51 protein-coding genes, 3 rRNA genes, 1 pseudogene and 1 riboswitch (2 of these 56 only partly in view) are annotated in these 56,876 nt (G+C 70.1%); of the genes and pseudogenes, 35 read left to right on the forward strand and 20 right to left on the reverse strand.

The genetic code is table 11. From position 1 onward, the window contains the following. Both ptsP and ACX25U_RS30460 read right to left on the reverse strand, forming a co-directional pair. On the reverse strand, positions 1–999 hold the 5' portion of the coding sequence (gene ptsP / locus ACX25U_RS30455) for a phosphoenolpyruvate--protein phosphotransferase (protein ID WP_454384754.1). Its footprint begins 672 nt before the window's first position; 999 of the gene's 1,671 nt are visible here — the first part of the coding sequence; its start codon is at positions 997–999; its stop codon lies beyond the left edge, outside the window. A gap of 80 nt (positions 1,000–1,079) precedes the next feature. Then, positions 1,080–1,529 carry a PTS sugar transporter subunit IIA gene (locus tag ACX25U_RS30460; protein WP_454384756.1) on the reverse strand — a complete coding sequence of 150 codons (450 nt, stop codon included), beginning with the start codon at positions 1,527–1,529 and terminating at the stop codon, positions 1,080–1,082. A gap of 531 nt (positions 1,530–2,060) precedes the next feature. Between ACX25U_RS30460 and ACX25U_RS30465 the strand changes: the two genes are divergently transcribed. The 13 genes from ACX25U_RS30465 (at position 2,061) to ACX25U_RS30525 (ending at position 17,548) form a co-directional block, all read left to right on the forward strand. After that, positions 2,061–3,586: ribosomal RNA gene (locus ACX25U_RS30465) — 16S ribosomal RNA — on the forward strand. A 304-nt stretch (positions 3,587–3,890) separates the two neighbouring features. Continuing rightward, a 23S ribosomal RNA gene (locus ACX25U_RS30470) occupies positions 3,891–7,013 on the forward strand. An 84-nt stretch (positions 7,014–7,097) separates the two neighbouring features. Continuing rightward, a 5S ribosomal RNA gene (rrf, locus tag ACX25U_RS30475) occupies positions 7,098–7,214 on the forward strand. Together the 16S, 23S and 5S rRNA genes form the textbook arrangement of a ribosomal RNA operon. Positions 7,215–7,324: 110 nt before the next feature. Then, entirely contained in the window at positions 7,325–7,933 is a 609-nt protein-coding gene (locus ACX25U_RS30480; protein ID WP_073948556.1) for a CDP-alcohol phosphatidyltransferase family protein, read from the forward strand. Between the two features lie 115 nt (positions 7,934–8,048). Then, a complete protein-coding gene (locus ACX25U_RS30485; RefSeq protein WP_454384759.1) occupies positions 8,049–10,544 on the forward strand; it encodes a sugar phosphate nucleotidyltransferase in 2,496 nt (831 codons plus the stop codon). 150 nt (positions 10,545–10,694) lie between these two features. After that, positions 10,695–11,591, forward strand: coding sequence for a DUF881 domain-containing protein (locus ACX25U_RS30490; RefSeq protein ID WP_454384761.1), 897 nt, complete (start codon positions 10,695–10,697; stop codon positions 11,589–11,591). Beyond that, positions 11,588–11,920 carry a small basic family protein gene (locus tag ACX25U_RS30495; protein WP_003988855.1) on the forward strand — a complete coding sequence of 111 codons (333 nt, stop codon included), beginning with the start codon at positions 11,588–11,590 and terminating at the stop codon, positions 11,918–11,920. The genes ACX25U_RS30490 and ACX25U_RS30495 overlap by 4 nt, the downstream gene beginning before the upstream one ends. Positions 11,921–11,925: 5 nt before the next feature. Then, entirely contained in the window at positions 11,926–12,843 is a 918-nt protein-coding gene (locus tag ACX25U_RS30500; protein WP_454384763.1) for a DUF881 domain-containing protein, read from the forward strand. A gap of 130 nt (positions 12,844–12,973) precedes the next feature. Then, positions 12,974–13,858, forward strand: a complete 885-nt coding sequence (locus ACX25U_RS30505) for an FHA domain-containing protein (RefSeq protein ID WP_454394586.1) — start codon at positions 12,974–12,976, stop codon at positions 13,856–13,858. Positions 13,859–13,900: 42 nt separating this feature from the next. Beyond that, positions 13,901–14,638 (forward strand): transcriptional regulator FtsR, encoded by a 738-nt coding sequence (gene ftsR, locus ACX25U_RS30510; RefSeq protein ID WP_454384765.1) that lies wholly within the window; start codon positions 13,901–13,903, stop codon positions 14,636–14,638. Between the two features lie 83 nt (positions 14,639–14,721). Further along, complete coding sequence (locus tag ACX25U_RS30515) at positions 14,722–15,195, forward strand: bifunctional nuclease family protein (RefSeq protein ID WP_111002881.1); 474 nt, start codon at positions 14,722–14,724, stop codon at positions 15,193–15,195. 212 nt (positions 15,196–15,407) lie between these two features. Then, positions 15,408–16,046, forward strand: a complete 639-nt coding sequence (locus ACX25U_RS30520) for a MerR family transcriptional regulator (RefSeq protein ID WP_454384767.1) — start codon at positions 15,408–15,410, stop codon at positions 16,044–16,046. Positions 16,047–16,126: 80 nt separating this feature from the next. Then, entirely contained in the window at positions 16,127–17,548 is a 1,422-nt protein-coding gene (locus ACX25U_RS30525; protein WP_454384768.1) for a DNA polymerase IV, read from the forward strand. Positions 17,549–17,561: 13 nt separating this feature from the next. On the opposite strand, the gene ACX25U_RS30530 is transcribed toward ACX25U_RS30525, so the two are convergent. Beyond that, positions 17,562–17,945, reverse strand: a complete 384-nt coding sequence (locus ACX25U_RS30530; protein WP_454384769.1) for a PRC-barrel domain-containing protein — start codon at positions 17,943–17,945, stop codon at positions 17,562–17,564. A gap of 113 nt (positions 17,946–18,058) precedes the next feature. Then, positions 18,059–18,153, forward strand: a riboswitch (glycine riboswitch). A 176-nt stretch (positions 18,154–18,329) separates the two neighbouring features. Here ACX25U_RS30530 and gcvP point away from each other — a divergent pair. Then, positions 18,330–21,215: an aminomethyl-transferring glycine dehydrogenase gene (gcvP, locus tag ACX25U_RS30535; protein ID WP_454384771.1), complete on the forward strand. Its 2,886-nt coding sequence runs from the start codon at positions 18,330–18,332 to the stop codon at positions 21,213–21,215. A gap of 78 nt (positions 21,216–21,293) precedes the next feature. Here the strand turns inward: gcvP and ACX25U_RS30540 are convergent, their stop codons facing one another. The 5 genes from ACX25U_RS30540 to ACX25U_RS30560 form a co-directional block, all read right to left on the reverse strand. Further along, the gene (locus ACX25U_RS30540; RefSeq protein WP_454384773.1) at positions 21,294–22,385 is read right to left on the reverse strand and encodes an ABC transporter ATP-binding protein; all 1,092 of its coding nucleotides are present in this window, start codon (positions 22,383–22,385) and stop codon (positions 21,294–21,296) included. A 52-nt stretch (positions 22,386–22,437) separates the two neighbouring features. Further along, entirely contained in the window at positions 22,438–23,283 is an 846-nt protein-coding gene (gene modB, locus ACX25U_RS30545; protein ID WP_454384775.1) for a molybdate ABC transporter permease subunit, read from the reverse strand. Further along, positions 23,280–24,101 (reverse strand): molybdate ABC transporter substrate-binding protein, encoded by an 822-nt coding sequence (gene modA, locus ACX25U_RS30550; protein WP_454384777.1) that lies wholly within the window; start codon positions 24,099–24,101, stop codon positions 23,280–23,282. The genes modB and modA overlap by 4 nt, the downstream gene beginning before the upstream one ends. 107 nt (positions 24,102–24,208) lie before the next feature. Beyond that, positions 24,209–24,604: a TOBE domain-containing protein gene (locus ACX25U_RS30555; RefSeq protein WP_454384779.1), complete on the reverse strand. Its 396-nt coding sequence runs from the start codon at positions 24,602–24,604 to the stop codon at positions 24,209–24,211. 64 nt (positions 24,605–24,668) lie between these two features. Continuing rightward, a complete protein-coding gene (locus tag ACX25U_RS30560; RefSeq protein WP_454384781.1) occupies positions 24,669–26,618 on the reverse strand; it encodes an amino acid transporter in 1,950 nt (649 codons plus the stop codon). Positions 26,619–27,092: 474 nt separating this feature from the next. Between ACX25U_RS30560 and kdpF the strand changes: the two genes are divergently transcribed. From kdpF to ACX25U_RS30585, 5 genes are all read left to right on the forward strand, one after another. Continuing rightward, on the forward strand, positions 27,093–27,182 hold the full coding sequence (gene kdpF, locus ACX25U_RS30565; RefSeq protein ID WP_454384783.1) for a K(+)-transporting ATPase subunit F: 90 nt from the start codon (positions 27,093–27,095) through the stop codon (positions 27,180–27,182). Positions 27,183–27,190: 8 nt separating this feature from the next. Next, positions 27,191–28,852, forward strand: coding sequence for a potassium-transporting ATPase subunit KdpA (gene kdpA / locus ACX25U_RS30570; RefSeq protein WP_454384785.1), 1,662 nt, complete (start codon positions 27,191–27,193; stop codon positions 28,850–28,852). Further along, on the forward strand, positions 28,852–30,975 hold the full coding sequence (kdpB, locus tag ACX25U_RS30575; RefSeq protein ID WP_454384786.1) for a potassium-transporting ATPase subunit KdpB: 2,124 nt from the start codon (positions 28,852–28,854) through the stop codon (positions 30,973–30,975). The genes kdpA and kdpB overlap by 1 nt, the downstream gene beginning before the upstream one ends. Positions 30,976–30,980: 5 nt before the next feature. Further along, entirely contained in the window at positions 30,981–31,613 is a 633-nt protein-coding gene (locus tag ACX25U_RS30580; RefSeq protein ID WP_454384789.1) for a potassium-transporting ATPase subunit C, read from the forward strand. Between the two features lie 120 nt (positions 31,614–31,733). Further along, positions 31,734–33,242 (forward strand): glycoside hydrolase family 43 protein, encoded by a 1,509-nt coding sequence (locus ACX25U_RS30585; RefSeq protein ID WP_454384791.1) that lies wholly within the window; start codon positions 31,734–31,736, stop codon positions 33,240–33,242. Positions 33,243–33,280: 38 nt separating this feature from the next. Here the strand turns inward: ACX25U_RS30585 and ACX25U_RS30590 are convergent, their stop codons facing one another. Both ACX25U_RS30590 and ACX25U_RS30595 read right to left on the reverse strand, forming a co-directional pair. Beyond that, complete coding sequence (locus ACX25U_RS30590; RefSeq protein WP_454384793.1) at positions 33,281–33,487, reverse strand: DUF5999 family protein; 207 nt, start codon at positions 33,485–33,487, stop codon at positions 33,281–33,283. 345 nt (positions 33,488–33,832) lie between these two features. Continuing rightward, positions 33,833–34,417 (reverse strand): hypothetical protein, encoded by a 585-nt coding sequence (locus ACX25U_RS30595; RefSeq protein ID WP_454384795.1) that lies wholly within the window; start codon positions 34,415–34,417, stop codon positions 33,833–33,835. A gap of 558 nt (positions 34,418–34,975) precedes the next feature. Here ACX25U_RS30595 and ACX25U_RS30600 point away from each other — a divergent pair. After that, a complete protein-coding gene (locus tag ACX25U_RS30600; protein ID WP_454384797.1) occupies positions 34,976–36,493 on the forward strand; it encodes a glutamate--cysteine ligase in 1,518 nt (505 codons plus the stop codon). Positions 36,494–36,595: 102 nt separating this feature from the next. Continuing rightward, positions 36,596–37,396, forward strand: a complete 801-nt coding sequence (locus tag ACX25U_RS30605; protein WP_454384799.1) for a CPBP family intramembrane glutamic endopeptidase — start codon at positions 36,596–36,598, stop codon at positions 37,394–37,396. Between the two features lie 72 nt (positions 37,397–37,468). On the opposite strand, the gene ACX25U_RS30610 is transcribed toward ACX25U_RS30605, so the two are convergent. After that, on the reverse strand, positions 37,469–38,281 hold the full coding sequence (locus ACX25U_RS30610; RefSeq protein ID WP_454384801.1) for a PhzF family phenazine biosynthesis protein: 813 nt from the start codon (positions 38,279–38,281) through the stop codon (positions 37,469–37,471). A gap of 162 nt (positions 38,282–38,443) precedes the next feature. On the opposite strand from ACX25U_RS30610, the gene ACX25U_RS30615 reads away from it, so the two are divergent. The 4 genes from ACX25U_RS30615 to ACX25U_RS30630 all read left to right on the forward strand — a co-directional run bounded on the left by ACX25U_RS30615 (position 38,444) and on the right by ACX25U_RS30630 (position 41,894). Further along, positions 38,444–39,058: a PadR family transcriptional regulator gene (locus ACX25U_RS30615; RefSeq protein WP_454384803.1), complete on the forward strand. Its 615-nt coding sequence runs from the start codon at positions 38,444–38,446 to the stop codon at positions 39,056–39,058. Positions 39,059–39,280: 222 nt separating this feature from the next. Then, positions 39,281–39,847 carry a Clp protease N-terminal domain-containing protein gene (locus ACX25U_RS30620; protein WP_454384805.1) on the forward strand — a complete coding sequence of 189 codons (567 nt, stop codon included), beginning with the start codon at positions 39,281–39,283 and terminating at the stop codon, positions 39,845–39,847. A 93-nt stretch (positions 39,848–39,940) separates the two neighbouring features. Then, positions 39,941–40,945, forward strand: a complete 1,005-nt coding sequence (locus ACX25U_RS30625) for an EamA family transporter (protein WP_454384807.1) — start codon at positions 39,941–39,943, stop codon at positions 40,943–40,945. Position 40,946: 1 nt separating this feature from the next. Further along, positions 40,947–41,894, forward strand: a complete 948-nt coding sequence (locus tag ACX25U_RS30630) for a DMT family transporter (RefSeq protein ID WP_454384810.1) — start codon at positions 40,947–40,949, stop codon at positions 41,892–41,894. Positions 41,895–41,925: 31 nt separating this feature from the next. Here ACX25U_RS30630 and ACX25U_RS30635 read toward each other — a convergent pair whose 3' ends face one another. Further along, positions 41,926–42,087, reverse strand: a complete 162-nt coding sequence (locus ACX25U_RS30635; RefSeq protein WP_454384812.1) for a hypothetical protein — start codon at positions 42,085–42,087, stop codon at positions 41,926–41,928. 40 nt (positions 42,088–42,127) lie between these two features. Further along, positions 42,128–42,811, reverse strand: a complete 684-nt coding sequence (locus tag ACX25U_RS30640) for a pyridoxamine 5'-phosphate oxidase family protein (protein WP_454394588.1) — start codon at positions 42,809–42,811, stop codon at positions 42,128–42,130. Positions 42,812–42,846: 35 nt separating this feature from the next. On the opposite strand from ACX25U_RS30640, the gene ACX25U_RS30645 reads away from it, so the two are divergent. After that, entirely contained in the window at positions 42,847–44,181 is a 1,335-nt protein-coding gene (locus ACX25U_RS30645) for an aminotransferase class I/II-fold pyridoxal phosphate-dependent enzyme (protein ID WP_454384814.1), read from the forward strand. Positions 44,182–44,195: 14 nt separating this feature from the next. Here the strand turns inward: ACX25U_RS30645 and ACX25U_RS30650 are convergent, their stop codons facing one another. Next, positions 44,196–45,182 carry a DMT family transporter gene (locus ACX25U_RS30650; protein ID WP_454384816.1) on the reverse strand — a complete coding sequence of 329 codons (987 nt, stop codon included), beginning with the start codon at positions 45,180–45,182 and terminating at the stop codon, positions 44,196–44,198. Positions 45,183–45,220: 38 nt separating this feature from the next. Here ACX25U_RS30650 and ACX25U_RS30655 point away from each other — a divergent pair, with 38 nt between their 5' ends. Then, positions 45,221–46,123: a LysR family transcriptional regulator gene (locus tag ACX25U_RS30655; RefSeq protein ID WP_454384818.1), complete on the forward strand. Its 903-nt coding sequence runs from the start codon at positions 45,221–45,223 to the stop codon at positions 46,121–46,123. A gap of 201 nt (positions 46,124–46,324) precedes the next feature. On the opposite strand, the gene ACX25U_RS30660 is transcribed toward ACX25U_RS30655, so the two are convergent. Further along, the gene (locus ACX25U_RS30660) at positions 46,325–46,792 is read right to left on the reverse strand and encodes a pyridoxamine 5'-phosphate oxidase family protein (RefSeq protein ID WP_454384819.1); all 468 of its coding nucleotides are present in this window, start codon (positions 46,790–46,792) and stop codon (positions 46,325–46,327) included. A gap of 213 nt (positions 46,793–47,005) precedes the next feature. After that, the gene (locus ACX25U_RS30665) at positions 47,006–47,491 is read right to left on the reverse strand and encodes a Rieske (2Fe-2S) protein (RefSeq protein WP_454384821.1); all 486 of its coding nucleotides are present in this window, start codon (positions 47,489–47,491) and stop codon (positions 47,006–47,008) included. A gap of 635 nt (positions 47,492–48,126) precedes the next feature. On the opposite strand from ACX25U_RS30665, the gene ACX25U_RS30670 reads away from it, so the two are divergent. After that, complete coding sequence (locus ACX25U_RS30670) at positions 48,127–48,744, forward strand: transposase (RefSeq protein ID WP_454384823.1); 618 nt, start codon at positions 48,127–48,129, stop codon at positions 48,742–48,744. Here the strand turns inward: ACX25U_RS30670 and ACX25U_RS30675 are convergent. Beyond that, positions 48,704–49,381 (reverse strand): winged helix-turn-helix transcriptional regulator, encoded by a 678-nt coding sequence (locus ACX25U_RS30675; RefSeq protein ID WP_454384825.1) that lies wholly within the window; start codon positions 49,379–49,381, stop codon positions 48,704–48,706. The two genes, ACX25U_RS30670 and ACX25U_RS30675, sit on opposite strands and share 41 nt — an antisense overlap. 168 nt (positions 49,382–49,549) lie before the next feature. Here ACX25U_RS30675 and ACX25U_RS30680 point away from each other — a divergent pair, with 168 nt between their 5' ends. Next, positions 49,550–50,395, forward strand: coding sequence for a class I SAM-dependent methyltransferase (locus tag ACX25U_RS30680; protein WP_454384827.1), 846 nt, complete (start codon positions 49,550–49,552; stop codon positions 50,393–50,395). 13 nt (positions 50,396–50,408) lie between these two features. Here the strand turns inward: ACX25U_RS30680 and ACX25U_RS30685 are convergent, their stop codons facing one another. The 3 genes and pseudogenes from ACX25U_RS30685 to ACX25U_RS30695 all read right to left on the reverse strand — a co-directional run bounded on the left by ACX25U_RS30685 (position 50,409) and on the right by ACX25U_RS30695 (position 51,341). Continuing rightward, complete coding sequence (locus ACX25U_RS30685) at positions 50,409–50,543, reverse strand: hypothetical protein (protein ID WP_454384828.1); 135 nt, start codon at positions 50,541–50,543, stop codon at positions 50,409–50,411. A 14-nt stretch (positions 50,544–50,557) separates the two neighbouring features. Continuing rightward, positions 50,558–51,036, reverse strand: a pseudogene (locus tag ACX25U_RS30690) (hypothetical protein); the annotation flags it as partial. A 161-nt stretch (positions 51,037–51,197) separates the two neighbouring features. Then, a complete protein-coding gene (locus ACX25U_RS30695; protein ID WP_454384830.1) occupies positions 51,198–51,341 on the reverse strand; it encodes a hypothetical protein in 144 nt (47 codons plus the stop codon). A 207-nt stretch (positions 51,342–51,548) separates the two neighbouring features. On the opposite strand from ACX25U_RS30695, the gene ACX25U_RS30700 reads away from it, so the two are divergent. The 6 genes from ACX25U_RS30700 to ung all read left to right on the forward strand — a co-directional run. Continuing rightward, entirely contained in the window at positions 51,549–52,313 is a 765-nt protein-coding gene (locus ACX25U_RS30700) for a HipA family kinase (protein ID WP_454384832.1), read from the forward strand. A 44-nt stretch (positions 52,314–52,357) separates the two neighbouring features. After that, entirely contained in the window at positions 52,358–52,759 is a 402-nt protein-coding gene (locus ACX25U_RS30705; protein ID WP_454394590.1) for a DUF3037 domain-containing protein, read from the forward strand. 125 nt (positions 52,760–52,884) lie between these two features. Next, positions 52,885–53,646: a 3-oxoacyl-ACP reductase FabG gene (fabG, locus tag ACX25U_RS30710; RefSeq protein ID WP_454384834.1), complete on the forward strand. Its 762-nt coding sequence runs from the start codon at positions 52,885–52,887 to the stop codon at positions 53,644–53,646. Between the two features lie 21 nt (positions 53,647–53,667). After that, complete coding sequence (locus ACX25U_RS30715) at positions 53,668–54,420, forward strand: SDR family oxidoreductase (RefSeq protein ID WP_454384835.1); 753 nt, start codon at positions 53,668–53,670, stop codon at positions 54,418–54,420. A 219-nt stretch (positions 54,421–54,639) separates the two neighbouring features. Then, the gene (locus ACX25U_RS30720) at positions 54,640–56,217 is read left to right on the forward strand and encodes an ABC transporter substrate-binding protein (protein ID WP_454384837.1); all 1,578 of its coding nucleotides are present in this window, start codon (positions 54,640–54,642) and stop codon (positions 56,215–56,217) included. Positions 56,218–56,309: 92 nt separating this feature from the next. Further along, positions 56,310–56,876, forward strand: the 5' portion of a protein-coding gene (ung, locus tag ACX25U_RS30725) for a uracil-DNA glycosylase (protein WP_454384838.1). The gene runs 117 nt beyond the window's last position; the window shows 567 of its 684 coding nt (coding positions 1–567); its start codon is at positions 56,310–56,312; its stop codon lies beyond the right edge, outside the window.

Raw genomic sequence — 56,876 nt, forward strand, 5'->3', positions numbered from 1 at the left:
CTTGTCCGCACCCGCGTCCAGCACACGTACGACCACTCGGCCCTCCGGGAAGGCCTCCAGGACCTGTCGGTAGGCCTCGACCTGCTTCTCCTCGGACGGCGCGTTCTTGTTGTCGTCCAGGAACAGGAACTCGGTCCGGAACAGCCCGACGCCCTCGGCACCGGCCTCCACCGCCGCCACCACATCCGCAGGGCCGCCAATGTTCGCGAGGAGCGGCATCTTGTGACCGTCGGAGGTGGCACCCGGACCGGTCGAGGCGGCCAGCGCGGCCTTGCGCTCGGCGGCCGCGGCCTCCAACTGAGCCTTCTTCTCATCACTGGGGTTCACGAAGACCTCGCCGGTGCTTCCGTCCACGGCGATCACCGTGCCCTCGGCCAGCTCGACGGCGCCGGGCAGCGCCACCACAGCCGGCACACCCAGCGCCCGCGCCAGAATCGCACTGTGGCTGGTCGGCCCGCCCTCCTCGGTGACGAAGCCGAGGACGAGTGCCGGGTCCAGCAGCGCCGTGTCCGCCGGCGCCAGGTCACGGGCGACCAGGACATACGGCTCGTCGCTGTCCGGCACACCCGGCATCGGCACGCCGAGCAGACGAGCGACGATACGGTTCCGCACGTCGTCCAGGTCGGCCACCCGGCCCGCCAGGTACTCACCCGCACCGGCCAGCAGGTCCCGGTAGGCGGCGAACGCGTCGTACACCGCGCGCTCGGCCGTACTGCCGACGGCGATACGCCGCTCGACATCAGCGATCAGCTCCGGATCCCGCGCCATCATGGCCTGCGCCTCGAGCACCGCCTGGGCCTCGCCCCCCGCCAGATTGCCGCGCGCCATGAGGTCGGCCGCCACGGCCTCCACGGCCTGACGGGCGCGCCCCTGCTCACGCTCCGCCTCGTCCGCCGGGATCTGCTTGGCAGGCGGCTCCAGCACCGCCGTCCCCATGTGCCGAACCTCGCCGATCGCCACTCCGTGGCTCACACCGACGCCTCGCAGCGTTGTCTCCATCTCACCCGTCTCCGATAGTGCGGCGGGTCCCGCCGCCGCGATGGTTGTTCTGTACGCCGTCCCTCAGGGAGGCAGTGGTGTCACTTCCAGGTGAAGAGAGTGTCGCCCGCCTTCACATCGCCGTCGTCGCGAAGATCGGAGAGGGAGGCCGCAGTGGCCTCCAGGGCCACGACCGGGCACACGGGGGACTTGCCGGCGGCTTCGACGGCGGCGGGGTTCCAGCGCACCACGGCCTGGCCGCGCGTCACCGTGTCGCCCTTGCTCACCAGCAGCTCGAAGCCCTCGCCGTTGAGCTGCACGGTGTCGATGCCGAGGTGGGTGAGCACTCCGTGCCCTTGCTCGTCGACGACGACGAACGCGTGCGGGTGCAGCGAGACGATGACTCCATCCACGGGGGCCGCGGCGTCGACGGGCTCGCGTACGGGATCGATCGCCGTGCCCGGGCCGACCATGGCCCCGGAGAAGACCGGATCCGGCACGGCAGCCAGTCCGATGGCACGCCCTGCGAGCGGGGACGTCACGGTGGTCATGGGAAGCCTCCCAGGGGTGGAGATTCATTTGTGCCGTTGTGCCGTCACAGCACTTCCTGTCCCGGACGGCGCGGTGTGCAGCAGGGTATGCCATGGTGGTCTAGACCACCAAACCAATCGATTTGCACCCGCTCCGGGGGCCATGTACAGTCGTACCCCTGCTCGGGGATGAGTGACGCGATCGTGCGTCCATGCCCAGCAGCATCCAACTTGTCAGATCCTATCTTGGGACCGCCTTCTGCATGCCCGCAGGACGGTGGTCAGAGAGACCGGAAAACCCTGATAGAGTTTGGATCACCGAAGGGAAGCGCCCGGAGGAAAGCCCGCGAGGGTGAGTACGAAGGAAGCGACCGTTCCTTGAGAACTCAACAGCGTGCCAAAAATCAACGCCAGATATGTTGATACCCCGTCCGTCGGAACACTCCGATGGTCGTGGTTCCTTTGAAGAAACACAGCGAGGACGCTGTGTGCGAGGGGATCATTCCTCCTCTCGCACCGCTCTCGTGGTGTCGACCGGATTACCGGTAAACATTCACGGAGAGTTTGATCCTGGCTCAGGACGAACGCTGGCGGCGTGCTTAACACATGCAAGTCGAACGATGAAGCCCCTCGGGGTGGATTAGTGGCGAACGGGTGAGTAACACGTGGGCAATCTGCCCTTCACTTCGGGACAAGCCCTGGAAACGGGGTCTAATACCGGATATCACTCCCGCAGGCATCTGCGGGGGTCGAAAGCTCCGGCGGTGAAGGATGAGCCCGCGGCCTATCAGCTGGTTGGTGAGGTAACGGCTCACCAAGGCGACGACGGGTAGCCGGCCTGAGAGGGCGACCGGCCACACTGGGACTGAGACACGGCCCAGACTCCTACGGGAGGCAGCAGTGGGGAATATTGCACAATGGGCGCAAGCCTGATGCAGCGACGCCGCGTGAGGGATGACGGCCTTCGGGTTGTAAACCTCTTTCAGCAGGGAAGAAGCGCAAGTGACGGTACCTGCAGAAGAAGCGCCGGCTAACTACGTGCCAGCAGCCGCGGTAATACGTAGGGCGCGAGCGTTGTCCGGAATTATTGGGCGTAAAGAGCTCGTAGGCGGCTTGTCACGTCGGGTGTGAAAGCCCGGGGCTTAACCCCGGGTCTGCATTCGATACGGGCTGGCTAGAGTGTGGTAGGGGAGATCGGAATTCCTGGTGTAGCGGTGAAATGCGCAGATATCAGGAGGAACACCGGTGGCGAAGGCGGATCTCTGGGCCATTACTGACGCTGAGGAGCGAAAGCGTGGGGAGCGAACAGGATTAGATACCCTGGTAGTCCACGCCGTAAACGGTGGGAACTAGGTGTTGGCGACATTCCACGTCGTCGGTGCCGCAGCTAACGCATTAAGTTCCCCGCCTGGGGAGTACGGCCGCAAGGCTAAAACTCAAAGGAATTGACGGGGGCCCGCACAAGCAGCGGAGCATGTGGCTTAATTCGACGCAACGCGAAGAACCTTACCAAGGCTTGACATACGCCGGAAAACCCTGGAGACAGGGTCCCCCTTGTGGTCGGTGTACAGGTGGTGCATGGCTGTCGTCAGCTCGTGTCGTGAGATGTTGGGTTAAGTCCCGCAACGAGCGCAACCCTTGTCCTGTGTTGCCAGCAGGCCCCTCGGGGTGCTGGGGACTCACAGGAGACCGCCGGGGTCAACTCGGAGGAAGGTGGGGACGACGTCAAGTCATCATGCCCCTTATGTCTTGGGCTGCACACGTGCTACAATGGCAGGTACAATGAGCTGCGATGCCGCGAGGCGGAGCGAATCTCAAAAAGCCTGTCTCAGTTCGGATTGGGGTCTGCAACTCGACCCCATGAAGTCGGAGTTGCTAGTAATCGCAGATCAGCAGTGCTGCGGTGAATACGTTCCCGGGCCTTGTACACACCGCCCGTCACGTCACGAAAGTCGGTAACACCCGAAGCCGGTGGCCCAACCCCTTGCGGGAGGGAGCCGTCGAAGGTGGGACTGGCGATTGGGACGAAGTCGTAACAAGGTAGCCGTACCGGAAGGTGCGGCTGGATCACCTCCTTTCTAAGGAGCACTTCTTGCCGGGCTTGCCCGGCCGGGGGCCAGTACACCGGCGAGTGCCCGGTGCTGGTTGCTCATGGGTGGAACGTTGATTATTCGGCCGGATGCACGGGCCGGAGGCTGCCAGTACTGCTCGCAGGAGCGTGGAACGCATGATCTCCGGACGGGTTCCGGCCGGGCACGCTGTTGGGTGTCTGAGGGAATGACCTTTCCTCGGCCGCCGGCCCCAGTGAACTCCGGATGTTGTCCGGGGGTGATGGGTGGCTGGTCGTTGTTTGAGAACTGCACAGTGGACGCGAGCATCTGTGGCCAAGTTTTTAAGGGCGCACGGTGGATGCCTTGGCACCAGGAACCGATGAAGGACGCGGGAGGCCGCGATAGTCCCCGGGGAGCCGTCAACCAGGCTGTGATCCGGGGGTTTCCGAATGGGGAAACCCGGCAGTCGTCATGGGCTGTCACCCGCTGCTGAACACATAGGCAGTGCGGAGGGAACGCGGGGAAGTGAAACATCTCAGTACCCGCAGGAAGAGAAAACAACCGTGATTCCGGGAGTAGTGGCGAGCGAAACCGGATGAGGCCAAACCGTATGCGTGTGAGACCCGGCAGGGGTTGCGCATGCGGGGTTGTGGGATCTCTTTGCTGTTGTCTGCCGGCAACAGGACGAGTCAGAAACCGTTGGCGTAGGCGAAGGACATGCGAAAGGTCCGGCGCAGAGGGTAAGACCCCCGTAGCCGAAACGTCAGCGGCTCGTCGAAGAGACACCCAAGTAGCACGGGGCCCGAGAAATCCCGTGTGAATCCGGCGGGACCACCCGCCAAGCCTAAATATTCCCTGGTGACCGATAGCGGATAGTACCGTGAGGGAATGGTGAAAAGTACCCCGGGAGGGGAGTGAAATAGTACCTGAAACCGTGTGCCTACAAGCCGTGGGAGCGTCGGAACGGGGCTTGCCTCGTTCTCGTGACTGCGTGCCTTTTGAAGAATGAGCCTGCGAGTTTGCGGTGTGTTGCGAGGTTAACCCGGGTGGGGTAGCCGTAGCGAAAGCGAGTCCGAACAGGGCGGTTGAGTAGCACGCTCAAGACCCGAAGCGGAGTGATCTAGCCATGGGCAGGTTGAAGCGGAGGTAAGACTTCGTGGAGGACCGAACCCACCAGGGTTGAAAACCTGGGGGATGACCTGTGGTTAGGGGTGAAAGGCCAATCAAACTCCGTGATAGCTGGTTCTCCCCGAAATGCATTTAGGTGCAGCGTCGTGTGTTTCTTGCCGGAGGTAGAGCACTGGATAGGCGATGGGCCCTACCGGGTTACTGACCTTAGCCAAACTCCGAATGCCGGCAAGTGAGAGCGCGGCAGTGAGACCGTGGGGGATAAGCTCCATGGTCGAGAGGGAAACAGCCCAGAGCATCGACTAAGGCCCCCAAGCGTACGCTAAGTGGGAAAGGATGTGGAGTCGCTCAGACAACCAGGAGGTTGGCTTAGAAGCAGCCACCCTTGAAAGAGTGCGTAATAGCTCACTGGTCTAGTGATTCCGCGCCGACAATGTAGCGGGGCTCAAGCGTACCGCCGAAGTCGTGTCAATCCAGCGGCAAGCCCCAACGGGTGCTGGGTTGGGTAGGGGAGCGTCGTCTGCCGGGTGAAGCGGCACCGGAAGGTAGTCGTGGACGGTTGACGAGTGAGAATGCAGGCATGAGTAGCGATACACACGTGGGAAACGTGTGCGCCGATTGACCAAGGGTTCCTGGGTCAAGCTGATCTGCCCAGGGTAAGTCGGGACCTAAGGCGAGGCCGACAGGCGTAGTCGATGGACAACCGGTTGATATTCCGGTACCCGCTGTGAAGCGTCAAACATCGAGCATCGTGATGCTAAGGCCGTGAAGCCGCCCTGATCTCTTCGGAGTTGAGGGGAGTGGTGGAGCCGCCGGACCAAGCGGTCAGTAGGTGAGTGATGGGGTGACGCAGGAAGGTAGTCCAGCCCGGGCGGTGGTTGTCCCGGGGTAAGGGTGTAGGACGCCAGGCAGGCAAATCCGCCTGGCATGCAGTCCGAGACCCGATGCCGAGCCGATTGCGGCGAAGTGGATGATCCTATGCTGTCGAGAAAAGCCTCTAGCGAGTTTCATGGCGGCCCGTACCCTAAACCGACTCAGGTGGTCAGGTAGAGAATACCGAGGCGTTCGGGTGAACTATGGTTAAGGAACTCGGCAAAATGCCCCCGTAACTTCGGGAGAAGGGGGGCCGCGCCCGGTGACGAGTCTTGCACTCCGAGCTGGGGGTGGCCGCAGAGACCAGCGAGAAGCGACTGTTTACTAAAAACACAGGTCCGTGCGAAGCCGTAAGGCGAGGTATACGGACTGACGCCTGCCCGGTGCTGGAACGTTAAGGGGACCGGTTAGCTCACCTTCGGGTGGGCGAGGCTGAGAACTTAAGCGCCAGTAAACGGCGGTGGTAACTATAACCATCCTAAGGTAGCGAAATTCCTTGTCGGGTAAGTTCCGACCTGCACGAATGGCGTAACGACTTCTCGACTGTCTCAACCATAGGCCCGGTGAAATTGCACTACGAGTAAAGATGCTCGTTTCGCGCAGCAGGACGGAAAGACCCCGGGACCTTTACTACAGTTTGATATTGGTGTTCGGTTCGGCTTGTGTAGGATAGCTGGGAGACTGTGAAAGCCGCACGCCAGTGCGGTGGGAGTCGTCGTTGAAATACCAGTCTGGTCGTGCTGGATGTCTAACCTGGGTCCGTGATCCGGATCAGGGACAGTGTCTGATGGGTAGTTTAACTGGGGCGGTTGCCTCCTAAAGGGTAACGGAGGCGCCCAAAGGTTCCCTCAGCCTGGTTGGCAATCAGGTGGTGAGTGTAAGTGCACAAGGGAGCTTGACTGTGAGACCGACGGGTCGAGCAGGGACGAAAGTCGGGACTAGTGATCCGGCGGTGGCTTGTGGAAGCGCCGTCGCTCAACGGATAAAAGGTACCCCGGGGATAACAGGCTGATCTTCCCCAAGAGTCCATATCGACGGGATGGTTTGGCACCTCGATGTCGGCTCGTCGCATCCTGGGGCTGGAGTCGGTCCCAAGGGTTGGGCTGTTCGCCCATTAAAGCGGTACGCGAGCTGGGTTTAGAACGTCGTGAGACAGTTCGGTCCCTATCCGCTGTGCGCGCAGGAGTCTTGAGAAGGGCTGTCCCTAGTACGAGAGGACCGGGACGGACGAACCTCTGGTGTGCCAGTTGTTCTGCCAAGGGCATGGCTGGTTGGCTACGTTCGGGAGGGATAACCGCTGAAAGCATCTAAGCGGGAAGCCTGCTTCGAGATGAGGACTCCCACCCACTTGATGGGGTAAGGCTCCCAGTAGACGACTGGGTTGATAGGCCGGATCTGGAAGCGCCGCAAGGCGTGGAGGTGACCGGTACTAATAGGCCGAGGGCTTGTCCCCAGTTGCTCGCGTCCACTGTGTCGGTTCTGAAACCACGAACGGTCCCATGTGGCCACACATGGCCGGCTGACGGTTTCATAGTGTTTCGGTGGTCATAGCGTGAGGGAAACGCCCGGTCACATTCCGAACCCGGAAGCTAAGCCTCACAGCGCCGATGGTACTGCAGGGGGGACCCTGTGGGAGAGTAGGACACCGCCGAACTCCTTTTACAGCTCTGGCTCTTGGGTAACACAACCCAGGAGCCAGAGCTTTTTTGCGTTGAGGTAAGGTCAGGAGGCATCGTCGGCACGTTTTCCCCAGGAGGCCCCCGGGTGGAGGTCCAGGAGACCCGCGTCCAGACGGACCGGGTCCTCACCATCCCGAACATCCTCAGCATGGCACGGCTGCTTGGCGTGCCCCTTTTCCTGTGGCTGATTCTCAGGCCGGAGTTCGGTGGTCCCAAGAGCGACGGCTGGGCCCTGCTGGTGCTGGCGCTGAGCGGGGTCAGTGACTACCTGGACGGCAAGCTCGCGCGGCGGTGGAACCAGGTCAGCAGCCTTGGCCGGCTGCTCGACCCCGCGGCCGACCGGCTCTATGTTCTCTCCACGCTCCTCGGCCTCACCTGGCGCGAGATTCTGCCGCTCTGGCTGACCGTGCTGCTCCTGGCGCGGGAATTGATGCTGCTGGTGGCGGTAGGCGTCCTCAGGCGCCACGGCTACCCGCCGCCCCAGGTGAACTTCCTTGGGAAGGCGGCGACGTTCAACCTGATGTACGCCTTCCCGCTGTTGCTGCTCAGTGACGGCAGCGGTTGGATCGCGTCACTCGCAGCTATTTTCGGATGGGCGTTCGCCGGATGGGGTACAACGCTCTATTGGTGGGCAGGAGTCCTCTACGTGGTACAAGTCCGCCGCCTGGTTCGTGCGGACGCCATGGCCGACTGAGCTCGCCCATTGAGGCAGCCGCAGTGGCTCCGATGGCCCGCTTCGGAAAAGTGCGGGACAATCAGGACGGGTGAAGTCGGCCAGATCGTCGTCTCTAGAGGAGGACGCTTCCGACATGAAGGCCGTCGTGATGGCCGGAGGCGAAGGCACGCGCCTTCGTCCGATGACCTCGAGCATGCCCAAGCCGCTCCTGCCGGTGGTCAACCGGCCGATCATGGAGCACGTGCTGCGGTTGCTCAAAAGGCATGGGCTGAACGAGACCGTCGTCACGGTCCAGTTCCTGGCTTCGCTGGTCAAGAACTACTTCGGTGACGGCGAGGAGCTCGGAATGGAGCTCAGCTATGCCAATGAGGAGAAGCCACTCGGTACCGCCGGAAGCGTCAAGAACGCCGAGGAGGCGCTGAAGGACGATGCCTTCCTGGTCATCTCCGGTGATGCCCTGACCGACTTCGATCTCACCGAGCTGATCAATTTCCACAAGGAAAAGGGCGCGATGGTGACCGTGTGTCTCACGCGCGTGCCCAATCCGCTGGAATTCGGCATCACCATCGTCGACGAAGAGGGCAAGGTCGAGCGCTTCCTGGAGAAGCCGACCTGGGGCCAGGTCTTCTCCGACACCGTGAACACGGGCATCTATGTCATGGAGCCCGAGGTGTTCAACTATGTAGAACCCGATGTTCCGGTCGACTGGTCCGGCGACGTTTTCCCGCAGCTGATGAAGGAGGGCAAGCCGATCTACGGCTATGTCGCCGAGGGCTACTGGGAGGACGTCGGCACCCACGAGAGCTATGTGAAGGCACAGGCCGACGTCCTGGAAGGCAAGGTCGACGTCGAGATCGACGGCTTCGAGATCTCCCCGGGGGTCTGGGTCGCCGAGGGAGCCGAGGTGCACCCGGACGCCGTGCTGCGCGGACCGCTCTACATCGGCGACTACGCCAAGGTGGAGGCCGAGGCCGAAATCCGCGAACACACCGTGGTCGGCTCCAACGTCGTCGTCAAAAGCGGTGCCTTCCTGCACAAGGCCGTCGTACACGACAACGTGTACATCGGACAGCACAGCAATCTGCGCGGCTGTGTGGTCGGCAAGAACACCGACATCATGCGTGCGGCGCGGATCGAGGACGGCGCGGTCATCGGTGACGAGTGCCTGATCGGTGAAGAATCGATCGTGCAGGGCAATGTGCGGGTCTACCCGTTCAAGACGATCGAGGCCGGCGCCTTCGTCAACACCTCGGTCATCTGGGAGTCGCGGGGCCAGGCGCACCTCTTCGGGGCGCGCGGAGTGTCCGGCATCCTGAACGTGGAGATCACCCCGGAGTTGGCCGTACGCCTCGCCGGCGCCTACGCGACCACGCTCAAGAAGGGGTCCACGGTCACCACGGCCCGCGACCACTCCCGTGGTGCCCGCGCGCTCAAGCGTGCGGTGATCTCGGCCCTCCAGGCCAGCGCGATCGACGTACGGGACCTGGAGAACGTACCGCTGCCGGTCGCCCGGCAGCAGACCGCGCGCGGCAGCGCCGGCGGCATCATGATCCGGACCACGCCCGGGGTGCCGGACTCGGTCGACATCATGTTCTTCGACAGTCAGGGCGCTGATCTGTCCCAGGGCGGTCAGCGGAAGCTGGACCGGATCTTCGCCCGTCAGGAGTACCGGCGCGCGTTCCCCGGCGAGATCGGTGACCTGTACTTCCCGGCCAGCGTCTTCGACGCGTACACCGGTTCGCTGCTGCGCAACGTCGATACCACCGGGATCGCCGAGTCGGGTCTGAAGGTCGTCGTGGACGCCTCGAACGGCAGCGCCGGTCTCGTCCTGCCCAGCCTGCTCGGCAAGCTCGGCGTGGACTCGTTGACGATCAATCCCGGCCTCGACGAGGGCCGGCCGACGGAGACCGCCGACATGCGGCGCTCGGGCCTGACGCGGCTTGGCGAGATCGTGGCGTCCTCCGGGGCCGCGTTCGGCGTGCGGTTCGACCCGGTGGGCGAGCGGCTGTCGCTCGTCGACGAGAAGGGCCGCATCATCGAGGACGACCGGGCGCTGCTGGTGATGCTCGACCTCGTGGCGGCCGAGCGGCGCAGCGGCCGGGTGGCGCTTCCGGTGACCACCACCCGCATCGCCGAGCAGGTGGCCGCCTACCACGGCACTCAGGTCGAGTGGACGACGACCTCTCCGGACGACCTCACGCGGGTCGGCGGCGAGGAGGGGACGATCTTCGGCGGTGACGGCAAGGGCGGGTTCATCGTCCCGGAGTTCGGCAGTGTCTACGACGGTACGGCGGCCTTCGTACGGCTCATCGGGCTGGTGGCGCGCACACAGCTCACCCTCAGCCAGATCGACGCCCGGATCCCGCGGGCGCATGTCCTCAAGCGGGACCTGGCGACTCCGTGGGCGGTCAAGGGCCTGGTGATGCGCCGGGTCGTCGAGGAGGCCGGAGACCGCTTCGTGGACACCACGGACGGTGTGCGGGTCGTGGAGGCCGACGGGCGCTGGGTGATGGTCCTGCCGGACCCGGCCGAAGCGGTCACCCACCTGTGGGCCGAGGGGCCCGACGACGCCTCCGCCCAGGCACTGCTGGACGAGTGGTCGGCGGTGGTGGACAGCGCCGGCCGGTAGCACACGGCATCGGCCGGTGGAGCCGGCAAGCCGGCCGGTAAAACGGACAGCACGCACGCGTGCCGGACAAGTGTCCCCCAAGGGGGGCCTGTCCGGCATGCCGGTGGGGCCGTTCGGAGGTCTCGGTCGCGACGTGCGACGATGTGCGGCATGCCGCAGCAACCCCCCATTCGGAGCAACCCCGCGCGGCCCTCCCGTCCGGACGCCTCCATGTCGTTGATCACCAACGTCATGGATCACAGCCTCGACGACGGCTATGCCGAGGCCGCCGCGCGGAAGAAGGCCGCGGGCGAGAGCGGCATGCCGAAGACCGTCGGAGCGAAACTGGGGCTGGCGGCCGGCCTGGTGCTGGCCGCGCTCGTCGTGACCGTGGGAGCGGCACAGGCGCGCGTGGTGGCCCCGGTCGTCGCCAAGGAGCGCCAGGAGCTGATCGACCGCATCGACCGTGAGACGGCGGCGGCCGACAGGCTCGAGGACACCGTCGACAAGCTGCGCGACGACGTGAGCGCGCGGCAGCGCCAGGCGCTCCGGCACAGCGGCGGCGACGCCCGGGCCGACCTGGTGGGTGTGCTGGCGGGCGCCATCGAAGTGCACGGGCCCGGTGTGAAGCTCGTCGTGAACGACGCCAAGGAAGTCGGCAGCGGCGGCAACGGCGACCCGCGCGGGACATCGGGTTTCTCCGACACCGGGCGGGTGCGCGACCGGGACATGCAGCGGGTCGTCAACGGGCTGTGGCAGGCGGGGGCCGAGGCCGTCTCCATCAACGGGCAGCGGCTGACCGCCCTGTCGGCGATCAGGGCCGCGGGTGACGCCATACTGGTCGACAACAGGCCGCTGGTGCCGCCGTACACGGTGCTCGCGGTGGGGGACGGGAACAGGCTGAGCTCCCGGTTCCAGGACAGCCCCGACGGGCTGTATCTGGATGCTCTGCGGGACAGCTACGGCATCCGGACCGGCATCTCCGTGGAGAGCGACCTCCGGCTGCCCGCGGCACCGAGTGTGATCGTACGTACAGCACAGCCGAGCACTGAGAAGGGCACATCGTGATCGCCGTACTGGGCCTCGTCGTGGGAGTGGTGGCCGGCCTGTTGGTCCGGCCCGAGGTTCCGGCGGTCGTCGAGCCTTATCTGCCGATCGCCGTCGTGGCGGCGCTGGACGCCGTCTTCGGTGGTCTGCGGGCCATGCTCGACGGCATCTTCGACGACAAGGTGTTCGTCGTGTCGTTCCTGTCGAACGTGGTCGTCGCCGCGCTGATCGTGTTCCTGGGTGACAAGTTGGGCGTGGGCGCCCAGCTGTCCACGGGCGTCGTGGTTGTCCTCGGCATCCGCATCTTCTCCAACGCCGCGGCGATCCGACGGCACGTGTTCCGGGCGTGAGAGCGATGAGCAACCAGGACGAACAGCCCGAGAACGGGCGGAGTGCGGACATCCGCGACGAACGGCCCGAGCGGCAGCCGCTGCGCAAGGAGTTGCCCGAGGAAGTGCCCCCACCGGCGGCCGCCGAGGCCGATGCCGCCTCCGGGACGGAGGGGACCGCCGCCGACGGCCGGAACGCCGAGGAAGCCTCCGAACCTGCGCTGACGGGCCGCCAACGGCTGGTGAAGAGCCTGTGGCCGCCGCGCTTCACCCGGGCCCAACTCGTCGTCGCCCTGCTGCTGTTCGGCCTCGGCTTCGGGCTTGCCGTGCAGGTCGCCTCCAACAGCGACAGTGACAGCGCGCTGCGCGGCGCCCGGCAGGAAGATCTTGTTCGCATCCTCGATGAACTGGACGACCGTACTCAGCGTCTTGAGGACGAGAAGCAGGGTCTCGAGAAGCAGCGCCAGGAGCTGGAGAACAGCTCGGACCAGGCCGAGGAGGCCCGTAAGCAGACGGCCGAGAAGGAGAAGCAACTCGGCATCCTGGCGGGCACGGTGGGCGCGCAGGGGCCCGGCATCACGATGACGATCGAGGACACGAAGGGGACGGTCCAGGCGGACATGCTGCTCGACGCAATACAGGAGCTGCGCGCGGCCGGTGCGGAGGCGATCCAGATCAACGGGGTACGGGTGGTCGCGGGCACCTATCTGACCGACTCCGGCAAGAGTGTTGACGTCGACGGGAACAAGATCGAAGCTCCCTATCGTTTCCAGGTCATCGGCAAGCCGCAGGACCTCGAGCCGGCGCTCAACATCCCCGGAGGCGTGGTGCAGACCCTTGAGAAGGAGCAGGCCACCGTGATCGTCGAGCGGTCGGACAAGATCGTCGTGGACGCCTTGCGGGCGGCGAAGCGCCCTGACTACGCTCGGTCGTCCTCGCAGTGAACCGGCGGTGCATGGCGGCTGTCCGGCAGGGGCATGAGGTTGCGGGGGGTCGACGCACCGATTGGGTGGTGCGTGGTGGAAACTGTTTGGTGGATACGGACGTTGTGAGGATGTCCGGGTCGACCGGTGTATGCAGTCAGGGTTCGTCCTGCCCCACGGGCGGGTCTGTTTCGGTCAAGGGGAATCGCCCGTGAAGTTGTTTGCGAAGTTGTTCGGCAAGAGCGCGCGAGAGGGCGGCGAGAACGCGACGGCCCGCCATCGCGCACAGCCCGACGCCGAGGGCCAGCGCCCGCTGTTCCGGGACCAGGCCGCCGGTGAGGGCCGTGACATTTCGGGCGGTCAGGGCGCGCCGTCTGTTGACCCTGCCCGGTCGGGCGACATAGGTTTCGGACAACCGTCAACCTCAAGTACGGGTGGAGGGTTTGCCGCCGACCCGTACGCGTCCAATGCCCCGGCGGGGCAGCCGCGGCAGGAGGATCCGTCCATGTCGGCCCTGGTGTGTACGAGGTGCGGTAACCGCAACGCGGAGAACAGCCGCTTCTGTTCCAACTGCGGCGCGCCGCTGCGGGCCGGTGCGACACCGGAGCGTGCCTCGGAGACGACGTCCACGATCTCCATCTCAGGCATCGAGGCCTACGACGCCGAAGCCACCGGCCAGACGCCCATGCTGTCTCCGGAGGCGCAGGCGGCCGTCGACGCGCTGCCGCTCGGCTCCGCCCTGCTGGTGGTCCGCCGCGGGCCGAACTCCGGCAGCCGCTTCCTGCTGGACGGCGAGCTGACCACGGCCGGGCGTCATCCGCAGAGCGACATCTTCCTGGACGACGTGACGGTCTCGCGCCGCCACGTGGAGTTCCGCCGCAGCCCGGACGGCTCGTTCACGGTGGCCGACGTCGGCAGCCTGAACGGCACGTACGTCAACCGGGAGCGGATCGACCAGGTCGCCCTGTCCAACGGTGACGAGGTGCAGATCGGCAAGTACCGGCTGGTGTTCTACTCGAGCCGGCAGGGCATCTGACCCTCCCCGGACTGAAGTCCGGGGGGATCCCAGGGAAGGTCCATGCTTCGAACACCGAGCGGCGGTGCGGGACACGGCACCGCCGCCGCGGACAGTGGGCTGATGAGCATCGGCACGGTGCTGAACGCGCTGCGTGACGAGTTCCCCGAGGTCACCATCTCCAAGATCCGTTTCCTGGAGTCGGAGGGGCTCGTCGAGCCGCAGCGGACCCCCTCGGGGTATCGCAAGTTCAGCGCGGACGACGTCGAGCGGCTCGCCCTGGTCCTGAGGATGCAACGTGACCACTACCTGCCGCTGAAGGTGATCCGCGAGCACCTGGACGCGATGGAGCGCGGCGAGGCGGTCCAGCTGCCGGTGCTCGGCCGGCAGCGCGACGGCGAGGCCGGGCCGCCGGCCGTCGAGGCGCCCACGGCGGCCCGGATCGGGCGGGCCGAGCTGCTCGCCGCCGCCGGGATCGAGGACGCGGAGCTTCAGGAGTGGGAGTCGTACGGGCTCCTCACCCCGTTGGCGGACGGTTCCTACGACGCCGAGGCGGTGACCGTGGCCTCGCTCGTCGGTGAGCTGGGGCGCTTCGGAATCGAGCCCCGTCACCTGCGGGTGATGAAGGCGGCCGCCGACCGGGAGGCCGGGCTGGTCGACCAGGTGGTGGCCCCGCTCAAGCGGCACCGCAATCCGCAGACCAGGGCCCATGCCGAGGCCCGCACGAAGGAGCTGGCGGCGCTCACGGTGCGGTTGCACGGGGCTCTGGTGCAGACGGCGCTCGGGGTGCGGCTGCCCTGACGGGGCCGGTCGCGGCGGCCGGATCGTCCCCCCGTTTCCGGCCCGACTACCCAAACGTCCCGGGCACGGCCTAGGGTTGCTGTGTGAACGAGCTCGATGTCGTAGGTGTCCGGGTCGAAATGCCCTCCAACCAGCCGATCGTGCTCCTGCGTGAAGTGGGAGGCGACCGTTACCTCCCCATCTGGATCGGACCGGGGGAGGCGACGGCGATCGCCTTCGCCCAGCAGGGCATGGCCCCTGCCAGGCCGCTGACCCACGACCTGTTCAAGGACGTGCTGGAGGCCGTCGGCCAGGAGCTCACGGAAGTGCGCATCACAGATCTGCGTGAGGGCGTCTTCTACGCGGAGCTGGTCTTCGCCAGTGGGGTCGAGGTGAGCGCTCGGCCGTCCGACGCCATAGCGCTGGCGCTGCGTACCGGAACGCCGATCTTCGGCAGCGACACGGTGCTCGACGACGCGGGCATCGCGATTCCGGACGAGCAGGAGGACGAGGTGGAGAAGTTCCGCGAGTTCCTCGACCAGATCTCGCCGGAAGACTTCGGCAGCAGCAGCCAGTGAGAACCGGCAGCCGGTGAAACGCCCCTGTCTGCCATCGGCCGCATGGAGCCCTGCAGCCTGCCGCCCGGGCATTCGGCTAGCCTTTCCCCGCATGGGGGTACGCGAAACCACTCTTAGGGTGATTATCACTCGGCGTGCCGAGTGTGGCGATCGTTGACGCGCCCCTGGTGACTGCCTACCGTCGAGGAGGCAGGTCGAGGACGGAGGTCGGCGTGAGAAGCAGCGGCGACGGTACGGCTGGGGGTGTCCCCGGAAGCGGTGTCCGGGGGAGTTACCCCTACCAGGGCAGCGCGGCCGATCCCGCTCCGTTGCGACCGACAGCCGTGCCGAGCAGCGGAGGGGCGACGTCCATGGCGTCCGAGCAGATCGGCTACCGCGGTCCGACGGCCTGCGCCGCCGCAGGCATCACCTACCGGCAACTGGACTACTGGGCGCGTACCGGCCTGGTGGAGCCGAGCGTGAGGCCCGCCTACGGCTCCGGCACGCAGCGCCTGTACAGCTTCCGTGACGTCGTCGTCCTGAAGATCGTCAAGCGCTTCCTCGACACCGGCGTCTCGCTGCAGAACATCCGTACGGCCGTCCAGCACCTGCGGGAGCGCGGCTTTCGCGACCTGGAGCGGATGACGCTGATGAGCGACGGCGCCACGGTGTACGAGTGCACGTCGCCCGACGAGGTGCACGCCCTGCTCCAGGGGGGCCAGGGGATCTTCGGCATCGCGGTCGGCGTGGTGTGGCGCGATGTGGAGAGCGCGCTGTCGCAGCTGCACGGTGAGCGCGTCGACACCGGGGAGACCCTGGTGGGGCACAACCCCGGTGACGAGCTCGCCCGGCGCCGCAACCGGGCGGTCTGACCGGCTCCGCGGACCGGCGCTCACGCCTCGGAACGGCTCCGAGCGGTCCGTTGTCAGTGGTGTGGTGCAGCATCGTGGATGTGAGAACCGCGCCCACGATCCTGCATCTCGACATGGATGCCTTCTTCGCGTCGGCGGAGCAGGCGTCCAAACCGAGCCTGCGCGGGAAGGCCGTCGTCGTGGGCGGGCTCGGACCGCGCGGAGTGGTGGCCACCGCGTCGTACGAGGCGCGGGTCTTCGGCGTCCACTCGGCGATGCCGATGGCCCAGGCGCGGCGGCTGGCGCCGAACGCCGCGTACCTGGTGCCGCGCTTCGCCTTCTACCGGTCCGTCAGCGAGCAGGTGATGGGGCTGCTGCGGGCCCTGTCGCCGCTGGTGGAGCCGCTGAGCCTGGACGAGGCGTTCGTGGACCTCGAGGCCGGGGGAGCGGCCTGGGACGCGGACTCGGCCCGGCTGGCGGGGACCAGGCTGCGCGCCGACATCCGGGCCGTCACGGGGCTGACCGGCTCCGTGGGACTGGCCGCCTCCAAGATGCTCGCCAAGATCGCCTCCGAAAAGGCGAAGCCCGACGGGCTGGTGCTCATCGAGCCCGGCACCGAGCGGGCCCTGCTCGGACCCATGTCCGTGCGGACCCTGCCGGGCGTCGGGCCGGCGACGGGCGACCATCTGCGGCGGGCCGGGATCCACACCGTCGACGAGCTCGCCGAAGCGGGTGAGGACGAGCTCGTACGGCTGCTCGGCAAGGCGCACGGCCACGCGCTGTACGCCATGGCGCTGGCCCACGACGAGCGGCCCGTCGTCGCCGAGCGCGAGGCCAAGTCGGTGTCGGTCGAGGACACCTACGACGTGGACATCCACGACCGGACCCGGGTGGGCATGGAGGTGCGGCGGCTCGCCGACCGGTGCGTACGGCGGCTGCGCGCGGCCGGGCTGTCGGGGCGCACCATCGTGCTGAAGGTGCGCCGCTACGACTTCTCCACCCTGACCCGGTCCGAGACCCTGCGCGGGCCCACGGACGACCCCGCGGTGGTGCGGGAGGCGGCTGCCCGGCTGCTGGACTCCGTGGACACCACGGGCGGCGTACGGCTGCTCGGCGTGGGCGTGTCCGGGCTCGCCGACTACACCCAGGAGGACCTGTTCGCCCAGGCGGCGGGCGCGGAGGCCGAGAGCCCCGTCGAAGAGCCGGGGCAGGAGCCGGTAGCGGACCAGCCGGCCCCCGCCGAGCGGCGCTGGCCCTCCGGCCACGACGTACGGCACGCCGAGTACGGCCACGGCTGGGTCCAGGGCAGCGGCCTCGGCCGCGTCACCGTCCGCTTCGAGACCCCCGGCTCCCCGCCGGGCCGGATACGGACCTTCCCCACCGACGACCCGGACCTGGAACCGGCGGATCCTCTCCCTCTGGTGCACCGCATACCCCCCGGACCCAGGGGCACGGCGCTGTCGGGGCCGGGGGACGGGGCAGGCGGTCACGTGTCCTCGGAGGCTGCCGTCAAAGGGGGCTGACGCGGCTCGGGTGTCAGGTCTCGTCCGGGCCCGAGCCGGAGCCCGCCAGGTTGCCGAAGTCGCGGTCCGGGAAGGAGGGGGGAGGGGCGACGTCCAGGCCGTAGTGGTGGTAGAGCTGCAGTTCCTGCGCGGGGGAGAGATGGCGGCCCACGCCGAAGTCGGGGGCCTCCTTGACCAGGGAGCGGTCGAAGGGGACTCGCAGAGTGCCCTCGACCAGCTCGCTGGGCTCCAGGGGCACGAAGGCGTCCCGGGAGAACAGGCCGGTGCGTATGGCCGCCCACTCCGGGACACCGGTCGCGTCGTCGAGGTAGACCTCGTCCACCGTGCCGATCTTGTGGCCATTGCGATCGAACGCCTTGCGGCCGATCAGGTTGCGCGGATCGATCTCGGTCTGCACGGTCCCTCCACATGGTCGCAGCTCATCCGTAAGCACTACGAAAGAGCACAATCAGCACGACGGCCACTCGAAGGCCCCGGCGCCCGCCCCGCTGGTACGCTGGCAACGGCTGCTGACCCCGTGCGGGAGAGCTCTCCGGCACCACCGGAGGCGCCGAAGGAGCAAATCCTCCCCGGAATCTCTCAGGCCCACGTACCGCACGGACGAGGTCACTCTGGAAAGCAGAGCGGGTGTCGACGGTGTCCGCTCTCACCGACGGTGAAAACCGGGAGCCCGCGGGCGGCCCGGTGAAGCTCTCAGGTTGAGATGACAGAGGGGGAGGCCGTCGGGGCACCCGTGCCGTGGTGTCCCTCGAAGGTCGTGTCAGACCAGGAGGCCTCCGCAATGACCGCCCAGCGCATTCCACTCTCCGCGCTCGAACAGGGCATCCCCTTCGAGCAGCGCCACATCGGGCCCGACCAGGAGGCGCGGGCCAAGATGCTCGCGCAGGTCGGCTACGGCTCGCTCGACGAGCTCACGGCCGCCGCGGTGCCCGATGTCATCAAGAACACCGACGCGCTCGACCTGCCGGGCGCCCGCACCGAGGCCGAGGTGCTGGCCGAGCTGCGCTCGCTGGCCGGCCGCAACCAGGTCCTCGGCTCGATGATCGGACTCGGCTACTACGGCACCTTCACCCCGCCGGTCATCCTGCGCAACGTCATGGAGAACCCGGCCTGGTACACCGCCTACACCCCGTACCAGCCGGAGATCTCCCAGGGCCGCCTCGAGGCGCTGCTGAACTTCCAGACCATGGTCGCCGACCTCACCGGCCTGCCGACCTCCGGCGCCTCCCTGCTGGACGAGGGCACCGCCGCCGCCGAGGCCATGGCGCTGTCCCTGCGCATGGGCAAGAACAAGAAGGGCCTGTTCCTGGTCGACGCGGACGCGCTGCCGCAGACCATCGCCGTCATCCAGACCCGCGCCGAGCCGACCGGCGTCGAGGTCGTCGTCGCCGACCTGACCGAGGGCATCCCGGCGGACATCGCCGAACGCGAGATCAACGGCGTACTCCTGCAGTACCCGGGCGCCTCCGGTGCCGTACGCGACCTGAAGCCCGTCATCGACCAGGCACACGAACTGGGCGCCCTGGTCACCGTCGCCGCCGACCTGCTCGCCCTCACGCTGCTGAAGTCGCCGGGCGAGCTGGGCGCGGACATCGCGGTCGGCACGACCCAGCGCTTCGGCGTGCCGATGGGCTTCGGCGGCCCGCACGCCGGCTACATGGCGGTGCACGAGAAGTTCGCCCGCAGCCTGCCCGGCCGCCTGGTCGGCGTCTCCGTCGACGCCGACGGCGACAAGGCCTACCGCCTCGCCCTGCAGACCCGTGAGCAGCACATCCGCCGGGAGAAGGCCACCAGCAACATCTGCACCGCCCAGGTGCTGCTCGCCGTCATGGCCGGCATGTACGCCGTCCACCACGGCCCCGAGGGCCTGAAGGGCATCGCCCGGCGCACCCACCGCTACGCCACGGTCCTCGCCGAGGGACTCAAGGCCGGCGGTGCCGAACTCGTCCACGGCGCCTACTTCGACACGCTGACCGTCAAGGCCGAGGGGCGGGCCGCCGAGGTCGTCGCCGCCGCGCGCGAGGGCGGCGTCAACCTGCGCCTCGTCGACGCCGACCACGTCTCGATCGCCTGCGACGAGACCACCGTGCGGGAGCAGCTGAGCGCCGTGTGGACCGCCTTCGGCGTCGAGGGCGACATCGAGGCGCTGGACGCCGCGGCCGAGGAGGCGCTGCCCGAGGCGCTGCTGCGCACCGACGACTACCTCACCCATCCCGTCTTCCACCAGCACCGCTCCGAGACCGCGATGCTGCGCTACCTGCGCCGGCTCGCCGACCGCGACTACGCGCTCGACCGCGGCATGATCCCGCTGGGCTCCTGCACCATGAAGCTCAACGCGACCACGGAGATGGAGCCGATCACCTGGCCGGAGTTCGGCGGACTGCACCCCTTCGCGCCCGCCGAGCAGGCGCAGGGCTACCTCACGCTCATCCGGGAGCTGGAGGACCGTCTCGCCGAGGTCACCGGCTACGACAAGGTCTCCCTGCAGCCGAACGCCGGCTCCCAGGGCGAGCTGGCCGGTCTGCTCGCCGTGCGCGGATACCACCGTGCAGGCGGCGACGAGCAGCGCACGGTCTGCCTCATCCCGTCCTCCGCGCACGGCACCAACGCCGCCAGCGCCGTGATGGCCGGCATGAAGGTCGTCGTCGTCAGGACCGCCGAGGACGGTGAGATCGACGTCGAGGACCTGCGGGCGAAGATCGAGCAGTACCGTGACGAGCTCGCGGTGCTGATGATCACCTACCCGTCCACGCACGGCGTGTTCGAGGAGCACGTCGCCGACATCTGCGCGCAGGTCCACGAGGCCGGCGGCCAGGTGTACGTCGACGGCGCCAACCTCAACGCGCTGGTCGGCCTCGCCAAGCCGGGCCACTTCGGCGGCGACGTCTCCCACCTGAACCTGCACAAGACGTTCTGCATCCCGCACGGCGGCGGCGGTCCGGGCGTCGGCCCGGTGGCCGTACGCTCCCACCTGGCGCCGTACCTGCCCAACCACCCGCTGCAGCCCGAGGCCGGTCCCGAGACCGGGGTCGGCCCGGTCTCGGCCGCCCCGTGGGGCTCGGCGGGCATCCTGCCCATCTCCTGGGCGTACGTCCGTCTGATGGGCGGCGAGGGCCTCAAGCGGGCCACGCAGGTGGCCGTCCTGTCCGCCAACTACGTCGCCAAGCGCCTCGAGCCGCACTACCCGGTGCTCTACACCGGCCCCGGCGGCCTGGTCGCGCACGAGTGCATCATCGACCTGCGGCCGCTGACCAAGGCGACCGGCGTGACCGTGGACGACATCGCCAAGCGGCTGATCGACTACGGTTTCCACGCGCCGACGATGTCCTTCCCGGTGGCCGGCACGCTCATGATCGAGCCCACCGAGTCCGAGGACCTGGCCGAGCTGGACCGGTTCTGCGAGGCGATGATCGCGATCCGCGTCGAGATCGAGAAGGTCGCCTCCGGCGAGTGGCCCGCGGACGACAACCCGCTGCGGAACGCCCCGCACACCGCCTCCGCACTGGGCGGCCGGTGGGAGCACGCCTACAGCCGTGAGGAGGCCGTCTTCCCGGCCGGTGTCTCGGCCGCCGACAAGTACTGGCCGCCGGTGCGCCGTATCGACCAGGCCTTCGGCGACCGGAACCTGGTCTGCTCCTGCCCGCCGCTGGACGCGTACGAGGACTGAGCGCCGTAGCACGCGTGAGGGGCCCCGCCCCGGCCGTTTCTTCGAGGCCGGGCGGGGTCCCTTTCCTGTGCGGGCGGATCAGGCCGGGTAGGCGTGCGTCTGCGCCGCCTTGACGGCCGCCCAGACCACCGCACCCGGGTGCAGGTCGAGTTCGGCGGCGGCCGCCGTGGTCAGGTCGGCGGCGAGGGGGAGTGCGCCGGTGAGGTCCGCGCGGATCTGGTCGCCGTGGGTCTCCAGGCCGGCGACCTCGCAGCGCCACAGGTTGCGCGCGCTGGAGCCGGTGGGGCGGTCCCGGTGGAGGGTGACCGCGCCCGGCGGGAAGGCCACGAACACCGGTCCGGACAGGTCCTCGGTGGTGGTGAGGGCGGGTCCGGCCTCCAGCCGGACGGTGTGCCCGTCGGCCTGCCCGCGGTAGAGGTTCAGGCCGACCAGCCGCGCGATGTAGTCCGTGCGCGGACGGCGGGCGATGTCGGACGGGGTGCCCTCCTGGACGGCCCGGCCGTGCTCGACGACGACCAGCCGGTCGGCCAGCACCATCGCGTCCAGCGGGTCGTGGGTGACCAGAACGGCCACGGCCTCGAACTCGGCGAGGTGCCGCCGGAGCTGAGCGCGGATCTCCAGGCGGGTACGGGCGTCGAGCGCGGCGAGCGGCTCGTCGAGGAGCAGCAGCCGGGGCCGGGTGGCCAGGGCGCGGGCGAGGGCCACGCGCTGGGCCTGGCCGCCGGACAGACGGCGGGGCTTGGCACCGGCGTGGCCGGCCAGGCCCATGCGGGCCAGCCACTCGGCGGCCTGCGCGCGGGCCTCGGCCTTGGTCGCGCCCTGGCAGCGCGGTCCGAACGCCACGTTGTCCAGGGCGGACAGGTGCGGGAAGAGCAGGTAGTCCTGGAAGACGACCCCGACGGGCCGCGCCTCGGGCGGCGTACGGTCCAGGGCGGCGCCGTCCAGGCGCAGGTGCCCGGCGGTGAGCGGGACCAGACCGGCGAGAGCGCGCAGGGCCGTGGTCTTGCCGGCGCCGTTCGGGCCGAGCAGCGCGAGGACGTCCCCGGGGGCGGCGGTCAGGGCCACGTCGAGGCGGAAGGTGCCGCGGTCGACGACGAGGCGGGCGTCCAGGCCCTGGCCGGGCAGGCCCTGGGCACGGATGCCGGCCGGGGTCTCGTCGATGTCGGTCATGGGGCGTTCGTCCTGGATGCGGGGCGGATCATGATCGGGAGCAGAGTCGTGGTCATGTGGAGGCCGTCATCCAACGGTCCCGCAGACCCGCCAGTACCGCGATCGACACCGCCAGCAGCACCAGGCTCAGGGCGATCGCGGCGGCCGGGTCGTTCTGCAGGGCCAGGTAGACCGCCAGCGGCATGGTCTGCGTACGGCCGGGGAAGTTGCCCGCGAACGTGATCGTCGCGCCGAACTCGCCGAGCGCCCGCGCCCAGGCGAGCACGGCGCCCGCGGCGATGCCGGGCGCGATCAGCGGCAGGGTGACCCGGCGGAACGCGGTGAAGCGGGAGGCGCCCAGCGTGGTGGCCGCCTCCTCGTAGCGCGGGTCGGCGGCCCGCAGCGTGCCCTCGACGCTGATGACGAGGAACGGCATGGCCACGAACGCCTCCGCGACCACCACCCCGGCGGTGGTGAACGGCAGCGTGATCCCGAACCAGGCGTCCAGCCACTGCCCGACGACGCCGCCCCGGCCCAGTGCCAGCAGCAGGGCCACACCGCCCACCACCGGGGGCAGCACGAGCGGCAGTGTCACCAGGGCCCGTACCAGCCCGCGCCCGGGGAACTCCGTACGGGCCAGCAGCCAGGCCAGCGGGACTCCGAGGACGAGGCTCACGGCGGTGGCGGCGGTGGCGCTGACCAGGGACAGCTGGAGGGCCTGCCACACCTCGGCGCTGGTCAGCTGCTCCGGCAGGCTGCGCCAGGGAGCCCGGACCAGCAGGGCGAGCAGCGGCAGCAGCAGGAAGGCCAGGCCCGCCAGGGCCGGGAGCATCAGGGGCAGTGGCACGCCTCGGCGGGTGCGGCCGCGCCGTGATCCGTTCTCCGGGGTCACGGTGCGGGACCGGTCCAACTCCGTCATGGCTCGAGGAATCCTGCCCGGCTCAGCACCTTCTGGCCCTCGGCGGACGTCACCAGCCGGATGAACGCCTCGGCCGCCGTGGCGTTGGGCGCGTTCTCGAGCAGGGTGATCGGGTAGTCGTTGACGGCCTCGGCCGACTCGGGGAACTCCACACCCCGCACCCTGTCACCGGCCGCCTTCACGTCGGTCTTGTAGACGACTGCCGCGTCGGCCTCCTTCAGCTCCACCTTGGTCAGGGCACTCTTGACGTCCTGCTCGTAGGAGACGGGCGTGAGGTGGAGGCCGCTCGAGGCGAGCGCCTTCTGCGCGGCGGCGCCGCAGGGCGCCGTCCTGTCGCACAGGACGACCTTCAGGCCGGACCGGGTGAGGTCCTTCAGGGAGGAGATCCTGTGCGGGTTGCCCGGCAGGGTCGCGATCTCCAGCCGGTTGCGGGCGAAGGTGACCGGCGTGCCGGCCGCGTCCTGCTTGTCGGTCACGATCGCCATGGTCCTGGCGCTGGCGGCGGCGAACACGTCGGCGGGGGCGCCGCCGGTGATGCTCGCGGCGAGGGTGTCGCTGCCACCGAAGCTGAAGGTGACCTCGGTGCCAGGATGCTGCTGCTCGAACTCCTTGCCGAGCGTGGTGAAGCTCTCCTTCAGCGAGGCGGCGGCGAAGACGGTCACCGTGCCGGACAGCTTCGGTGTGCCGTTCGCCGAGGAGTCGGAGTCCCCCGGCGACGAGCCATTGGAGGAGGAGCACGCGCTCAGCGCCAGCAGCGCCGCGACGCCCGTACTGGCCACCTGCAGCGTCCTGGTCCGGTGTACGGAACGGGTCAACATGCCGTGATGATACTGCCGCAACTGCCAGGTGTGACCCCCTTGTTGCATCGCATGAGCCGGGCAGAACGCTTCTCAGGCTGGCATGTGCGTTTCTGTGCCCTGGTCGGTCAGGTTCGGTCGATATGGACGTTTGTCGACTTCACGCGGGCGGTGGCCTCCATGCCGACCTCCAGGCCCAGTTCCTCGACGGCCTCCCGGGTCAGCAGCGAGACCAGGCGGTGCGGGCCGGCCTGGATCTCGACCTGGGCCGCGACGTCGCCGAGCTTGATGGCGGTCACGATCCCGGGGAAGGCGTTGCGGACCGAGGTGTACGAGGGGGCCTCCTCGCCGCCCCCGGTCCTGGCGAGCTCGACGGAGAAGGCGGCGAGGTCCCGCCCGTCGATGAGCCGACGCCCGCTGTCGTCGCGGTGGGTGGCCACCCGGCCGGCGTCCGCCCAGCGGCGCGCGGTGTCCGGGCTGACGCCGAGCAGTCGGGCCGCCTGCCCGATCGTGTAGGACTGCATGCCGGTCACGATAGGGCCGAGGGCAGCGCACGGTGACCCGGGGCCGGCCACCGGTGGGCATGGCTCAGCCGGTGTGCACCCGCGGTCGCCTGGCGCGGTCCGGCTCCGCCTCGCGCAGCACCTCGCGGGTGACCGGAGCGACCTCGCCCTGGCCGAAGAGGAAGAAGCGCAGGAAGTTGGCGAGGGGGTTGCCCTCCGTCCACTGGAAGTAGATGTGCGGGATGCGGCCCGTCTTCTCCCGGACGTGGAGGAGGAGGGCGGCCAGGGCGTTGGGGACGGAGGCGGATTCCAGGGCCAGCACCCGGTAGCGGTCGTGCACGACCTCGCCGCGCACCGTCAGGCCGGCCTCGAACTCCGAGGGGTCGGTGACCGTCACCTCGACGAAGACGAAGTCCTCCGTGGCCGGGATGTCGTTCTCGCTGTGGATCTGTTCGAGCTTGTCGCGGTACTCGGCCTTGTCCCGCCGGTGGGGCTCGTGGGCGATGAACCGGATCTTGCGGCTGGCGATGTCCCTGACGAACCGTTCGGCCATGTCGTCCAGCGTCACGCTGGTCACCCGCAGCTCGAAGGAGCGGGCCAGCCGCGACAGCAGCGAGACCAGGATGATGCCGGCGATGAAGCAGGCGCCGATCTTCACGCCGTCGGGACGCTCGATGACGTTGACGACGGTCGTGTAGAGGAAGACGGCCGAGATCACGCCGAACGCGATGGTCCAGTTGTGCTGGCCGGCCTTGCGGGCGGCGATGGTCACCGCGATCGCCGCGGAGCTGATCAGTACGAGCACGCCGGTGGCGTACGCGCCGCCCTGCTTGTCGACGTTGGCGTCGAAGATCCAGGTGACCAGGAAGCCGATCAGGGTGAAGACGATGACCATCGGACGGACCGCCCTGGCCCAGTGCGGGGCCATGCCGTAGCGGGGCAGGTACCGCGGCATCAGGTTGAGCAGCCCGGCCATCGCTGAGGCGCCCGCGAACCACAGGATCAGGATGGTCGAGATGTCGTAGACCGTGCCGAAGCCGTTGCCGAGGTACGCGTGCGCCAGGTAGGCCAGCGCACGTCCGTTGGCCTGGCCGCCGGGCTTGAACTCCTGCGCCGGGATCAGCAGCGTGGTGATGAAGCTGGTGGTGATCAGGAAGACGCTCATGATCAGCGCGGCCGTGGTGAGCAGCTTCCTGGTGTCCCGGATCCGGCCGGTCGGCCGCTCCTCGGTGTCGTCCGGGTCGCCCCTGACGTGCGGCATGACGGCGACGCCGGTCTCGAAGCCGGACAGGCCGAGCGCGAGCTTGGGGAAGACCAGCAGGGCGACGCCGACCATGAGGAAGACATTGCCGTGCTGGGCGGTCAGCGCGCCGGTCCAGTCGGAGACCACGTGACCGGCGGTGAGGACGTGCGCCAGACCGACGACCACCACGACGGAGTTCAGCGCGAGGTACACGCCGACCAGCACGAACGCCACGCCGATCGCCTCTACGAAACCCTTGAGGAACACCGCGCCGAGCAGGGCCACCAGCAGGAGCGTGATCAGCATCTGATGGCCGTGCAGCGCGCCCGTCAGGTGCGGGTTCTGCACCAGGTGGGTGGAGGCGTCGGCGGCCGACAGGGTCATGGTGATCAGGAAGTCGGTGGCGGCGAAGCCGAGCAGGGTGAGCACGAACAGCTTGCCCTGCCAGAACGACAGCAGCCGCTCCAGCATCGCGATCGACCCCGCACCGTGGGGGCTCTCCACAGCCACCCTGCGGTACACCGGCAGGGCGCCCACGAGGGTGACGAGGACCAGGACGAGGGTCGCGACCGGAGACAGCAGACCGGCCGCGAGGGCCGCGATGCCGGGCTGGTAGCCGAGGGTCGAGAAGTAGTCCACGCCGGTCAGGCACATCACCCTGTACCACCGCTGTCCCTTGTGCGGGTGCTCCGGCACGGCGTGCGGGGCCTGCTGAATCCCCTTGCCCATGTCGGACAGACCCTCCAGCATCCAGGCGCGCAGACGACTGGGAGGGCGTTCGGTGGTGGTCATGGCCCTGCTCCTGAGGGGCGGCTCGGCGTGTGGATCGGGCCATCACGCGGACAGGTCACCAGCGTATGCGGAGAGTGACACAGGGGCCCACGGGTACCGGGGCGGGCGGGCGTCAATCTTCTGTTAAGAATGGCTGCCACCGGCCCTGAACTCACTGCGGGATCAGGCAGCCCGCGGGTTTCGGCCCGGCTTGGGCCGTACGGGGGACGGGCGGCCGCGCGGACCGGGACGGACACTCAGCGTCATGATTCCGGGCGGGAGATCCGCGTAAGGGGGACGTCAAGGGTGGGGCGAGGGCCGTATGGGAGGTGTCAACGGGGGCGGACCCGGGGGCCGGGAGGCCGTTTCCTGTAAACGTCAGCGTCCGCTTCCCGCCTCATCACAGGAGCTCGCGATGGCCGATGTGGCCTTCGTCGTCGTCACGCTCGCGGTGTTCGCGCTCATGGCCCTCGCCGTCAAGGGAGTGACGAGGCTGTGACCGCCGAGAACGTCGTCGGCCTGGTCGTGTCCGTCGCCCTGCTGGGTTACCTGGTCCTCGCCCTGATCTTCCCGGAGAGGTTCTGAGCAGCGACATGGGTCCCGTAACCGCCGGCGTGCTCCAACTCCTCGCGCTCGTGGCCGCACTGGCGCTCGCCTACGTACCGCTGGGCGACTACATGGCCGGCGTCTACACCTCCCGACGCCACTGGCGCGTCGAGAGGTGGGCCTACAAGGCCGTCGGCGCCGATCCGGACGCACAGATGCGCTGGCCCGCGTACATGCGCGCTGTGCTCGCCTTCTCCGTGGCCGGTGTCCTCCTCCTGTACCTGCTCCAGCGGATCCAGGGCATCCTGCCGCTCTCGCTCGGCTTCCGTTCCGTCGGCCCCGCCCAGGCGTTCAACACCGCCGCGTCGTTCGTGACGAACACCGACTGGCAGTCGTACTACGGCGAGCAGACCATGGGGCACGTCGTACAGACCGCGGGCCTGGCCGTACAGAACTTCGTCTCCGCGGCCGTCGGCATCGCTGTCGCCGTCGCCCTGGTGCGCGGCTTCGCCCGATCCCGGACCGGGGAGCTGGGCAACTTCTGGACCGACCTGGTGCGCGGCACCGTACGCATCCTCCTCCCGCTGGCCGCCGCGGCCGCGATCGTGCTCGTGGCCTGCGGAGCGATCCAGAACTTCTCCGGCATCCACGAGGTGGGACAGTTCATGGGCGGCTCGCAGCAGTGGAACGGCGGCGCGGTCGCCTCCCAGGAGGCCATCAAGGAACTCGGCACCAACGGCGGCGGCTACTTCAACGCCAACAGCGCCCACCCCTTCGAAAACCCGACGCCGTTCACCAACCTCTTCGAGATCTTCCTGATCCTGGTGATCCCGTTCTCCCTGACCCGCACCTTCGGCGTCATGGTCGGCTCGGTCCGGCAGGGGTGTGCGATCCTCGCGGCCATGGCCACCATCTGGGTCGGCTTCGTCGCCCTGATGATGTGGACCGAGTTCGCCCACCACGAAGGCGCCCTGCGGATCGCGGGCGCCGCCATGGAGGGCAAGGAGGTCCGCTTCGGCGTCGGCGCCTCCTCGATCTTCGCGGTGTCGACCACGCTCACCTCCACCGGGGCGGTCGACTCCTTCCACTCGTCGTTCACCGGGTTCGGCGGCGGGATCACGATGCTCGGCATGATGCTGGGCGAGATCGCGCCCGGCGGTGTCGGCTCCGGTCTCTACGGCATCCTGATCATGGCCGTGATCGCGGTGTTCATCGCGGGTCTGATGGTCGGGCGCACACCCGAGTACCTGGGCAAGAAGATCGGCTCCCGCGAGATCAAGCTGGCGGCCGTGTACATCCTGATCACCCCGGCGCTCGTGCTGGTCTTCACCGCCTTCGCGATGGCCCTGCCGACCCCGCCGCACTCGGCGCTCAACCCGGGCGCGCACGGATTCTCCGAAGTGCTCTACGCCTACACGTCCGCCGCGAACAACAACGGCTCGGCCTTCGCCGGTCTGAACGCGAACACCGACTGGTTCAACACCACGACCGGGCTCGCCATGCTGCTCGGCCGGTTCCTGCCCATGGTGTTCGTCCTCGCCCTGGCCGGCTCCCTGGGCGAGCAGCGGCCGGTACCGGTCACCGCGGGCACCCTGCGCACCGAGAAGCCGCTGTTCACCGGTCTGCTGGTGGGCGCCGTCCTGATCGTCGTCGGGCTGACGTACTTCCCGGCGCTCGCGCTGGGCCCGCTGGCCGAGGGGCTGGCGTGATGACCGCCCCCACACAGAACCACGAGGACTCCATGCCCACAGCCACCGGGGCCCGGGCACCGCACCGCGACGTACCCACCGGGCATCCGCCCGGTCGGGGCCGGGTCGGTGTCGGCCTCTTCGACGCCCGGCAGCTGGTCAGGTCGCTGCCCGACGCCTTCCGCAAGCTCGACCCCCGGGTGATGGTCAAGTCGCCGGTGATGTTCGTGGTGTGGATCGGCTCGATGCTGACCACCGCTTTCTCCGTCACCAGGCCCGGAGACTGGTTCGGCTGGGCGATCAGCGCCTGGCTGTGGCTGACCGTCCTCTTCGCCAACCTCGCCGAGGCGGTCGCCGAGGGCCGCGGCAAGGCGCAGGCGGACACCCTGCGCCGGGCCAGGACCGACACCGTGGCCCACCGGATCGACGGAACCGAGGTGCCCGGTACCGAACTGCGCGTCGGCGACCTCGTGGTGTGCGAGGCGGGTGACGTCATACCCGGCGACGGGGACGTCGTCGAGGGCGTCGCCTCGGTCGACGAGTCGGCCATCACCGGGGAGTCGGCGCCGGTGATCCGCGAGTCCGGCGGCGACCGGTCGGCGGTGACCGGCGGCACCAGGGTGCTGTCGGACCGTATCGTCATCAAGATCACCACCAGGCCCGGCGAGACCTTCATCGACCGGATGATCGGTCTCGTCGAGGGCGCCGCCCGGCAGAAGACGCCCAACGAGATCGCGCTGAACATCCTGCTCGCCTCGCTGACGATCGTCTTCCTCCTCGCCTGCGCCACGCTGCCGCCGTTCGCGGACCACGCCGGCACGCACCTGACCATGGTGGTGCTGGTCGCGCTGCTGGTCTGCCTCATCCCGACCACGATCGGCGCGCTGCTGTCCGCCATCGGCATCGCGGGCATGGACCGGCTGGTGCAGCGCAATGTCCTGGCGATGTCGGGGCGGGCGGTGGAGGCCGCGGGCGATGTGTCGACGCTGCTGCTGGACAAGACCGGCACCATCACCCTGGGCAACCGCCGCGCCGCGGAGTTCGTCCCGGTGAGCGGTGCCACCGCCGCCGAGCTGGTGGACGCCGCGCAGCTCTCCTCGCTGGCCGACGAGACGCCCGAGGGCCGCTCCGTCGTGGTGCTGGCCAAGGAGAAGTACGGGCTGCGCGAACGGCACCAGGGCGAGCTCGCGGGCGCCGAGTGGATCGCGTTCACCGCGCAGACCCGGATGTCCGGTGTGGACGTGGACGGCCGCAGCATCCGCAAGGGCGCCGCGGGGTCCGTGATCGCCTGGGTGGGGGAGCGCGGCGGACAGGTCGCCGAGGACGCGGAGCGCCTGTGCGAGAAGATCGCCGCGGCGGGCGGCACGCCGCTGCTGGTCGCGGTCGAGGACGTGGACGGCGCCCGCGTGCTGGGTGTCGTCCACCTCAAGGACGTGGTCAAGGACGGCATGCGGGAACGCTTCGACGAGCTGCGCCGCATGGGCATCAAGACCTTCATGATCACGGGCGACAACCCGCTGACCGCCCGGGCGATCGCCGACGAGGCCGGCGTCGACGACTTCCTCGCCGAGGCCACGCCCGAGGACAAGATGGCCCTGATCAGGAACGAGCAGAGCGGCGGCAAGCTGGTCGCGATGACCGGGGACGGCACCAACGACGCGCCCGCGCTGGCCCAGGCCGACGTCGGCGTGGCGATGAACACCGGTACCTCGGCCGCCAAGGAGGCCGGCAACATGGTCGACCTCGACTCCGACCCGACCAAGCTGATCGAGGTCGTCGAGATCGGCAAGCAGCTCCTGATCACCCGCGGAGCGCTCACCACGTTCTCCATCGCCAACGACGTGGCCAAGTACTTCGCGATCATCCCGGCGATGTTCGCGGCGGTCCACCCGGGCCTGGACAGGCTGAACATCATGCAGCTGTCCTCGCCGAGTTCGGCGATCCTGTCCGCGGTCGTCTTCAACGCGCTGATCATCATCGCGCTGGTGCCGCTCGCCCTGCGCGGCGTGCGCTACCGGCCGACGAGCGCGGACCGGATGCTCCGCCGCAACCTCGCGGTCTACGGACTCGGCGGCCTCGTCGCGCCCTTCATCGGCATCAAGCTCATCGACCTGCTCCTCTCCCTGATTCCCGGGATCGGGTGACGCACATGAACAACTCCCTTGTGAACACCGGCCGTCTGCTGACGGCGGGCCTGCGGGCGCTGCTCGTGCTGACCCTGCTCACCGGCGTGATCTATCCGCTCGCCGTCACGGGCGTGGCCCAGGCACTCTTCGGGCACCGGGCGAACGGCTCGGAGATCAGGGCGGACGGCAGGGTCGTGGGCTCCTCGCTGATCGGCCAACAGGGCTACGGCCTCGACTACTTCCAGCCGCGCCCGGCGGCCGGGCTCGGCACGAACACCGTGAACACCCGGTACAAGCTGGTCCTTTCCGGGGCCACCAACCTCGCCGCCGACAACCCGAAGCTGGTCAAGGCGGTCGAGCGGGCCCGGGCCGAGGTGGTGAAGGTCAACTCCACGCCCGACCACAAGGTGAGGCCCTCCCAGGTGCCGGCCGACGCCGTGACCTCCTCGGGTTCCGGCCTCGACCCGGACATCTCCCCGGCGTACGCGCGTCTCCAGGTCCACCGGGTCGCCGAGCGCAACCACCTGCCGGTCGCCCGGGTCGAGCAGCTGGTGCGGGAACACACCGAGGGCCGCACCCTCGGATTCATCGGCGAGCCGCGTGTCGACGTCCTCCAACTCAACCTCGCACTCAGGAAATTGGCCACGGGCCACTGACGGCGGCCGGCGTCCGCGCTCCCTTGTCCCCGCCCGGAGCCGCGCCTACAGTGCGACTCCGTAAGCTTCGCCTTTCACGGCGAAAGTTTCGAGAAGCCTCGGCGAAGGGACTTCACGCCCGTGCGGACGTATGACAACCCCGTGATCGGTGGCTTCCATCCCGACCCCAGCGTGTGCCGGGTGGGCGAGGACTACTACCTGGTGTGCTCCAGCTTCGAGTACTTTCCCGGAGTCCCGCTGTTCCACAGCCGAGACCTGGTCGACTGGCGGCAGATCGGCAACGTCCTGGACCGGCCGGGGCAGTTGGCCCTGCCGGACGACCTCCCGGCCTCCGCCGGCATCTACGCGCCGACGATCCGCCACCACGACGGCCGCTTCCACGTGATCACCACCAGTGTCGGCGGCGGGGGCACCTTCCTGGTCGGCGCCGAACGCCCCGAGGGCCCGTGGTCCGACCCGGTCTGGATCGACCTGCCCGGGATCGACCCCGACCTGGCCTGGGACGACGACGGAAACTGCTGGTGTGCCCTGGCCGGAGTGGGGTTGGCCCGCATCGACCCGGCTACCGGCAAGGTGCTGGAGGGGCCGCTGCCGGTGTGGTCCGGGACCGGGATGCAGCACCCCGAGGCACCGCACCTGTACCGGATCGGCGACTGGTGGTACCTGATGCTGGCCGAGGGCGGCACCGGGCACGGCCACAGCGTCTCGATCGCCCGCTCCCGTTCCCCGCGCGGGCCCTACGAACCGGCGCCGCACAACCCGGTCCTGTCCCACCGCAGCACCGATCTGCCCATTCAGTGCACCGGCCACGGCGACCTGGTCCAAGGGGCTGACGGCACCTGGTGGATGGTGCTGCTCGGCACCCGTCCCCGGGGCTGGTTCCCGGGGTTCCACGTACTCGGCCGGGAGACCTTCCTGACCCCGGTGGAGTGGGTGGACGGGTGGCCGCGGGTCGGCCCGGTGCGCGAACGGCACCCGGCGTCCGCGGCCCGGCGCCCCCTGCCCCCGCCGTCCGGGCGGGACGACTTCGACGCGCCCGCCCTGGCACCGTACTGGATCTCCCCGCGCAGCAGGCCGGACGGCTCCTGGTCGCTGACCCGGCGCCCCGGGTGGCTGACGCTGACCGCGACCGGCGACAGTCTCGACCGGCCCGGCCACACCTTCGTCGGACGCCGGCAGCAGCACCCCGACTGCCGGGTGGCGGCGCGGGTCGAGGCCGGCTCGGGCCGGGCCGGCCTCTCCGTCCGCCTGGACGAGGCGCACCACTACGACCTGGAGGTGGGCGGGGGAGGGGTGAGCGTGGTCGCCCGGATCGGACCGCTGTGCCAGCGGATCGCCCAGCACCCGGCGCCCTCCGGTCCGCTCACCCTCGTCGTGGACGTCCGCACGGACGACGTGCCTCCGCCCACGGCCACGGCCCCGGACCGGTCGGCACCCGGCGTGAGGTCGGCCGGCCCCGACGCGATCGCCTTCTCGTTCGAGGGCCCCGAGGGGGCCGTACGGCTGGCCGAACTCGACGGGCGCTACCTGTCCACCCAGGTCGCCGCGGGGTTCACCGGCCGTGTGATCGGGATGTACGTCACCGAGGGCAGCGCGGCGTTCGATTGGTTCGACTACCGCCTGCCGTAAGTGATCTGCGGGCGGTTCACCGGAACCGCCCGGGGCGTTCAGGCGGCGGTCACCACCCGGTCGGTGCCCAGCGGGCGGTGCGGGGCGATGATCTGGCCGTTCGGCAGGAGCTCACCGGTGTCCTCGAAGAGCAGAACGCCGTTGCACAGCAGGCTCCAGCCCTGCTCCGGGTGGTGCGCCACGAGACGGGCGGACTCCCGGTCGGCGGAGTCGGCTGAGGGGCACGGTGGCTGGTGCTGGCACATGGATGGGATCTTTCGCTCTGTCGTGTGGTCCGTGTCGGCTGACGTGTGCGTCGTGCGGCTGGTGGCATCCGCCATGGCCGCCTCCCCCGTTCGATGAGTCGGTCGGAAACCAGTGTTCCCCCGCGGGCGTGATTCCGCAGGGATTTCGCGGCACCGCTTCTCACGGGTTGGAGACGCGTCACACGGGCGAGCGGTTCATCCCAACGGCACTGTCACTTCGGGTGGTTCGCGGTGGCCGGATGGGGCTAGTCCGATGGCACCCCCTCTTTTCCGGGGTGAACGGCGTCGTACCCCGCCTCCGGGAAATCCGGCAGCGGGGTACGAGGGTGATCGAAGGGCGGGATGTCAGGCCGGGGAGCTCATGAGCCGGGCGGGAGCCACCCGATGGGTGAGGACCGGCAGCAGGTCGGCGACCCGGTGCGGCCGGTGGGCGGCTATCCCGGGCGGGGCCGGCGCGAGCGGTACGAGCAGGTCGGCGGGGGCGGGGTGGCCGGTGGCACCGTCGTCGGAGATGTCGCCGTGCAGCCACAGGGTGAGCATGTACAGGCTGGGCATGGACAGCAGGCGCGGCTGGTACGGCTGGGTCACGGTCTCCGCCTGGCGCAGCGCGCGCTCGGTGGAGGTGACGTAGGGGCCCTCGAAGAAGTGCGAGAAGGCCCAGCCGTCGGGAGTCAGCATGGTCTCGGCCGCGGCCACCGCGTGGTCGCCGCAGCGGATCAGGAAGCGCCACCCGGCCAGCCTGGTCGCGGAGACCCCTTCGGGGGTGATCCGGTCCAGGACGTGCACGGGCAGCGGAAGCTCGGGGGTGGCGGGCTGCTGGGCGGCGCGAAGGGCGGAAGTCGGAGCCTCGCGGACCGCGGTGGGGGAACCGAGTGCCGTGAGGACGGAGCGCAGGGCGGGCGCGGGAGCCGGGGGGAAATGCAGCGGCATGGTGGGTCGCCTCTCATTGGACAGGCACGGTGGCGCGAGGGCCGGGCGGGGGCGGACGGCGCTGTCAGCTCTCGGGGCAGGAGGAGGCCGAGCCGGGCTTGATGAAGAACGAGGGGTACGGGACGCGCGGCCTGCCGCACACGCTCCTGACAGGGTTCAGGGCTGTGGGCATCAACCTTCTGCTGTGGTGCAGAGTTTATACGGCAAATGTTCAGACGGTGTTTCGCCTAGCTGTTTCCGACGTGAACTGCAAGAGTCTATTCAGTCGGAGATTTGCGGGAATCATCCCGACTCCGAGTGAGCCGCACCGCGATGACCTCGGGTTGTGCCCGTACGGCGGTCGGCCCGATGTCGTCGGCGTTTTTCACGAGTTTCCTGGGGTACCCGAATCTGCTGGGTGCCTCATGCCGCGTGAATGTGCCTCCGGTCACATGAATCCAGAGTAGCCGGTGCGGTGTGCAAGCGGGACGTTATCGATCGCGTCGGCGGGGCATCATCCCACCTGACCGGGACCCCGGCGGCCGATCTTCGGCCCGCCCTGCGAGGAGGGATGCTGCGATGGGGGAGAAGGTCGTGGCCGGCCAGTTCGACCTGTCCGATCGCAACCGCTACCGCGACAAGCTCCGACGGTGCCTGAAGGGGCTGGAGCGACTGCTGGAGGAGGAGCGGTTCGACCGGCCCAAGAACCTCATGGGGGTGGAGATCGAATTGAATCTGGTCGGCCCCGACGGCATGCCGAGAATGCTGAATGCGCAAGTTCTCGAGCGGATCGCCAGCCGTGACTTCCAAACAGAACTCGCCATGTTCAACCTGGAAGTCAACATCGCCCCCCATCGATTGGGCGGCCGGGTATTCGACCGGCTCGCCGAGGAGATCAGGACGTCGCTGGCATATGCCGACCGAAAAGCCGGAGAGGTGGACGCCTCCATAGCGATGATCGGAATTCTGCCCACCCTCGGCAGGGACGACCTGGTCTCCTCCAACCTCTCCGACGTCGACCGCTACACGCTGCTGAACGACCAGATCGTGGCGGCCCGCGGCGAGGACTTCACCCTCGACATCGACGGTGTGGAGCACCTGACCTGCACCTCGAAGTCCATCGCGCCCGAGGCCGCCTGCACCTCCGTGCAGCTGCACCTGCAGGTCACCCCGGGCCGCTTCGCGGACGTGTGGAACGCCGCGCAGGTGGCCTGTGCCGCGCAGATCGCCATGGGCGCCAACTCGCCCTTCCTGTTCGGACGCGAGCTGTGGCGGGAGTCGCGGCCCCCGCTGTTCCAGCAGTCCACCGACACCCGGCCGCCCGAGCTCCAGGCCCAGGGCGTGCGGCCGCGCACCTGGTTCGGCGAGCGGTGGATCTCCTCGGCGTACGACCTGTTCGAGGAGAACCTGCGCTACTTCCCGGCCCTGCTGCCGATCTGCGACGGCGAGGACCCCCTCGACGTGCTGGACGCCGGCGGCGTGCCGAAACTCGCCGAACTCGTCCTGCACAACGGCACCGTCTACCGCTGGAACCGCCCGGTCTACGACATCGCGGACGGGATGCCGCACCTGCGCGTGGAGAACCGCGTCCTGCCCGCCGGGCCCACCGTCATCGACGTGATCGCCAACGCGGCCTTCTACTACGGCCTCGTCCGCGCGCTCGCCGAGGAGTCCCGGCCGGTGTGGACCCGGCTGTCCTTCGAGGCGGCGGCAGCCAACTTCGACGCCGCGTGCCGGTACGGCATCGGCGCACGGTTCACCTGGCCCCGGCGCGGGCGCCACTCCGGCACGGTGGAGGTCGACGCCGTCCGTCTCGTCCGCGACGAACTGCTGCCGCTCGCCGAGGCCGGCCTGAGCGCCTGGGACGTGGAGCGGGCCGACCGGGACCTGTATCTCGGCGTGATCGAGGAGCGGTGCCGGCTGAGGACCAACGGCGCGGAGTGGCAGGCCGCCACCTTCCACCGGGCGCTGGAGCAGGGGCTGGGCAGGGAGGCCGCCCTGGCCGCCACCACCCGGCGCTACCGCGAGCTGACGAACCTCGGCGAACCGGTGCACACCTGGCAGGTCGGCCTGCCGGAGCCGGTGCCGCTGGGCTGAGCCGCGCCGTCCGGACCAGGGCGTGTCACAGGGGGCCGCCGATGCCCGCGAGGGGCGCATCGGGCAAGCTGTGACGCCCAGGACGGTGTACGGGAGGCGCGTGTGCAGGCGGAGGCGGGGCCGGGGGCCGATTCTTTTCCGGGTGAGCGACCGTCGCGGCGGCTCCTCCGCGACGAGACCCTGCTCGTTCTGGCGCTCTCGCTCGGCGCGAGCGCCGTGTCCGCCCTGATCAGTTTCATCGGCTCGGTCACGAGACCCGGTGGGCTCAAGGACCAGGCCGCCACGCTCAACGCCTCCGCCGCCCCGGGCCGCCCCTGGCTCGACCTCGCCTGGCAGCTGTTCGGGATCGCCACGGCCCTGGTCCCCGTCGCCCTCGTCGCCCACTTCCTGCTGCGCGAGGGACAGAGCCTGCGCGCACTCGGTTTCGACCGCACCCGCCCCTGGCCGGACCTCGGGCGCGGGGCCGTGATCGCCGCAGTCATCGGCAGCACCGGCATCGCCTTCTACCTGGCCGCCCGCGGCTTCGGCTTCAACCTCACCGTGGTGCCCGAGGCGCTGCCCGCCGTGTGGTGGAAGTACCCGGTGCTGATCCTGTCCGCACTGCAGAACGCGATCCTCGAAGAGGTCATCGTCGTCGGCTATCTTCTGCGCCGGCTCGGCCAGTTGGGCTGGACGCCGGGGACCGCGCTGGTGGCCAGTTCCGTACTGCGCGGCTCGTACCACCTCTACCAGGGCGTCGGCGGCTTCGTCGGCAACCTGGTGATGGGCGTGGTCTTCGTCTGGCTGTACCGGCGGTGGGGCCGGGTCGGTCCGCTGGTCGTGGCGCACTCCCTGCTCGACATCGGCGCGTTCGTGGGCTACGCCCTGCTGGCCGGGAAGGTGGGCTGGCTGCCGACGGTGTGAGCGGGAACGCGAGCCGGGAAGGGGCGTACGGGACCGCCGTACGCCCCTTCGCCGTCCACCGGGCTTCGCCGCCTACCGGGCGAGCAGGTCGCCCTCGATGACGGTGACCGCGCGGCCGGTGAGCAGGGTGCGGTCGCCACGCAGGCCGGTGCGGACGAGGCCGGAGCGCGGGGAGGCCTGCAGGCCGGTGAGGTCGGGACGGCCCAGGCGCTCGGACCAGTAGGGGGCCAGGGCGGTGTGGGCGCTGCCGGTGACCGGGTCCTCGTCGATGCCGACGTTCGGGAAGAAGCACCGGGAGACGAAGTCGTACCCGCGGGCGGGGTCCTCGGCGCGGGCGGTGGCGATGACGCCGCGTGCGGAGTAGGCGGCGAGGGCCTTGTGGTCGGGGGCCAGGCCGCGGACCGTTTTCTCGTCGGCGAGCTCCAGCACCAGGTCGCCGACGTTCGGGCCGGTGTCGTAGGCGGTGCGCGGCTCGGCGCCGAGGGCCTCGGCGACTCCGTCGGGGACGTCCGCCGCGGTGAGCGGGGCGGTCGGGAAGTCCAAGGTGATCGCGCCGTCCTCGGCGGGGGTCGCGATGAGCACGCCGCTGCGGGTGGCGAAGCGTACGGGTCCCTCGTGGGCGCCCGTCGTGTGCAGGACGTGGGCGGTGGCGAGCGTGGCGTGGCCGCACATCGCGACCTCGGTGGCGGGCGTGAACCAGCGCAGCGCCCAGTCGGCCTCGCCGCCCTCGGGCAGCCGGTGCGCGAACGCCGTCTCGGCGTGGTTGACCTCCAGCGCCACTTTCTGGAGCCAGTCGTCCTCGGGGAAGGCGTCCAGGAGCAGGACTCCCGCCGGGTTGCCGGCGAAGGGACGGTCGGTGAAGGCGTCGACGATTCGAATCCGCATGCCCCGACGGTACGGGCTCCGGCGCGCGGCGGACCAAGGCCAATGGGCGGTCGGCGGCCATGGCGGAGCGAGAGCACGGTGCGGAAGGGGGTTGTCGAACAAGTGTCACCGATATATCGTCGAGGTATCGCGACAGATCGATGATGGAATGGAGTGGTTGCGATGCGTACTCACGGATTCGAGCGTGGACACCGGCAGGACGGCCGTCGGCACGGTCAGGGCGGCTTCGAGGGACGACGGGCCGCGTTCGGGCCCTTCGGGCCGGGCGGCCACGGCTTCGGGCCGGGTTTCGGCCCCGGCCCCTGGGGCGGACGAGGGCGAGGCGGGCCGCGCGGCAGGGCACGGCGAGGCGACGTGCGGGCATCGATCCTGGCCCTGCTCAAGGACCGTCCCATGCACGGCTACGAGATGATCCAGGAGATCGCCGAGCGCAGCGGCGGCGCGTGGAAGCCCAGCCCCGGCTCGGTCTACCCCACTCTCCAGCTGCTGGAGGACGAGGACCTGATCGTCAGTGAGAGCGAGGGCGGCAAGAAGCTGTTCTCCCTCACGGAGACGGGCCGCGCCGCGGCCGACGAGGGGCCGGACGCGCCCTGGGAAGAGGCCTCGCGCGGTATCGACTGGGAGGCCCTGAGCGAGATCCGGCAGGCCGGCTCCGGTCTGATGGAGGCCTTCGGCCAGGTCTGGAAGACCGGCAGCAAGGAGCAGCGCGAGAAGGCGCTCGCCCTCGTCAACGAGACCCGCAAGAAGCTGTACCTGATCCTCGCCGACGAGGACTGACGGTCATCCGTCGTCCCGGGCAGCCGGGACCCGGCGGCGCCCCGCGGAGCGGTCCGCGGGGCGCCTTCGTGTCCGTGCCGTACCGGTGGAGCCCCTGTGCGGATGCGTCCCGGTCTCATCCGTAAGGAGGAGATTCCGTCGCACGGGTCCGCTTCCCGTGGGATGCGGAAATGCTTCCCGCCGGGGATGACCGGAGCCGGAGAGGCTGATGGGCTGGGAGATGTGCGATCCCGTGTTCCCCGGCAGCCCGCCCCTGGGCAGGATGCCCTCCGCCCGGACGGCGACGTCCGGCTCAGCGCCGAGCTGGCGGCGGTGGTCGCCGGTGCCCGCAGGAGGGCGGTCCGGGACGGGGACCGGCAGATCGACACCGCCCATCTGCTGCACACACTCCTGGAGTTCGACCCCGAGGTGCGCGCGGCCTTCGACGGCGCGCCGCAAATCGCCCGGCTGCTCGGCTACCTCGTACAGCGCAGCATCGGTTACGGCCTGCGCTGGCAGGGCACCGTGGAGGACTCCGGCACCCTGCCCGCGGTGACGGAGGCCGGCGGCCTCTCGCCGGTGGCGTCGGCCGCACTGGAGTACGCCTGCGAGCGCGCCGCCCGGCGCGGCGAGGACCTGGCGCGCGGCGTCGACCTGCTCGCCGCGCTCGTCGCGGTCCCGCGGGCACGCGCCGTCGAAGTGCTCGCCCACGCCGGAATCGACGCGCGGGACCTCGCCGGCCGGCTCGACAACGATGCCAAGGGCTGCCCGGAGGGCTACGCCGTCAGGGGTGGCGGAGGCGGTTGCTGAGCCGGGACGGGCGGGCGTGGCCGCCGGTGCTCCGGTCCAGCCCGTGGGACAGGTGCCACTGGGGGTGACGCTCATGTCGGCGCCTGCCATCATGTGCCGGTGCGTACGTCCCAGATCAGTCAGGGCCGTCCCGGCAAGGGCGTCGGGCTCGGTCTCGCGCTCGTGTCCGCGGTCGCCTTCGGCGGCTCCGGCGTCGCGGCCAAGCCACTGATCGAGGCAGGCCTCGATCCGCTGCACGTGGTGTGGCTGCGCGCTTCCGGCGCCGCCCTCGTCATGCTGCCGCTCGCCGTGCGGCACCGCGCGCTGCTGCGCAGCCGCCCCGCCCTGCTCGCCGGATTCGGCCTGCTGGCCGTGGCGGGCGTCCAGGCCTGCTACTTCGCGGCGCTGTCGCGCATACCCGTCGGGGTCGCCCTGCTCATCGAGTACCTGGCGCCCGCCCTGGTCCTCGGCTGGGTCCGGTTCGTGCAGCGGCGGCCGGTCACCCGGGCCGCGGCGCTCGGTGTGGTCCTCGCGGTCGGCGGACTCGCCTGTGTCGTCGAGGTCTGGTCCGGCCTGGGCTTCGACGTGCTCGGACTGCTGCTGGCGCTCGGCGCGGCCTGCTGCCAGGTCGGCTACTTCGTGCTGTCCGACCAGGGCGGCGACGCGGGAGAGGCGGCCCCGGACCCGCTCGGCGTCATCGCCTACGGCCTGCTCATCGGCGCCGGCGTCCTGACCGTCGTGGCACGTCCCTGGAGCATGGACTGGTCGGTGCTCGCGCACAGCGCGCACATGAACGGCAACGCGGTCCCGGCCATTGGCCTGCTGCTGTGGGTCGTACTGGTCGCCACGGTCCTCGCCTACGTCACCGGAGTGCTCTCCGTGCGGCGGCTCTCGCCCCAGGTGGCAGGGGTGGTGGCGTGCCTGGAGGCGGTCATCGCGACCGTGCTGGCCTGGGTGCTGCTCGGTGAGCACCTCTCGGCACCGCAGGTCGCAGGCGGGGCGGTCGTGCTGCTGGGCGCGTTCATCGCGCAGTCGTCGGCGCCCGCGAAGGGCTCGGCGGAGCCGGTGGCGAGCGGCGGTCCGGAAAGGGAGCTGTCGGCCCGGGGAACGGCGGCCTGAGGTGCGGGCTTCCGTCGGCCTGCCCGTGGGGCGCGGCCTGCTCTACCTGATCGTCGCCGGTGCCGCCTGGGGCACCGCGGGCGCGGCCGCCTCCCTGGTCTACCGGACCAGCGACATGGGACCCGTCGCCCTGTCCTTCTGGCGCTGCGCGGTCGGCGCCGTCCTGCTGCTCGCCGTGCGCCCCCTGCGCCCCCGCGGGCGGCCGGCCGCGCCCGTGCCGCTCGGCCGCAGGCTGCGGCGAGCCGCTGCCGTCGGCGCCGGCCTCGCCGTGTTCCAGACGGCCTACTTCGCCGCCGTGGCGGCCACCGGGCTGGCCGTGGCGACCGTCGTCACCCTCGGCGCCGGGCCCGTCCTCATCGCGCTCGGCGCCCGGCTCACGATGGGCGAACGGCTCGGCCGGGCCGGCCTGACCGCCGTCGCCGGGGCGCTCGCCGGGCTGGGCGTGCTGGTGCTCGGCAGCGGCGGTGCCACCGTACGGCCCTGGGGTGTGCTGATCGCCCTCGTGGCGGCGGCCGGCTACTCCGCGATGACGCTCCTCACCCGCTGGTGGGGCCGCGACGGCGGGGCGGACCAGTCCGGTACGACCCTCGGGGCGTTCGCGGTCACCAGCCTGTGCCTGCTGCCGTTCGCACTGGTGGAGGGGCTGGTGCCGCACACCGAGGACCCGGTACGGCTGCTGTGGCTGCTGGCGTACATCGCCTCGGTCCCGACCGCCCTGGCCTACGCCCTCTACTTCGCGGGCGCCGCCGTCGTACGGTCGGCCACCGTCTCCGTGATCATGCTGCTGGAGCCGGTCAGCGCGGCGGTGCTGGCCATCGTCCTGCTCGGCGAACGGCTGACGGCGGCGACCCTCATCGGCACCGCGCTGATGCTCGGCTCGGTCGCCGGCCTCGCCCTGGCGGAGGCGCGGGGGGCGCGGGCGGCGGTGGGGGAACCGGCCCTCGCGTGATGCCGGGCGGGCCTGCTGCGGGCCCGCCCACTCAGGTCCCGCGCCGGCGCGGCAGGTGCTGCCGGGCCGGCGCGATACGGTCCTGGACCTGAGCGGACCGCTTGCCCGCGTACGTGGACTCGGCCCGCGCACCGGTCACTTCCAGCCGCAGCCCGCGGATACCGAACAGTGGGCGGCCGTACGCTGCTGCCACTCGGTGTCCTCGCGCGGTGCGTCCCAGGGACGGGCCGGCGTCACAGGGCCGAGAGGTAGTCGGGGAGCTCGATGCCGGGGGTCAGGCCGGCGTCGGCGAGCGGGGTGCCGTACTGCCTGCGGACCGGGACCACACCGGCCCAGTGGGGCAGGGAGAGGTCCTCGGGCTCGTCGTTCACGCCGCCGGTGCGCAGCTTGGCGGAGACCTCGCCCAGGTCGAGGCGGAGCACGGCGGTCGCCGCCAACTCCTTGGGGCTGGCGGGGCGGGAGTCGGCCGACCGGCCCGGCACCACGTGGTCGACCAGCGCGTCCAGTGCCGTCCGCTTCTCCTCCGGGTCGGTGACCTGGTGGGCGACGCCGTGCACCACGACGGAGCGGTAGTTGATCGAGTGGTGGAAGGCGGAGCGGGCCAGGACCAAGCCGTCGACATGGGTGACCGTCAGGCAGACCGGCAGTCCCGGATCGGCCTTTTGGGCCATGCGCAGCGGGCGCGAGCCCGTCGAGCCGTGCACGTAGAGCCGCTCGCCGACCCGGCCGTACAGCGTCGGCAGCACCACGGGCACGCCGTCGCGGACGTAGCCGAGGTGGCAGAGGTAGCCCTCGTCGAGTATCGCGTGCACCAGCTCCTTGTCGTACGACGCCCGGTGCGCGGAACGGGTGGGGACGGTGCGGTCGGTCGGGGTGTAGGAACCGGTCGGTGACGTCGGCGGCTGGGTCCCCTGCATTGCGATCTCCATTGCACTAGTGCATAATCTGGTTTGTGCTAGGAGGATATCGGATCAAGGGTCGGCGCGCAGCGGAGATTGCGGCGAGCATCGAGCACGCGGTGGGCTCCGGCGAGCTTGAGCCTGGCCAACTTCTACCGTCGATGCGGGAATTGGCGGTCGAACTCGGGGTCAATCCCAACACCGTCGCGGCCGCGTACCGAGTGCTGCGCGAGCGCGGGGTCATCGAGACCGCCGGGCGCCGGGGCAGCCGGGTGCGGCCCGCGCCGGCCACGACCGGACGGGATCTCATCCGCGTGGACGTGCCCGAGGGCGTGCGCGACGTGTCGAACGGCAACCCGGATCCGGCGCTGCTGCCACCGCTGGCGCCGGCGTTCGCGGCGGCCGCGGCGCAGGGCGACCGTGAGCCGGTGCTGTACGGGGACGTGGCCGTGGAGCCGGAGCTGGCCCGCATGGCCCGTGCGGGGCTGGACGCCGACGGGGTGGCGGACGGCCCGCTCGCCGTCGTCTCCGGAGCGCTCGACGGAGTGGAGCGCGTCCTCGCCGCCCACCTCAGGCCCGGCGACACGGTCGCCGTCGAGGATCCGGGGTGGGGGAGCACCCTGGACCTCGTCCCGGCGCTCGGGCTGCGCACGGCCGGGGTCGGCGTCGACGACGAGGGGCCCCTCGCCGACGACGTCCGCCGTGCCCTGCGGGGCGGCGCGCGGGCGCTCATCGTCACGGACCGGGCGCAGAACCCGACCGGCGCCGCGGTGAGCGCCACGCGCGTGCGTGCCCTGCGGGCCGTCCTCCGGGAGCATCCGGAGACGCTGCTGATCGAGGACGACCACGGTCACGGCATCGTCGACCTGCCCCTGCATCCGCTCGCCGGGGCCACGGGGCACTGGGCCTTCGTGCGCTCGGTCGCCAAGGCGTACGGCCCCGACCTGCGGCTCGCCGTGCTCACCGGGGACGAGGTCACGGTCGACCGGGTCCGCGGCCGGCAGCGCCTCGGACCCGGCTGGGTGAGCCGCCTGCTTCAGCTGGCCGTGGTACGGCTGTGGGCGGACGGCGCCCCGGACACGCGCGCGGTGGCGGCGGCCTACGGGCGGCGGCGCGAGCTGTTGATCGGCGCGCTGGCCGAGCGCGGGGTCGCCGCGCACGGGCGCAGCGGGATGAACGTGTGGGTGCCCGTGCCGGACGAGACCGGCGTCGTCGCGAGCCTGCTGCACGCCGGCTGGGCCGTCGCCCCCGGCGCCCGCTTCCGGCTGAACGCCCCGCCCGGCATCCGGATCACGGTCTCGACCCTGCGGGAGGGGGAGGAGGCCGAGCGGCTGGCGGACGCGGTGGCGGCGTCGCTCCGCCCGGCGCCGGCGCGGAGCTACGTGTAGGGGGCCGCCGCGGCCTACGCGTTCTTCGGGCGGGCCTGGGTCAGGGCCGCGCCCGCCAGGACGACCACCGCGCCGACCGGGGTCGACCAGGTGAGGTGTTCGCCGAGTACGGCGAGGCCGGCGGCGGTGGCGATGACCGGGATGAAGTACGTGACCATCTGGGCGGTCGTCGGGCCGACCTCGGCGACCAGACCGTACTGGACGAGCATCGCCACGCCCGTGCCCAGGGCGCCCAGCGCGGCGATCGCGAGCAGCGGCACGACGGGCAGGTGGTCGGGGGCGTTGGTGAACAGCGGTGTGACGACGGCGAGTTGCAGCGTGGCCAGGAGCAGCTGGCCACCGGTCAGCGACAGGTGGGACTCGGTGGAGCCCGCCAGGGTGCGGCGGACGTAGATCCAGCCGACCGGGTAGCTCAGCGAGGCCAGCAGGGCCATCGCGGTGCCGCCGACGTCCAGGCCGTGGAAGCCCTGCCAGGCGCCGAGCACGGTGAGCACCCCGAGGAAGCCGAGCCCGAGCCCCGCTACCCGCAGCCGGGTCGGGCGGTCCTCGGAGAGGGCGACGAGAGACAGGGCCATGCCCCACAGCGGCGAGGTCGCGTTGCAGATGCCCGCGAGGGTGGACGGGATCGTCAGCTCCGAGTACGCGAAGAGCGAGAACGGCAGCGCGTTGAGGAAGAAGGCCGCGACCGCCAGATGCCCCCAGGTGCGTGCGCCGCGCGGCAGCCGCTCCCGCTTCACCGCCATCGCCACCGCGAGCACCGCCGTGCCGAACACCAGCCGCCCGAGCGTCACTTGGAAGGGCGCGAAGCCCTCCGTGCCCACCTTGATGAACAGGAAGCTGAAGCCCCAGACCAGCGAGAGGAAGGCGAAACGGACCTGCCAGTGCACAGGGCGGGCGCGGCGGACCCGCCCGGCCGGGGCGGGCGGGGCGGGCGGGGTCTGCGAGGAGACGGCGGAGGTGCTCATGGTCGTACGATGCCTGCCGCCGACCTCGTAGCACAATCGAGAATTCGCGCGCGATATCTCGTAGCATCGCTTACATGTTGAACCTGGAGCGCCTGCGCACGCTCGACGCCCTCGCCCGGCACGGTTCGGTCAGCGGCGCGGCCGAGGGGCTGCACGTGACGACGTCGGCCGTCTCCCAGCAGATGGCCAAGCTGGAGCGGGAGGTGGGCCAGCAGCTCCTGGCCAAGAACGGCCGGGGTGTGCGGCTCACGGACGCCGGCCGGCTGCTGGCCGAGCACGCGGCGCGCATACTGTCGCAGGTCGAGCTCGCCCAGTCCGACCTGGAGGCCCAGCGCGGGCAGGTGGCCGGCGAGCTGCGGCTGGGCGCGTTCCCCACCGCCGCGCGCGGGCTGTTTCCGGCGGCCCTGTCCCATCTGCGCGAGCGGCATCCGGGGCTCAGGGTGTGCACCGTGGAAATGGAGCCGGCCGCCGCGGTGCGGGCCGTGGTGCGCGGTGACGTCGACCTGTCGGTCGTCCTCGACTGGTACAACAAACCACTGCCCGTGCCGGAAGGACTCACCCGGGCCCCGATCCTCGACGACCCCGCCGACGTGGCGCTGCCCGCCGCGCACCCCCTCGCCGACCGCACCGAGGTCGACCTCGAAAACTTCGCGGACGACGACTGGGTCACCTGGGGCGAGGCCGAGTTCTGCGACGAGTGGCTGCTGGACACGCTCCGCTCCAAGGGCGTCGAACCGCGCATCGCCCATCGCGCCGAGGAGCACGCCACCCAACTGGCCCTGGTCGCCGCCGGCCTGGGTGTGTGCGTGGCACCCCGGCTCGGGCGAGGCCCACTGCCCGCGGGCGTGCGCACCGTCCCGGTACGGCAGGCCGTACGACGCCACGTCTACGCCGTATGGCGCACCGACGCCGACCGCCGCCCCTCGATCCGCGCAGCGATCACCGCCCTCCGCACGACAGGAGCCCGGACAGCCTGAACGACCCGCCCACAGCCGCCGACCGAGTCCACCCGGACCCGGCGTGCCCACAACGCCCGCCACACGGTGGCCGAGGCCTTGCGGGTGGCGGCGGAGTGGGTCGGCTGGTGGTCGCGGTCCGGTGCTCCCGGTGTCGGGCCCGGTGGGTGCGGCCCTCGTGGGGGGCCGGAGACCGGCGTGTGTTCGGCGGGTGTGCCGCGTCTACGCGGAGCCCAGTTTGCGGAAGTCCCAGGAGACGATCTTTTCCGGGGTCAGGCGGATCCAGGCGTGGCGGCCGTCGTGGGGCATTTCCTCCAGGCCGAAGTTCTTGCGGGCGAACAGTGTTTCGGGAAGGTCGAGTTCGGCGCGGAGCTCGCCGGTGCGCGGTGCTTCGCCGACGAACTCCGCCGTGCCGGACAGCTCCACTCCGCGCAGCTGGTCGTACTCCTCGCCGGTGTCGACGACTATGGCCACCCTCGGGTCGCGCCGCAGGTCGGCCCAGCGCTTGCTGCGTACCACGGAGTAGAGCCACAGCGAGGTGCCGTCCCAGACGAACCACAGGGCGCTCACATGCGGTGCGCCGCCGGTCGATGTCGTGGCGACCCGGCAGGTGCGCTGTGTGGTCAGGAACTCGTCCAGCTCGCCCGGCGTCATCATGATCTTCCGGCCCCGGCGCTGAGTGACGGTCATGCGGCCCCTCTTTCTTTTCTCCCACGTGGTGTCAGAGGACAGACCTCTGACACCACGTCAGAAAAAGATGAGGCGCGTCCTCCCCCCGTCCCGCGATGTCCGGCTGCACGGATCGTCACCGGCCTCTCGGGCAACGGGGCGATCCCGACGCCAGCGCGGGGGTGCCCTCCGACCGCACCCCCGCGATGATCCTCCACACCGCTACCGGGGACGTCAGGCGAGCTTGATCTCGCCGTCCGCGACCGAGATGTTCTTCGCGGCCAGCGGCTGGACCGCAGGCCCTTTCTTGACGCTGCCGTCGGTGGCGGAGAACTCGCTGTTGTGGCAGGGGCAGATGATCACCCCGTTGGCGATCCGGTTCACCGCGCACCCCTGGTGGGTGCACTTGGCCGAGAAGGCCTTGAACTCACCCTTCGTCGGCTGCGTGACCACCACACCCTCGCCGCCGAAGACCTTGCCGCCCCCCTCGGGGATGTCGGAGGTCTTCGCCAGCACCGCGCCGCCGGAACCGGCCGCGGCGCCGTCGCCCCCCGAACCGCCGCTCGCGTTGCTGCCGTTCTGCGTGGTGGACGAGCCGGACGAGGACTTGTCCCCGGATCCGCACGCGGTCAGTGCGACGGCGAGCCCCGCCGCGCCCACCGCCGCCACGACCGTACGGCGGGCCGGTGCCCCTTGGGGCTGAAGCGATTCGCTGGTCATGCTGACGTTTCCTTCCGCGCAGACTTCCTGGTCCGCCCAGGGGTACGGCCTGCGAGCACCCGGTGTTCAGCGGATTCTTGAGACGGACCCTGGGCGTTCACGCCCGGGGGGAATCGCATCCTCAAGAGGGTCTGTCCGGTGTGGTGGGTGAACGGCTCTGTCCCGTGATCGGTGGTGACGAAACGTGACCGGGGTCGTCGACATCGCATGCGAGACGCCAACTCCCTTGTGATCACGGTGTTTTCGAGGTTGCCGGTACTGATCGTCGAGGATGTGGTGGACGAGGGCCAGGTGATCCGTCTGTCGGCCCGGACCCAGGAGGAGTCGGTGCCGTGCCCGATGCGCGGGACGCCGACCGCGAGGGTGCGTGGCTTCCACCGGCGCACGGTGACGGACGTACCGGTGGACGGCCGACGGGTGGTGGTATCGGTGCAGGCGCGGCGCCCGGTCTGTCCGGTGCCGGGCCGTCCGAGGCGGACCTTCCGCGAGCAGGTCCCCGGAGTGCTGGAGCGCTACCGGCGCCGCACCACCCGGCCGGCCGACTTGACTCCATTGCAGAAGAGTCGGCAGACCGGGCGGGCGCCCGCCTCTCCCAGTGCCTCGCCGTCGCGATCTCCCGCTCGACCGCACTGCGGATGCCGGCGAGGCTGCCACCGCCCCCGCTGCGGGTGCCACGGGTACTCGACGGCGACGACTTTGCCCCGAGGCGGCGCCACCACTACGCCGCCATCCTCGACGACGCCGGGACCGGCGAGCGGACCGACGTACTGCCCGACCGCGGCGCGGATACGCTCGCACGGTGGCTACGCGAGCATCCGGGCGTCGAGATCGTCTGCCGCGACGGCTCGGGAACTCACAGCGAGGCGGCCCGCCGGGCCCTGCCCGATGCGGTACGGGCCGGCGACCGCCGGCACCGGGTCCACGACCTGCTCGGCAAGGGCGTCGGCCCGCTCGAACGCGCCCGCCGCCTCAGTCCGGCCCCCGTCCACGAGGATCGGGTCGTCCTCGGTGAGCGCGGCGAACTCCGGCTCCTGGTGACAGACCGCCGGCACGGTCTCCCCGGCTCGCTGGGTACGGAGCAGGGCCTCCGCTCCGCGAGTCGTTCCGCAGTAGCCGCTGCGCGGCGGTGTCGGACATGCGGGGATGTCAACCGGTTGCCGATCTGTACCCGGACGCCAGTTCGACGAAGCCGGTTCCTCGCCGGTCGCAGCACTAGGCAGGGCGCGGCACGGACGCGAACGTGGACAGGGTGAACCAGCCGGGGGCGGCCCGGCGGAGTGTCTCGGGACCGTCGACCCTGACCGATCCCGCGCGCAGTGCGTCGGACCAGCCGAGGTCGCCCCGCCACACCCGGATGAGGCTGACCAGGCTCGCCGTGAACGTAACCGTCACCGCGTGGCCGGGGTCGATGTCGCAGACGTCGGCCTCGCCGGGGGTGATGACCAGCCACCAGTTCCGCGCGTGCGCGGGCATGTCCGGGAAGTCGAACAGGACCACCGTGCGGCCCTCGGGGACCGTGTCGAAGTCGATCCTGCGGTGCATGTCCCACAGCAGCAGTTTCGGGTCGAGATCCTCGTCCCCGAGCTCACCGATCCAGCGGGTGCCCCAGACGCCCAGGGCCTCCACCACGGGCCGCAGTTCCTCACCGGCCGGCGTCAGGACGTAACTCACGTCCTTGCCCTCGGTCCGCTTCTCCGCGATGCCGGCCCGTACCAGCCGGTGCAGCCGCTTGGACAGCAGCGTGGGGGACATCCGCGGTACCCCGCGGCGCAGCTCATTGAAGTGACGGCTCCCGGTGACCATCTCCCGCACGATGAGCAGTGTCCAGCGCTCGTCGAGCAGCTCCATCGCCTTGGCGACAGGACAGAACTGGCCGTACGTGGTCCCCATGTCAGCAGATTAGGCCGCGGGTTCGCGCCGGACCACCCGGGTGAGGGGCAACGGTCCGCGGCGACCGTCCGCCGGTACAGATCCTGTACTAGGGCGGGGCGCCACCGCGTTCCTAGGCTCGATGACGCGGCGACGGAACCGCGCGAGGAACTCTCGAGGAGCGCAGTCATGACGAACGCGATCGACACGGCGGAGGCCGACCGTGCGCTGAAGGCCAAGCACCGGGCGATGTGGGCTCAGGGCGACTACCCGTCCGTGGCCGCCGAGCTCATTCCAGGGCTGGGGGAGACCCTGGTGGAGGCGTGCGGGGTGCGCCCGGGCGACCGGGTGCTGGACGTCGCGGCGGGCACCGGTAACGCGGCGATCCCGGCGGCACTGGCCGGAGCGGACGTGGTGGCCGCCGATCTGACGCCCGAGCTGCTGGAGACCGGGCGGCGGCTGGCCGGGGAACGGGGGGCGCGACTGCGGTGGCAGGAGGCCGACGCCGAGGCGCTGCCCTTCGACGACGCCGCCTTCGACACCGTGCTGTCCTGCGTCGGGGTCATGTTCGCCCCGCACCACCGGACGGCCGCCGATGAACTCCTCAGGGTCTGCCGGCCGGGTGGCACCCTCGGTGTGCTGAGCTGGACGCCCGACGGGTTCATCGGCCGGATGCTGGCCAGGATGAAGCCGTACGCACCGCCGCCCCCACCCGGGGCGCAGCCGCCCCCTTTGTGGGGAGACCCGGAGCATGTCCGGGCGCTCCTCGGGGACCGCGTCACCGGCGTGACCGCCGAACGCCGGACGGTCGTGGTCGACCGCTTCGCCACGCCGGAGGCGTTCCGGGACTACTTCAAGCAACGCTACGGCCCGACGATCAGCGTCTACAAGTCGATCGCCGACGACCCCGAGCGCATCGCCTCGCTGGACACCGACCTGACCGAACTCGCCGGTCGCCACGATCAGGGCACGGGTGTGGGAAACCTGGTCCTGGAATGGGAGTACCTGCTGTTCACCGCACGCCGCGCGGACTGAGTGCACGGTCCGGTCACACCGGCAGCGGCCGCCCGGCCAGGGCGCTCGACCGGCGGGCGGTGCGGCACTCGTGTGCCTCGACCAGCTCGGCGTACTCGGGAGCGGCGGAGTCGCCCGTGCCCCAGCGGGAGCGCGGCTCGGGGTTCAACCAGTGGACGCGCCGACCGCGCGCCGGGCGACCTCTTCCCCGCCCCGCCGCTCGGCGACCCGGCGCCGGGTCGCCGCGGCCGCCATCCGGCGGAACTCCTTGCTGCGCCGCCGGGTCCCGCCTCCAGCAGCCGGTCACCGAAACCGGTGCTGTCGCCACGCGCCCGCACCTCGTCCCGTACCCGCGCGAGCAGCGTCTGCGGACGCGGTCGGTCCAGCGTCCGGTACGACGACCAGCCGCCCGGCGGTGGCGAACTCCCCTGTCCGCCGAGGCCGTCGACCGCGTTCACGGTCAACCGGCCGATGAGGGCCGTGTCGTTGGCGACGAGTGCCGCCGCCGGCCGCTCGCGCAGGTCCTCCCGGTCGGCGGGCTCGCCGTCCTGCGCGCCGTCCTGCGCGCCGACGCGGCGCGGAAAGCACAGCTCGAAGGCCGTGTCGAACGCCGGGCGCTGACCGGTGGTGTGCAGCAGGGGCACCGCCAGGCCCTCCCGGAGTGCCGCTCATCAACCGCGTCCGGCGGATCGACCGCCCCGGCAGGGCGTCTTCGCGGTCCGGTCGGCCGACGGGTGAGCCGAGGAGGACGAAGCCGCGATCGCACACTTCCCAGGAGCGCGTGGGAGACCTCGCTGACACAGGACGTCGAACTTCAAGGCGGTCACCGGATCGCGGAGCCGACCGGCCTGAACATCCGCGAGGGCCGGCCGGAGGGGACGTGGCTGACCGTCCGCCGGGTGCGGCCCTCCCGCCGGCGGACGAGGAAGCCGGCGCGGTGGCCCGGGCACTCCTCGCCGACTGTCACGCTCGGTTACTATGCTCACTTCATGCGGGGGCCGGGAGCAAGGGGCGCACCGCCATTGACGGGCTGCTCGGAAGGCAGGGGGATCAGGATGCCGGTCGCAACTCCCCAGATTCTCCCCAGGGCTGATCGCGGCCGGTTCGCCGGGTTGTGCGTGTCTGGGGGATTAGTCATGGATTGCAAGGCCGAGAAGGCGTATAGCCTGAGAAAATGCTGATTGAGGTCATCGCAACCCGCTACATCACGCCGCTGCGTGAGGGCGGCTCGCTGCCGGGGCTGATCGAGGCGGACGACTTCGGGACGTACGTCCTGAAGTTCACCGGCGCCGGGCAGGGCCGCAAGACGCTCGTCGCCGAAGTGGTCTGTGGGGAGCTCGCCCGGCGGCTGGGGCTGCGGGTGCCCCGGCTGGTGACCGTCGCCCTCGACGCGGTGCTGGGCCTCGGCGAACCCGACGAGCAGGTGCAGGAGCTGCTGAGGTCCAGCGGCGGCACCAACCTCGGAATGGACTTCCTCTCCGGCGCCCTCGGCTTCGACCCGCTCGCCTTCCCGGTGGACGCCCAGGAGGCCGGGCGGATCGTCTGGTTCGACGCGCTGGTGAACAACGTCGACCGTTCCTGGCGCAACCCCAACCTGCTGCGATGGCGCGGCGAGCTGTGGCTCGTCGACCACGGCGCCACCATGATCTGGCACCACAACTGGCCCGGCGCCGAGGCCTCCGCCCAGCGCCCCTACGACGCCTCCGACCACGCCCTCGCGTCCTTCGGTCCCGACGTCACCACCGCCGCCGAGCGGCTCGCACCCCTGGTCACCGAGGACCTGCTCGCCGAGGTGACCGCCGAGATCCCGGACGTCTGGCTGGCCGGCGAGCCCGGCTTCGACACGCCGGACGACCTGCGGCGGGCCTACGCACGGCCGCTGCTCGCGCGGGCCGCCGTCATCCACGAGCGCATCCACGGCATCGAGGAGGCCGAGTGAGCGACCGTCACCTCGCCGGCGGCGGCCGGGCGGGCCGGCGTCACATCGTCCGGGCCGGCCGGCCGGGCGACCGCGACGTCTACGAGTACGCCCTGCTGCGCGTCGTCCCGCGCGTGGAGCGCGGCGAGTGCATCAACGCGGGCGTGCTCGTCTACTGCCGCGCCCAGGCCTACGTCGGCGCCCGCACCCACCTCGACGAGGCCCGGCTGCTGGCCCTGGACCCGCACGCGGACGTCGCCGGTGTCCGGGCCGCCCTCGCCGCGGTCGAGGGCGTGTGCGCCGGGGGAGCGGCTGCCGGGCAGGCCGCGGGCGACGACGCCGGGCGGCGCTTCCGCTGGCTGGTCGCGCCCCGCTCCACCATCGTCCAGCCCGGCCCGGTGCACACCGGGCTGACCGCCGACCCGGCCGCGGAGACGCGGCGGTTGCTGGACCTGTTGGTGAGGTAATGGATCACACGCACCCGGTGTGCCGTTGACACCGCGTGCCAGGACTCCTAGCGTCACACCCACCGAAGGTACTAAGCGGTCGCTCACCGCAGATCAGGTTCTCTCAAGGGCGAGGAGAAACAGCAATGTCCACCACTGAGCAGCGGGTCGCCGTCGTCACCGGCGCCGCGCGCGGCATCGGCGCCGCCACCGCCGTACGGCTGGCCGCCGAAGGTCGCGCGGTCGCCGTCATCGACCTCGACGAGGCCGCCTGCAAGGACACCGTGGAGAAGATCACCGCGGCCGGCGGCAGGGCCGTCGCGGTCGGCGCCGACGTCTCCGACGAGGCGCAGGTCGAGGCGGCGGTCGCACGCATCGCCGACGAGCTCGGCGCGCCCGTCATCCTGGTCAACAACGCGGGTGTGCTCCGCGACAACCTGCTGTTCAAGATGAGCGTCTCGGACTGGGACACCGTCATGAACGTCCACCTGCGCGGTTCCTTCCTGATGACCCGTGCCTGCCAGAAGCACATGGTGGACGCCGGCTTCGGCCGGATCGTCAACCTCTCCTCGTCCTCCGCGCTCGGCAACCGCGGCCAGGTCAACTACTCGGCCGCCAAGGCCGGTCTGCAGGGCTTCACCAAGACCCTCGCCAAGGAGCTCGGCAAGTTCGGCATCACCGCCAACTCGGTCGCCCCCGGCTTCATCGCCACCGAGATGACCAAGGCCACCGCCGAACGCGTCGGCATGGGCTTCGAGGACTTCAAGGCCGTGGCCGCCACCCAGATCCCGGTGCAGCGCGTCGGCGAGCCGGAGGACATCGCCAACGCCATCGCCTTCTTCACCGGCGACGCGGCCGGCTTCGTCTCCGGCCAGGTGCTGTACGTCGCCGGCGGACCGCTCGACTAGGGATCGACAGGGATCACGGACATGACTGAACTTTCCGGCAAGGTCGCCCTCGTCACCGGCGCCAGCCGCGGCATCGGCTACGGCGTCGCCGAGGCCCTGGTCGCCCGCGGCGACCGGGTGTGCATCACCGGCCGCAACGAGGACGCCCTGAAGGAGGCCGTCGACAAGCTCGGCTCCGACCGGGTGATCGGCGTCGCGGGCAAGGCCCACGACGAGACCCACCAGGCCGAGGCCGTCGAGCGCGTCATGGAGGCGTTCGGCCGCGTGGACCACCTGGTCAACAACGCCGGCACCAACCCGGTGTTCGGGCCGATGGCCGACCTCGACCTGAACGTGGCGCGCAAGGTCTTCGAGACCAACGTGATCTCCGCGCTCGGCTTCGCCCAGCGCACTTGGCACGCCTGGCAGAAGGACAACGGCGGCTCGATCGTCAACATCGCCTCGATCGCGGGCCTCGCGCCCTCGCCGTTCATCGGCGCCTACGGTGTCAGCAAGGCCGCGATGATCAACCTGACCCAGCAGCTGGCGCACGAGTTCGCGCCGAAGGTGCGGGTCAACGCGATCGCGCCGGCCGTGGTGAAGACCAAGTTCGCCCAGGCGCTGTACGAGGGCCGGGAGGCGGAGGCGGCCGCCTCCTACCCGCTCGGCCGGCTCGGCGTGCCCTCCGACATCGGCGGCGCGGCCGCGTTCCTCACCTCCGCGCAGTCCGACTGGATCACCGGGCAGACGCTCGTCGTCGACGGCGGCATCTTCCTCAACGCCGGAGTGGGCTGACCGTCCCGGCGCCGGTTCCGTCGGTTCGTCGACATGCCTCTTCATCGACGTCGACTTGGCGGAATCGGCGCCCTTGCCGACCGAAAACACACGCACGGCCGGATGACAACGTCGTCACGGCTCATGCTGATCAAGAGCCCCGTCCGAACCAGGTTCAACGGCCGGGGCACTGCGGTATGGTCTGCCGACCCTTGGTATGGCAGATCGAGGAGCGTGCGCGTGTTCAACCGGAACCGATGTCTGCGGCCGGCGGTGGCGGCGGCGGCCCTATCCCTGGTGACCGGGTGCAGCGTCCTGTCCCCCGGCGACTCCGCCGGCGAGGGACCGATCGTCGTGGGGACCACCAGTGCCCCCAGCACCTTGGACCCCGCTGCTTCCTGGGACGGGTCCTGGGAGCTGTACCGCAACATCTTCCAGACCCTGCTGGCCTACCCGAACGGCGCGACCACCCCCCAGCCCGACGCCGCGGAGAGCTGCGAGTTCACCGGCACCGACTACCGCACCTATCGCTGCCGGTTGCGCCCGGAGATGAAGTTCGCCGACGGGGACGCGCTGGACGCGCGCGCCGTCAAGTACTCCATCGACCGCATACGGGCCGTCGACGTGGCCGGCGGCCCGGCCGGACTGCTCGGCAGCCTGGACAGCGTGCGGGCCGTCGGCGACCGGGAGGTCGTCTTCCAGCTCAACAAGCCCGACGCCACCTTCCCGTTCGTGCTCGCCACACCGGCCATGTCGATCGTCGACCCGAACGACTACCCGGCCCGCTCCCTGCGCGAGGACAACAAGGTCTCCGGGTCCGGGCCGTACACCCTGCGGTCGTACGAGGACGGAAAGAAGGCGGAACTGGTCAAGAACGACCACTACAAGGGGTTCGCCGAGCGAAGAAACGATGCGGTGACCATTCGCTACTTCCAGGACTCCGCCACCATGGTCAAGGCGCTGCGGGACAGGCGGATCGACGTCACCTACCGCGGCCTGGCCGCCGGCGACATCATCTCCCTGCAGCGCAAGGACTCCAAGGACCTCCAGCTCGTCGAGGGCGCCGGCACCGACATCAGCTACCTGGTGTTCAACCCCAAGGACCCGTGGGCCGCCAAGCCGGCCGTACGCAAGGCCGTGGCCCAGGTCGTCGACCGCGCGGCCATCGTGCACCACGTCTACGAGGACACCGTCGACCCGCTGTACTCCATGGTCCCCAAGGGCCTCACCGGCCACACGACCGGCTTCTTCGACAACTTCGGGGACCCCAGCGTCTCCAAGGCGCGCAGGTTCCTCACCGACGCGGGCATCACCCAGAAGGTCCCGCTCACCCTCTGGTACACCACCGACCGCTACGGCTCGGAGACCGCCAAGGAGTTCCAGGAGCTCAAGCGGCAGCTCGAGGACTCGGGCCTGTTCACGATCACTCTGAAGAGCCGGCCCTGGAAGACGTACGTCGTCGGCTACCAGAAGGGCGAGTACCCGGTCTTCGGGCGCGGCTGGTTCCCGGACTTCCCCGACGCCGACAACTTCATCGCGCCCTTCGTGGGCCAGGAGAACGCGCTCGGCACGCCCTACCCGGAGTCGCGGATCACCAAGGTGCTGCTGCCCGAGTCCCGCCGCGAGAGCGACCGCGCGAACGTGGTCAAGCAGTTCCGGAAGGCGCAGCAGATCCTGGTGGACGACGCGCGGCTGCTGCCGCTGTGGCAGGGCAAGCAGTACGTGGCCGCCAGCAACGACATCTCGGGCGGCGAGCGGGCCCTCGACCCCTCGACGATCATGATGATGTGGGAGCTGTCCCGCAAGACCAGCTGGTAGACGAGGGCGTTCTCCGGGGCGCGGGTCCGTTGTCAGCGGTCGCCTGTAGGTTCTGGGACCAGGAAGTGACCGCACATCGTGAGGACGTTGACGTGACCGACATCGCCATGCTGCCCGAGTCCTGGCGCGGGGTTCTGGGTGACGAACTGCAGCAGCCCTACTTCAAGGAGCTGACCGAGTTCGTCGAGGACGAGCGGGCGAAGGGTCCCGTCCACCCGCCGCGCGAGGAGGTCTTCGCCGCGCTGGACGCCACACCGTACGACCAGGTGAAGGTCCTGATTCTCGGTCAGGACCCTTACCACGGCGAGGGACAGGGCCACGGGCTGTGCTTCTCGGTCCGCCCCGGCGTGAGGATCCCGCCGTCCCTGCGCAACATCTACAAGGAGATGCACGAGGAGCTGGGCACGCCGATCCCGGACAACGGCTACCTCATGCCGTGGGCCCGGCAGGGCGTGCTCCTGCTGAACGCGGTGCTCACGGTCCGCGGCGGCGAGGCCAACTCCCACAAGGGCCGGGGCTGGGAGCGGTTCACCGACGCGGTGATCCGCGCGGTGGCCGGCCGTCCCGACCCGGCGGTCTTCGTCCTGTGGGGCAACTACGCGCAGAAGAAGCTCCCGCTGATCGACGAGACCCGGCACGTGGTGGTCAAGGGCGCGCAC

It is taken from the genome of Streptomyces sp. JNUCC 63 (genome assembly GCF_054366325.1).

Excerpts from the sequence above, each read along its gene's own strand:
- gcvP (WP_454384771.1), top strand. The coding sequence starts at position 18,330 with ATGACCGCCCAGCGCATTCCACTCTCCGCGCTCGAACAGGGCATCCCC.
- ACX25U_RS30485 (WP_454384759.1), top strand. The coding sequence starts at position 8,049 with ATGAAGGCCGTCGTGATGGCCGGAGGCGAAGGCACGCGCCTTCGTCCG.
- modB (WP_454384775.1), bottom strand. The coding sequence starts at position 23,283 with ATGACGGAGTTGGACCGGTCCCGCACCGTGACCCCGGAGAACGGATCA.
- ACX25U_RS30560 (WP_454384781.1), bottom strand. The coding sequence starts at position 26,618 with ATGACCACCACCGAACGCCCTCCCAGTCGTCTGCGCGCCTGGATGCTG.
- ACX25U_RS30540 (WP_454384773.1), bottom strand. The coding sequence starts at position 22,385 with ATGACCGACATCGACGAGACCCCGGCCGGCATCCGTGCCCAGGGCCTG.
- ACX25U_RS30660 (WP_454384819.1), bottom strand. The coding sequence starts at position 46,792 with ATGACCGTCACTCAGCGCCGGGGCCGGAAGATCATGATGACGCCGGGC.
- ACX25U_RS30490 (WP_454384761.1), top strand. The coding sequence starts at position 10,695 with ATGCCGCAGCAACCCCCCATTCGGAGCAACCCCGCGCGGCCCTCCCGT.
- ftsR (WP_454384765.1), top strand. The coding sequence starts at position 13,901 with ATGCTTCGAACACCGAGCGGCGGTGCGGGACACGGCACCGCCGCCGCG.
- ACX25U_RS30700 (WP_454384832.1), top strand. The coding sequence starts at position 51,549 with ATGCTGATTGAGGTCATCGCAACCCGCTACATCACGCCGCTGCGTGAG.
- ACX25U_RS30600 (WP_454384797.1), top strand. The coding sequence starts at position 34,976 with ATGGGGGAGAAGGTCGTGGCCGGCCAGTTCGACCTGTCCGATCGCAAC.
- ACX25U_RS30655 (WP_454384818.1), top strand. The coding sequence starts at position 45,221 with ATGTTGAACCTGGAGCGCCTGCGCACGCTCGACGCCCTCGCCCGGCAC.
- ACX25U_RS30670 (WP_454384823.1), top strand. The coding sequence starts at position 48,127 with ATGCCGGCGAGGCTGCCACCGCCCCCGCTGCGGGTGCCACGGGTACTC.
- ACX25U_RS30640 (WP_454394588.1), bottom strand. The coding sequence starts at position 42,811 with ATGCAGGGGACCCAGCCGCCGACGTCACCGACCGGTTCCTACACCCCG.
- ACX25U_RS30555 (WP_454384779.1), bottom strand. The coding sequence starts at position 24,604 with ATGCAGTCCTACACGATCGGGCAGGCGGCCCGACTGCTCGGCGTCAGC.
- ACX25U_RS30610 (WP_454384801.1), bottom strand. The coding sequence starts at position 38,281 with ATGCGGATTCGAATCGTCGACGCCTTCACCGACCGTCCCTTCGCCGGC.
- kdpB (WP_454384786.1), top strand. The coding sequence starts at position 28,852 with ATGACCGCCCCCACACAGAACCACGAGGACTCCATGCCCACAGCCACC.
- ACX25U_RS30675 (WP_454384825.1), bottom strand. The coding sequence starts at position 49,381 with ATGGGGACCACGTACGGCCAGTTCTGTCCTGTCGCCAAGGCGATGGAG.
- ACX25U_RS30460 (WP_454384756.1), bottom strand. The coding sequence starts at position 1,529 with ATGACCACCGTGACGTCCCCGCTCGCAGGGCGTGCCATCGGACTGGCT.
- ACX25U_RS30505 (WP_454394586.1), top strand. The coding sequence starts at position 12,974 with ATGCAGTCAGGGTTCGTCCTGCCCCACGGGCGGGTCTGTTTCGGTCAA.
- modA (WP_454384777.1), bottom strand. The coding sequence starts at position 24,101 with ATGTTGACCCGTTCCGTACACCGGACCAGGACGCTGCAGGTGGCCAGT.
- fabG (WP_454384834.1), top strand. The coding sequence starts at position 52,885 with ATGTCCACCACTGAGCAGCGGGTCGCCGTCGTCACCGGCGCCGCGCGC.
- ACX25U_RS30680 (WP_454384827.1), top strand. The coding sequence starts at position 49,550 with ATGACGAACGCGATCGACACGGCGGAGGCCGACCGTGCGCTGAAGGCC.
- ACX25U_RS30715 (WP_454384835.1), top strand. The coding sequence starts at position 53,668 with ATGACTGAACTTTCCGGCAAGGTCGCCCTCGTCACCGGCGCCAGCCGC.
- ACX25U_RS30595 (WP_454384795.1), bottom strand. The coding sequence starts at position 34,417 with ATGCCGCTGCATTTCCCCCCGGCTCCCGCGCCCGCCCTGCGCTCCGTC.
- ACX25U_RS30580 (WP_454384789.1), top strand. The coding sequence starts at position 30,981 with ATGAACAACTCCCTTGTGAACACCGGCCGTCTGCTGACGGCGGGCCTG.
- ACX25U_RS30615 (WP_454384803.1), top strand. The coding sequence starts at position 38,444 with ATGCGTACTCACGGATTCGAGCGTGGACACCGGCAGGACGGCCGTCGG.
- ACX25U_RS30500 (WP_454384763.1), top strand. The coding sequence starts at position 11,926 with ATGAGCAACCAGGACGAACAGCCCGAGAACGGGCGGAGTGCGGACATC.
- ACX25U_RS30590 (WP_454384793.1), bottom strand. The coding sequence starts at position 33,487 with ATGTGCCAGCACCAGCCACCGTGCCCCTCAGCCGACTCCGCCGACCGG.
- ACX25U_RS30665 (WP_454384821.1), bottom strand. The coding sequence starts at position 47,491 with ATGACCAGCGAATCGCTTCAGCCCCAAGGGGCACCGGCCCGCCGTACG.
- kdpA (WP_454384785.1), top strand. The coding sequence starts at position 27,191 with ATGGGTCCCGTAACCGCCGGCGTGCTCCAACTCCTCGCGCTCGTGGCC.